Origin of the sequence: Qipengyuania thermophila, assembly GCF_004153605.1 — a bacterium.
Taxonomy (GTDB): domain Bacteria; phylum Pseudomonadota; class Alphaproteobacteria; order Sphingomonadales; family Sphingomonadaceae; genus Qipengyuania_B; species Qipengyuania_B thermophila.
Window position 1 is genome coordinate 449,544 of record NZ_SDSI01000001.1, and the last position, 55,978, is coordinate 505,521.

At 70.5% G+C, this 55,978-nt stretch carries 51 protein-coding genes (2 of these 51 only partly in view); 33 read left to right on the forward strand and 18 right to left on the reverse strand.

The window, feature by feature from the left end; translation table 11 throughout:
* Nucleotides 1–220, reverse strand: the 5' portion of a protein-coding gene (locus ETO60_RS02150; protein ID WP_130002282.1) for a uracil-DNA glycosylase. Its footprint begins 458 nt before the window's first position; 220 of the gene's 678 nt are visible here — the first part of the coding sequence; its start codon is at nt 218–220; the stop codon falls past the left edge of the window.
* 80 nt (nt 221–300) lie between these two features.
* On the opposite strand from ETO60_RS02150, the gene ETO60_RS02155 reads away from it, so the two are divergent.
* From ETO60_RS02155 to ETO60_RS02165, 3 genes are read left to right on the forward strand one after another with little or no spacing between them, the layout of a single operon-like run.
* A complete protein-coding gene (locus tag ETO60_RS02155; protein ID WP_130002283.1) occupies nt 301–918 on the forward strand; it encodes a ribonuclease D in 618 nt (205 codons plus the stop codon).
* 24 nt (nt 919–942) lie between these two features.
* A complete protein-coding gene (lptC, locus tag ETO60_RS02160; protein ID WP_130002284.1) occupies nt 943–1,611 on the forward strand; it encodes an LPS export ABC transporter periplasmic protein LptC in 669 nt (222 codons plus the stop codon).
* Complete coding sequence (locus ETO60_RS02165; protein WP_234026269.1) at nt 1,611–2,162, forward strand: LptA/OstA family protein; 552 nt, start codon at nt 1,611–1,613, stop codon at nt 2,160–2,162. Before lptC ends, ETO60_RS02165 begins: the two co-directional genes overlap by 1 nt.
* Here ETO60_RS02165 and holA read toward each other — a convergent pair.
* Genes holA through ETO60_RS02185 form a run of 4 tightly spaced genes read right to left on the reverse strand, consistent with a single transcriptional unit; the run spans nt 2,143 to nt 6,754 of the window.
* Nucleotides 2,143–3,213 (reverse strand): DNA polymerase III subunit delta, encoded by a 1,071-nt coding sequence (gene holA / locus ETO60_RS02170; RefSeq protein WP_130002286.1) that lies wholly within the window; start codon nt 3,211–3,213, stop codon nt 2,143–2,145. The two genes, ETO60_RS02165 and holA, sit on opposite strands and share 20 nt — an antisense overlap.
* A gap of 13 nt (nt 3,214–3,226) precedes the next feature.
* Nucleotides 3,227–3,715 (reverse strand): LPS assembly lipoprotein LptE, encoded by a 489-nt coding sequence (gene lptE, locus ETO60_RS02175; protein ID WP_130002287.1) that lies wholly within the window; start codon nt 3,713–3,715, stop codon nt 3,227–3,229.
* Complete coding sequence (leuS, locus tag ETO60_RS02180; protein WP_130002288.1) at nt 3,712–6,219, reverse strand: leucine--tRNA ligase; 2,508 nt, start codon at nt 6,217–6,219, stop codon at nt 3,712–3,714. Before leuS ends, lptE begins: the two co-directional genes overlap by 4 nt.
* A 31-nt stretch (nt 6,220–6,250) precedes the next feature.
* Nucleotides 6,251–6,754: a DUF3576 domain-containing protein gene (locus ETO60_RS02185; RefSeq protein WP_130002289.1), complete on the reverse strand. Its 504-nt coding sequence runs from the start codon at nt 6,752–6,754 to the stop codon at nt 6,251–6,253.
* Nucleotides 6,755–7,063: 309 nt separating this feature from the next.
* Here ETO60_RS02185 and ETO60_RS02190 point away from each other — a divergent pair, with 309 nt between their 5' ends.
* From ETO60_RS02190 to ETO60_RS02220, 7 genes are all read left to right on the forward strand, one after another.
* A complete protein-coding gene (locus tag ETO60_RS02190; RefSeq protein WP_130002291.1) occupies nt 7,064–7,852 on the forward strand; it encodes a hypothetical protein in 789 nt (262 codons plus the stop codon).
* Nucleotides 7,853–7,976: 124 nt separating this feature from the next.
* Nucleotides 7,977–8,699 (forward strand): acetoacetyl-CoA reductase, encoded by a 723-nt coding sequence (gene phbB / locus ETO60_RS02195; RefSeq protein WP_130002293.1) that lies wholly within the window; start codon nt 7,977–7,979, stop codon nt 8,697–8,699.
* 75 nt (nt 8,700–8,774) lie between these two features.
* The gene (locus tag ETO60_RS02200; protein ID WP_315850261.1) at nt 8,775–9,119 is read left to right on the forward strand and encodes an ArsR/SmtB family transcription factor; all 345 of its coding nucleotides are present in this window, start codon (nt 8,775–8,777) and stop codon (nt 9,117–9,119) included.
* Nucleotides 9,116–9,532 (forward strand): arsenate reductase (glutaredoxin), encoded by a 417-nt coding sequence (arsC, locus tag ETO60_RS02205; protein ID WP_130002295.1) that lies wholly within the window; start codon nt 9,116–9,118, stop codon nt 9,530–9,532. Before ETO60_RS02200 ends, arsC begins: the two co-directional genes overlap by 4 nt.
* Before the next feature lie 273 nt (nt 9,533–9,805).
* The gene (fumC, locus tag ETO60_RS02210) at nt 9,806–11,203 is read left to right on the forward strand and encodes a class II fumarate hydratase (RefSeq protein ID WP_130002297.1); all 1,398 of its coding nucleotides are present in this window, start codon (nt 9,806–9,808) and stop codon (nt 11,201–11,203) included.
* Between the two features lie 91 nt (nt 11,204–11,294).
* On the forward strand, nt 11,295–11,735 hold the full coding sequence (locus tag ETO60_RS02215; protein WP_130002299.1) for a PRC-barrel domain containing protein: 441 nt from the start codon (nt 11,295–11,297) through the stop codon (nt 11,733–11,735).
* 38 nt (nt 11,736–11,773) lie between these two features.
* Nucleotides 11,774–12,082 carry a ribbon-helix-helix domain-containing protein gene (locus ETO60_RS02220; RefSeq protein WP_130002301.1) on the forward strand — a complete coding sequence of 103 codons (309 nt, stop codon included), beginning with the start codon at nt 11,774–11,776 and terminating at the stop codon, nt 12,080–12,082.
* Nucleotides 12,083–12,094: 12 nt separating this feature from the next.
* On the opposite strand, the gene ETO60_RS02225 is transcribed toward ETO60_RS02220, so the two are convergent.
* The gene (locus ETO60_RS02225) at nt 12,095–12,322 is read right to left on the reverse strand and encodes a hypothetical protein (protein WP_130002303.1); all 228 of its coding nucleotides are present in this window, start codon (nt 12,320–12,322) and stop codon (nt 12,095–12,097) included.
* Between the two features lie 72 nt (nt 12,323–12,394).
* Nucleotides 12,395–13,678, reverse strand: coding sequence for a UDP-N-acetylglucosamine 1-carboxyvinyltransferase (gene murA, locus ETO60_RS02230; RefSeq protein WP_130002305.1), 1,284 nt, complete (start codon nt 13,676–13,678; stop codon nt 12,395–12,397).
* 86 nt (nt 13,679–13,764) lie between these two features.
* On the opposite strand from murA, the gene ETO60_RS02235 reads away from it, so the two are divergent.
* From ETO60_RS02235 to ETO60_RS02265, 7 genes are all read left to right on the forward strand, one after another.
* Nucleotides 13,765–14,652 carry a UTP--glucose-1-phosphate uridylyltransferase gene (locus ETO60_RS02235; protein WP_130002307.1) on the forward strand — a complete coding sequence of 296 codons (888 nt, stop codon included), beginning with the start codon at nt 13,765–13,767 and terminating at the stop codon, nt 14,650–14,652.
* A gap of 188 nt (nt 14,653–14,840) precedes the next feature.
* Nucleotides 14,841–17,690: a monovalent cation/H+ antiporter subunit A gene (locus ETO60_RS02240; protein ID WP_130002308.1), complete on the forward strand. Its 2,850-nt coding sequence runs from the start codon at nt 14,841–14,843 to the stop codon at nt 17,688–17,690.
* A complete protein-coding gene (locus ETO60_RS02245; RefSeq protein WP_130002309.1) occupies nt 17,687–18,076 on the forward strand; it encodes a Na+/H+ antiporter subunit C in 390 nt (129 codons plus the stop codon). The genes ETO60_RS02240 and ETO60_RS02245 overlap by 4 nt, the downstream gene beginning before the upstream one ends.
* On the forward strand, nt 18,067–19,593 hold the full coding sequence (locus ETO60_RS02250) for a monovalent cation/H+ antiporter subunit D (RefSeq protein WP_130002311.1): 1,527 nt from the start codon (nt 18,067–18,069) through the stop codon (nt 19,591–19,593). The genes ETO60_RS02245 and ETO60_RS02250 overlap by 10 nt, the downstream gene beginning before the upstream one ends.
* Entirely contained in the window at nt 19,593–20,081 is a 489-nt protein-coding gene (locus tag ETO60_RS02255) for a Na+/H+ antiporter subunit E (protein ID WP_199798814.1), read from the forward strand. The genes ETO60_RS02250 and ETO60_RS02255 overlap by 1 nt, the downstream gene beginning before the upstream one ends.
* The gene (locus tag ETO60_RS02260) at nt 20,078–20,347 is read left to right on the forward strand and encodes a K+/H+ antiporter subunit F (RefSeq protein ID WP_130002314.1); all 270 of its coding nucleotides are present in this window, start codon (nt 20,078–20,080) and stop codon (nt 20,345–20,347) included. The genes ETO60_RS02255 and ETO60_RS02260 overlap by 4 nt, the downstream gene beginning before the upstream one ends.
* Nucleotides 20,344–20,760 (forward strand): Na+/H+ antiporter subunit G, encoded by a 417-nt coding sequence (locus tag ETO60_RS02265; RefSeq protein WP_199798815.1) that lies wholly within the window; start codon nt 20,344–20,346, stop codon nt 20,758–20,760. The genes ETO60_RS02260 and ETO60_RS02265 overlap by 4 nt, the downstream gene beginning before the upstream one ends.
* Before the next feature lie 8 nt (nt 20,761–20,768).
* Here ETO60_RS02265 and ETO60_RS02270 read toward each other — a convergent pair whose 3' ends face one another.
* Nucleotides 20,769–22,061, reverse strand: coding sequence for a sugar MFS transporter (locus ETO60_RS02270; RefSeq protein WP_130003014.1), 1,293 nt, complete (start codon nt 22,059–22,061; stop codon nt 20,769–20,771).
* A gap of 165 nt (nt 22,062–22,226) precedes the next feature.
* Here ETO60_RS02270 and ETO60_RS02275 point away from each other — a divergent pair, with 165 nt between their 5' ends.
* From ETO60_RS02275 to ETO60_RS02295, 5 genes are all read left to right on the forward strand, one after another.
* A complete protein-coding gene (locus ETO60_RS02275; protein WP_130002315.1) occupies nt 22,227–23,498 on the forward strand; it encodes a glycosyltransferase in 1,272 nt (423 codons plus the stop codon).
* Complete coding sequence (locus ETO60_RS02280) at nt 23,491–24,564, forward strand: acyl-CoA dehydrogenase family protein (RefSeq protein WP_130002317.1); 1,074 nt, start codon at nt 23,491–23,493, stop codon at nt 24,562–24,564. The genes ETO60_RS02275 and ETO60_RS02280 overlap by 8 nt, the downstream gene beginning before the upstream one ends.
* Nucleotides 24,561–25,298, forward strand: coding sequence for a PIG-L deacetylase family protein (locus tag ETO60_RS02285; protein WP_165362086.1), 738 nt, complete (start codon nt 24,561–24,563; stop codon nt 25,296–25,298). The genes ETO60_RS02280 and ETO60_RS02285 overlap by 4 nt, the downstream gene beginning before the upstream one ends.
* A complete protein-coding gene (locus ETO60_RS02290) occupies nt 25,295–25,870 on the forward strand; it encodes a class I SAM-dependent DNA methyltransferase (RefSeq protein WP_165362087.1) in 576 nt (191 codons plus the stop codon). Before ETO60_RS02285 ends, ETO60_RS02290 begins: the two co-directional genes overlap by 4 nt.
* 70 nt (nt 25,871–25,940) lie before the next feature.
* Nucleotides 25,941–26,819, forward strand: a complete 879-nt coding sequence (locus tag ETO60_RS02295; protein WP_165362088.1) for an ABC transporter substrate-binding protein — start codon at nt 25,941–25,943, stop codon at nt 26,817–26,819.
* Nucleotides 26,820–26,837: 18 nt separating this feature from the next.
* Here the strand turns inward: ETO60_RS02295 and ETO60_RS02300 are convergent, their stop codons facing one another.
* From ETO60_RS02300 to glnE, 6 genes are all read right to left on the reverse strand, one after another.
* Nucleotides 26,838–30,065: a helicase-related protein gene (locus ETO60_RS02300; RefSeq protein ID WP_234026271.1), complete on the reverse strand. Its 3,228-nt coding sequence runs from the start codon at nt 30,063–30,065 to the stop codon at nt 26,838–26,840.
* A gap of 191 nt (nt 30,066–30,256) precedes the next feature.
* Nucleotides 30,257–30,625, reverse strand: a complete 369-nt coding sequence (locus ETO60_RS02305; RefSeq protein WP_130002324.1) for a PilZ domain-containing protein — start codon at nt 30,623–30,625, stop codon at nt 30,257–30,259.
* A gap of 84 nt (nt 30,626–30,709) precedes the next feature.
* Nucleotides 30,710–32,263, reverse strand: a complete 1,554-nt coding sequence (locus ETO60_RS02310) for an acyl-CoA synthetase (RefSeq protein ID WP_130002325.1) — start codon at nt 32,261–32,263, stop codon at nt 30,710–30,712.
* A gap of 135 nt (nt 32,264–32,398) precedes the next feature.
* Complete coding sequence (locus ETO60_RS02315) at nt 32,399–33,115, reverse strand: M23 family metallopeptidase (protein ID WP_130002327.1); 717 nt, start codon at nt 33,113–33,115, stop codon at nt 32,399–32,401.
* 280 nt (nt 33,116–33,395) lie between these two features.
* The gene (locus ETO60_RS02320; protein ID WP_130002329.1) at nt 33,396–33,914 is read right to left on the reverse strand and encodes a peroxiredoxin; all 519 of its coding nucleotides are present in this window, start codon (nt 33,912–33,914) and stop codon (nt 33,396–33,398) included.
* Nucleotides 33,911–36,577: a bifunctional [glutamate--ammonia ligase]-adenylyl-L-tyrosine phosphorylase/[glutamate--ammonia-ligase] adenylyltransferase gene (glnE, locus tag ETO60_RS02325; protein ID WP_130002331.1), complete on the reverse strand. Its 2,667-nt coding sequence runs from the start codon at nt 36,575–36,577 to the stop codon at nt 33,911–33,913. The genes ETO60_RS02320 and glnE overlap by 4 nt, the downstream gene beginning before the upstream one ends.
* A 120-nt stretch (nt 36,578–36,697) precedes the next feature.
* Here glnE and ETO60_RS02330 point away from each other — a divergent pair, with 120 nt between their 5' ends.
* From ETO60_RS02330 to ETO60_RS11175, 3 genes are read left to right on the forward strand one after another with little or no spacing between them, the layout of a single operon-like run.
* Nucleotides 36,698–38,392: a M28 family metallopeptidase gene (locus ETO60_RS02330; protein WP_234026272.1), complete on the forward strand. Its 1,695-nt coding sequence runs from the start codon at nt 36,698–36,700 to the stop codon at nt 38,390–38,392.
* Nucleotides 38,393–38,414: 22 nt separating this feature from the next.
* On the forward strand, nt 38,415–39,383 hold the full coding sequence (locus ETO60_RS02335) for an agmatine deiminase family protein (protein WP_130003016.1): 969 nt from the start codon (nt 38,415–38,417) through the stop codon (nt 39,381–39,383).
* Nucleotides 39,384–39,435: 52 nt separating this feature from the next.
* Nucleotides 39,436–39,573, forward strand: coding sequence for a hypothetical protein (locus ETO60_RS11175; protein WP_165362089.1), 138 nt, complete (start codon nt 39,436–39,438; stop codon nt 39,571–39,573).
* Nucleotides 39,574–39,577: 4 nt separating this feature from the next.
* Here the strand turns inward: ETO60_RS11175 and ETO60_RS02340 are convergent, their stop codons facing one another.
* Genes ETO60_RS02340 through thrS form a run of 3 tightly spaced genes read right to left on the reverse strand, consistent with a single transcriptional unit; the run spans nt 39,578 to nt 42,815 of the window.
* On the reverse strand, nt 39,578–40,324 hold the full coding sequence (locus ETO60_RS02340) for a TSUP family transporter (protein WP_130002335.1): 747 nt from the start codon (nt 40,322–40,324) through the stop codon (nt 39,578–39,580).
* A gap of 44 nt (nt 40,325–40,368) precedes the next feature.
* Nucleotides 40,369–40,809 carry a CopM family metallochaperone gene (gene copM, locus ETO60_RS02345; RefSeq protein ID WP_234026274.1) on the reverse strand — a complete coding sequence of 147 codons (441 nt, stop codon included), beginning with the start codon at nt 40,807–40,809 and terminating at the stop codon, nt 40,369–40,371.
* Entirely contained in the window at nt 40,806–42,815 is a 2,010-nt protein-coding gene (gene thrS / locus ETO60_RS02350) for a threonine--tRNA ligase (protein WP_130002337.1), read from the reverse strand. The genes copM and thrS overlap by 4 nt, the downstream gene beginning before the upstream one ends.
* A gap of 146 nt (nt 42,816–42,961) precedes the next feature.
* On the opposite strand from thrS, the gene ETO60_RS02355 reads away from it, so the two are divergent.
* From ETO60_RS02355 to ETO60_RS02375, 5 genes are all read left to right on the forward strand, one after another.
* Complete coding sequence (locus tag ETO60_RS02355) at nt 42,962–43,723, forward strand: alpha/beta fold hydrolase (RefSeq protein ID WP_199798816.1); 762 nt, start codon at nt 42,962–42,964, stop codon at nt 43,721–43,723.
* A gap of 1 nt (nt 43,724) precedes the next feature.
* The gene (locus ETO60_RS02360; RefSeq protein ID WP_130002339.1) at nt 43,725–44,603 is read left to right on the forward strand and encodes a tetratricopeptide repeat protein; all 879 of its coding nucleotides are present in this window, start codon (nt 43,725–43,727) and stop codon (nt 44,601–44,603) included.
* Nucleotides 44,600–45,613, forward strand: a complete 1,014-nt coding sequence (locus ETO60_RS02365) for an LLM class flavin-dependent oxidoreductase (RefSeq protein WP_130002341.1) — start codon at nt 44,600–44,602, stop codon at nt 45,611–45,613. Before ETO60_RS02360 ends, ETO60_RS02365 begins: the two co-directional genes overlap by 4 nt.
* A gap of 145 nt (nt 45,614–45,758) precedes the next feature.
* Complete coding sequence (locus ETO60_RS02370) at nt 45,759–50,474, forward strand: NAD-glutamate dehydrogenase domain-containing protein (RefSeq protein WP_234026275.1); 4,716 nt, start codon at nt 45,759–45,761, stop codon at nt 50,472–50,474.
* A 58-nt stretch (nt 50,475–50,532) separates the two neighbouring features.
* On the forward strand, nt 50,533–51,759 hold the full coding sequence (locus ETO60_RS02375; RefSeq protein WP_130003022.1) for an NAD(P)/FAD-dependent oxidoreductase: 1,227 nt from the start codon (nt 50,533–50,535) through the stop codon (nt 51,757–51,759).
* On the opposite strand, the gene queG is transcribed toward ETO60_RS02375, so the two are convergent.
* Entirely contained in the window at nt 51,743–52,819 is a 1,077-nt protein-coding gene (gene queG, locus ETO60_RS02380; protein ID WP_130002344.1) for a tRNA epoxyqueuosine(34) reductase QueG, read from the reverse strand. The genes ETO60_RS02375 and queG overlap by 17 nt on opposite strands.
* A 107-nt stretch (nt 52,820–52,926) precedes the next feature.
* Here queG and ETO60_RS02385 point away from each other — a divergent pair, with 107 nt between their 5' ends.
* The 3 genes in view from ETO60_RS02385 to ETO60_RS02395 are tightly spaced (at most 60 nt apart) and all read left to right on the forward strand, a layout consistent with a single transcriptional unit that may run on beyond the window.
* Nucleotides 52,927–53,895 carry an ABC transporter ATP-binding protein gene (locus ETO60_RS02385; RefSeq protein ID WP_234026276.1) on the forward strand — a complete coding sequence of 323 codons (969 nt, stop codon included), beginning with the start codon at nt 52,927–52,929 and terminating at the stop codon, nt 53,893–53,895.
* Complete coding sequence (locus ETO60_RS02390; RefSeq protein ID WP_130002346.1) at nt 53,892–55,145, forward strand: ABC transporter permease; 1,254 nt, start codon at nt 53,892–53,894, stop codon at nt 55,143–55,145. The genes ETO60_RS02385 and ETO60_RS02390 overlap by 4 nt, the downstream gene beginning before the upstream one ends.
* A 60-nt stretch (nt 55,146–55,205) precedes the next feature.
* Nucleotides 55,206–55,978: the 5' portion of a cytochrome P450 gene (locus ETO60_RS02395; protein WP_130002348.1), read on the forward strand. The gene runs 562 nt beyond the window's last position; only the first 773 of its 1,335 coding nucleotides appear in the window; the start codon lies at nt 55,206–55,208; the stop codon falls past the right edge of the window.

Below are 55,978 nucleotides of genomic sequence, written 5' to 3' on the forward strand. Positions count from 1 at the left end.
GTCCCGGACCGTGATAGGGATCCTGCCCGAGAATGACGACCCGGACGCTCGCGAAGGGGGTCAGGGCGAGCGCGCGCAGGCGGCAGGTCGGTGACGGATAGACCGCGACGCCGGCCGCTTCCTCGTCGGCCAGCCGGCGGGCGAGCGCCTGCAGCCGTGGTCCTCGAAGCACCGCGCCGGCGGCGGCGCGCCAGCCCTGCTCAAGCTCATCGGGGTTCATGCGGGGCCAGGGTAGCGCGGCACACCCCGGCGTTCCAGCGCCCCTTTCCCTTGCCGGCGATCGCGCCTAAGGCTGGCGCGATGGCTGTGCACTTCCACGAGAACGACTTGCCCGAGGGCGCCCTTGCCGACGGGGCAGTGGCCGTGGACACCGAGACGATGGGGCTGGTGACCCGCCGCGACCGGCTGTGCGTGGTGCAGATCAGCGACGGGCGCGGCGACGAGCATCTCGTGCGGTTCGCGCCCGGCAGCGACTACGCGGCGCCCCGGCTCAAGGCCGTGCTCGGTGATCCGGCGCGGCTCAAGCTGTTCCATTTCGCCCGCTTCGACCTCGCGGCGCTTCAGCATTACCTCGGCGTGATGGCGGCGCCGGTGTTCTGCACCAAGATCGCCAGCAAGCTGACCCGCACCTACACCGATCGCCACGGGCTCAAGAACCTGGTGAGCGAACTGCTCGGAGCGGACATCTCCAAGGCGCAGCAGTCGTCGGACTGGGGTGGCCCGGATCTTTCGGAGGCGCAGCGCGACTATGCCGCGAGCGACGTGCGCTACCTCCATGCGCTGCACGAAGTGCTGACCGCGCGGCTGGTGCGCGAGAACCGGCTCCACCTCGCGCAGGCGTGCTTCGATTTCCTGCCGACGCGCGCCCTGCTCGATCTGGCCGGATGGGACGATGCCGACATCTTCAGCCACGAGTAAGCGCCGGGACGCTAGCGCCGGCGCATGGTGAGGCACACATCGCCCGTCGAGACCGCCGATGCGCGCGCCTTGCGCGGCCGGCGGCAGCGTTTCGCCGCGCCGGGCGGCTTCCACGACCGCCTCATCCGCATCCTCGCCGTGGCGCTGCCGATGGCGATCGGGGTGGTTGCCGCGCTGGTGATCATCGTGCCGCTCAGTCCGCGGGGCGAAGTCAGCTTCCTGCTCGACCGCAACCGCGCCGAAGTCACGGAGAACCGGCTCAGCGTCGACAACGCGCTGTACCGCGGGCTGGACCGCGAGAACCGTCCCTTTTCGCTCAAGGCGGGCGAGGCGGTCCAGCACACCCAGGCCGAGGGGCTGGTGCGGCTGCGCGACCTCGTGGCGCAGTTGCTCCTGCCCGAAGGCCCGGCGCGTGTGACGGCGCAGGGCGGGATCTATGACCTGCGGGAGCAGCGCGTGACCGCCGACGGGCCGGTGCTGTTCACCGCCGCCGACGGCTATCGCATGCTCGCCCGGGGCGTGGCGGTGGACATGACCAACCGCCGGCTGGTCGGCCAAGACGGCGTGTCGGGCGAGGTGCCGGCGGGCACGTTCCGCGCCGACCGGCTCGAGGCGGATCTCGCCACCCGCACCATCACCCTTGACGGCAATGCCCGGATCACCATGGTCCCCGGACGTTTGAGGATGCCATGATGACCTCGCTTTCCTCGCTTGCCCCCCTCGCCCTCCGCGGCTTCCTGATCAGCCTGCTCGCCACGCTGGCGCTGGCGTCCGGGTTCGCCCTCCAGGCCCAGGCCTTCGGCAACCACAACACCAACGCTCCGGTCAATTTCGCCGCCGACCGCATCCAGCTTCAGGATCGGGAAAACCGGGTGGTGCTGAGCGGCGACGTGGTGATCAACCAGGCCGCCCTCACGCTGAGAGCCGCGCGGACGCTGATCAACTACACCGATGCGGGCAGCCTCCAGATCCAGCGGATGACCGCGACCGGCGGGGTGCGGGTGACGCGCGGCAACGAGACCGCCACGGGCGATGTCGCGGTTTACGACTTCGACCGCCGCATCATCACCATGTCCGGCGATGTGCGACTCAGCCAGGGCCCGGACAATCTGCGGGGCGGACGGCTGGTGATCGACCTGACGAGCGGCATCGCCACCATGGACGGCGGCTCCCGCGCCCCGGTCGACGTCCCGGGGGCCGGACCGGGCCGGGTGACGGGCACCTTCACCGTTCCCGCGCGCTGACCCGCGTCGCGTCCCGCCGCGCCGCCGCGCGGGCGATCATGGCCAGCTCCTGCCGCAGCAGGACCGATGCCGCGCGGCTGTCGGTCAGCATCGCCCGGTGCAGCAGGGCGACCCGCTCCACCAGCCGGGCGATTTCCGCCGGTGGCCAGCGGCGCGCCTGCGCCTCGACGGCGCCCCGGTCGCGCCAGAACAGCCGGCGGGCCTTCTGTTCGGCCTCGAGCGCCTGGGCGAGCGGACGGCCGGCGGCCGTCTCGCGGGCGATGCGCTCGAGCTGCGCCACCCGCCGCTCGAGCGCGAGCAGCACGGTGACCGCACCGAGCTGCTGACTGGCGAGGCGTCCCAGCTCGTCCGCCAGCCGCCCGACCTTTCCGCCGAGAACGGCATCCACCACCGGCTGCACGCTGTCGTCCGCCGTCACGGCGGCGATGCTGTCCAGCGCCTCCGCCGTCGCGGTGCGCGGGCTTGTCGGCGCGGCATCGAGCAGCAGCGCCAGCTTCTCCACCTCGGCCGCGGCGATGCCGATGTCGAGACCGGCGGCCGCCGCGATGCGTTCGGCCAGCTGCGCGGAGAGCCGCACGCCGGCGGCATCGCCAAGCCTCCGCACCGTCTCGGTGACCGAGCGCAGATCCGGCGGCCAGAACACGACGACCGCCGCGTCGCCGCGCCCTTCGAGCAGCCGCGCCGTCCGCGACTTGTCCGTGGCGCCGGTCGCATGGACGATCACCGGACAGGCGGCACCCGCCCCGGCGGCGCCCGTTTCCAGCAGCGTCTGCACGGCATCGTGCGCCTCGTCGCCGCTGACCCGGACGAGGATGTGCCGGGCGCCGCCGAACAGCGACTGCGACCGCGCCTCATCGCCGAGCCGGCCCGGATCGCCGCGCAGGTCCGCGCCTGCCAGGTCGACCCGCTCGCCGGGGTCGGGCAGGTGGGCAATCAGCGCATGCGCGGCGGCGAGCGCACCGGCCTCGTCCGGTCCGCACAGGAACACCACCGACGCGCTGCGCGCCAGCGCCGCGGCCCGCCCGGCAAACTCGCGGTTTGTCAGCTTCATCGGCGCGCCGGCCTCAGCGGCCGCGCATGGCCAGCGCGAGGTCGGTCGCGATCCGCTCCGCCACTTCCAGCGCCAGGTTCTCCAGGGCCCGCTGCTCGGCCGCGATCGTGGCGTAGTCGCTCGACACGACGTCGATCCCGGCATCGCTGCCGGCGGTGGCATCAAGGACGATCGCGCCGGTTTCGAGGTCGACGAGCTGATAGCGGGCGCGCAGGATGCGGCGCTCGCGGCTGATCGTGTCGTCCGACAGGATCCCCAGAGTCTCGAGCTGGTCGTCGAGCCGGACGTCCAGCCGGTAACGGATCGCGCCGCTGCCGGCCGGCGCGAGCCGGTCCACGAGGGCGTTGCGCATCAGCCACCCGGCCCGCCCGGCGATGGGCGCCACCTCGATCCCGGCCATCGCGCCGGCGACGGGCCCGCTGCCCCCGGCACCGTACAGGGGCTGAAGGCTGCACGCCGGCAGCGCCAGCAGCAGGGCGCACAGGGCGAAGAGGCGCCTCATGTCACGATGTTGACCAGCCGGTCGGGCACGACGATCACCTTGCGCACCGGCGCGCCGGCCATGGCCCGCTGCACGTTGGCGCTCGCGAGCGCCAGCGCCTCGAGCTGCGCTCCGTCGGTCCCACGCGCGACGGTGAGGGTGTCGCGCAGCTTGCCCTTGACCTGCACCGCCACGGTGACCTCGTCCTCGACCAGAAGGTCGGGATCGACCTGAGGCCACGACGCCTCCGCGATCAGGCCGGCCTCGCCGATCCCGGCCCACGCCTCTTCGGCCAGATGCGGCATCATCGGGCTGACGAGCAGCAGCAGGGTGCGGATCGCCTCCGACCGGCTGGCCGATGGCGGCGCCCGCTCGATCTCGCCGGCAAGGCTGTAGAGCTTGGCCACCGCCTTGTTGAACTGGAGCCCCTCGATGTCCTGCGCCACGCCGGCCACGGTCTGATGCACCCGCCGGTCGAGCGCCCGGTTGACGCCGGCGGCCTGCGGATCACGCTGCCCGAACAGCCGCCACAGCCGGTGGACGAACCGGGCGCAGCCCTCGATGCCGGCCTCGGACCATGGCAGGTCGCGCTCGGGCGGAGAGTCCGACAACATGAACCAGCGCACCGCATCCGCGCCGAAGCGGTCGATGATCGCATCCGGGTCGACGACGTTCTTCTTGGATTTCGACATCTTGACGACGCGGCCGGCCGTGACCGGCGCGCCGTCGGCGATGCGGACCCAGTCGGCGCCGTCCCGGCGGACCTCGCCGGGTGACAGCCAGCTGCCGTCCCCCAGGCTGTAGGTCTCGTGCGTCACCATTCCTTGCGTGAACAGCGATGCAAACGGCTCCTCCAGCGCGATCCGGCCGACATGGGCCAGGGCGCGGGTCCAGAAGCGGGCATAGAGGAGATGCAGGATCGCATGTTCCACCCCGCCGATATACTGGTCCACGGGGAGCCAGCGAGCGATCTCCGCCGGATCGAACGGCCGGTCCGCTGGCTGGCTCGCGAACCGCAGAAAATACCACGAGGAATCGACAAAGGTGTCCAGCGTGTCCGTTTCCCGCCGCGCCGCGCGGCCGCAGCGGGGACACGGGACGTGCTTCCAGGTCGGATGACGTTCGAGCGGGTTGCCGGGGGTCGCGAAATCCACGTCCTCCGGCAGGACGACCGGCAGTTGCTCGCGGGGGACGGGCACGACCCCGCAAGCCTCGCAATGGATGAAGGGGATCGGCGTGCCCCAGTACCGCTGGCGGCTGACACCCCAGTCGCGCAGGCGCCAGACGGTCTTGCCCTCGCCCCAGCCCTCCGCCTCGGCCCGCGCGACGACGGCCGCGATCGCCTCGGCAACGCGCATGCCGTCGAGGAAATCCGAATTGACGAGCACTCCGTCCGCCGTGTCCGCCTCCGCCAGCGGCGCGTCCGCCTCGTGCACGGACGGGGCGACGACGCGCAGGATGGGTAGACCGCAGGTGCTGGCAAACTCGAAGTCGCGCTGGTCGTGCCCGGGCACGCCCATGATCGCCCCGGTGCCGTAGTCCATCAGCACGAAATTGGCGATGTAGACGGGCAGCTGCGCGCCGGTGAAAGGATGGGCCGCCATGACCCCGATCCGCAGGCCGCGCTTTTCCGCCGTCTCCAGTTCGGCCGCGGTGGTGCCGCCTTTCCTGCACTGTTCGACGAAGGCGGCGGCCTCCACGTCCGTCTCCGCCGCGGCGCGGGCGAGCGGATGATCGGGCGCGACGGCAACGAAGCTCGCGCCGAAGATCGTGTCGGGACGGGTGGAATACACCTCGACGCTGCCCCCGTCGGAGAGGCGGAAGCGGAATTGTAGCCCCGTACTCCTGCCGATCCAGTTCTCCTGCATCAGCCGCACCTTGTCCGGCCAGGTGTCGAGCGTCCCCAGCCCGTCGAGCAGCGCGTCGGCAAAGGCCGTGATCTTCAGGAACCATTGATCGAGCTTGCGCCGTTCCACCAGCGCGCCCGAGCGCCACCCGCGCCCGTCGATCACCTGTTCGTTGGCCAGCACGGTCCGGTCGACCGGATCCCAGTTCACCTCCGACTCGCGCCGGTACACAAGACCGGCCTCGTAGAGGTCGAGGAACAGCGCCTGTTCATGCCCGTAGTAGCCGGGGTCGCAGGTGGCGAACTCGCGGCTCCAGTCGAGCGCGAAGCCGATCCGCTTCAGCTGCGCCCGCATTGTCGCGATGTTGTCGCGCGTCCAGGCGCCGGGATGCACGCCCTTCTCCATCGCCGCGTTCTCGGCCGGCATGCCGAACGCGTCCCAGCCCATCGGGTGCAGCACCGCGTGCCCGGTCATGCGCTTGTAGCGCGCGAGCACGTCGCCCATGGTGTAGTTGCGCACGTGACCCATGTGGATGCGCCCGGACGGATACGGGAACATCTCCAGCACATAGGCCTTGGGGCGGTCGCCGTGGCGGTCGGCGGCGAAGCAGCCCGCCTCGTCCCACGCGCGTTGCCAGCGGGCCTCGGCGGCCGCCGGGTCGAAGTGCCTGTCGCTCATTGCCCCCCCGTGCACGGTTCGCTGACGGCGGTCAGGAGGCGAGCGCCTCGCGCCGCAGGTCGCGGGCCCGGGTGAGAATGATGTCCTCCAGCCGCTGCACCGTTGCCGCCTGGACGGGCGCCTCGAGCCAGGTGCCGTTCTGCAGCACCTGCCGGCTGGCCGCGACGCGCAGCGCGTCGGCGCGCAGGTCGCGGTCGAGAATGGTGATGGTGATCTTCACCCGCTCGCCCGGCTGCTGCGGCTGCGCGTACCAGTCGGTGATGATCACCCCGCCATTGGCGTCGGCCTGCAGCAGCGGCGCGAAGCTGACCGCCTCGAGAGCGGCGCGCCACAGGAAGGCGTTGACGCCGATGGAGGTGACCTGCGCGGCGGCGGCGTCCGCACGCGGACGGTCCGATCCGCCGCATCCGGCCAGCGCCGCGAGGCTTGCGAGAAGGGCCAAGGAGGCAGTCGTGCGGCGGGCGACGCGGTGGTGTGGATGAGGCACGGCGGGTTCCTGAAGCTGCTGGAGGAACGGCACCGTCGCCGCCTCCATGGTGATCCTAATAGCTTCCCGGCGCGGCGGGGCAAGGCACCCCGTGTCTGGCGGACCCGAGGAGGCCGGCAGCCGCGCGCGGACCCGCGGGACATGGCCGGTGCGGGCGTGAACTCCCACTGAACTGGCCGGTGCGGGCGGACTGTGGACCTCGCGCCACAGCCAGGCGGAATCCGGAGCCTGCGAAGAGTCCTGCCTCTATCAACCCGCATCGCCCCTGCTCTATAGAAGGGCATTGTCCGGTGGAAGGAACTGCCGGACGAGTCAGGCTTTTGACTCAACAGCAGACGGGGCAAGAACGCAGGCGACATGGCACGCAGGTCCATCTCCGCCGGATTGACGAGACCGGGCTTCCTGCTCGCGGCGGCCTTGTGCGCCGCGGCGCTGCCGGCTGCGGTTCAGGCGGTGGTGCCTTCCGCCTCGGGGAGCGAGGCCGCACCCGCTCTTGGCGGACTGGGACTGTTCACGCCGGCGGGTATGGACCCTGAACTCGTTCGCCGCGCCCACGCGATTGCGCAGGAACGCGGGCTTCAGTTCACGCCGGCCGGATCCATCACCCGCACGGCGCGACCGATCACCGTCGCGGTGCGTGTCGATCAGGACGTGGCGCGCGTCGTCACGGTGCAGCGCGCGGTCAAGACGGCCGGCGCGACCGTGATGGGCACGCACGCGCCGCCCGTCACCCTCACGCCGACCCGCTTCGATCTTGGCGCGGCGCGCGGCTATCAGGCGTTCGCCCAGCCCGCCGCGCCCGTCCGGCTGACGGCTCCGGCTGCGCGGCGCGTCGATGTCGACGACGTGCCCATGGCCGATCTGGCGCAGTTCGGCCGCCGCCTCGTCGAGCCTGCGGGCCGCCCGTCGCGTTTCTCCTCCCGCGTCGCCCTCGCAACCGAGGAAGGGGCGCCTGGACGCACCCCGCGCACGCTCGAGGCGCTGGGCGAGCAGAGCGTCGATGTCAGCGGCTCGTTCCGCGTCCTGCGCAATCTGGATGTCACCGCCGGGGTCCGCCTGTCGCAGGATCGCGACCGCATCGCCCCGCTGACCGACGCGCAGCAGGACGACAAGGCGGTGTACGTGGGAACCCAGTTCCGGTTCTGAACGCTGCGCCGGTGTGCGTGCGACGGACACGGACGTGCGGCGAGGCCGCATCGCCCGCGCTCGTCGCGGCGCCACGGTTGACGTGACGGCACGTCAGAAGACGGCCGCAGTGGGAGAGAAGGCTATGGCACGCGTCGCGATCGTGACGGGTGGAACGCGCGGCATAGGCCGCGCGATCTGCGAACACCTCAAAGCCGACGGCTTCACCGTCGTCGCCAACTACGCCGGCAACGAGGACGCCGCCCGGCAGGCGGGCGAGGAACTGGGCATCGCCACCTACAAGTGGGACGTCGGCGACCACCAGGCCTGCCTCGACGGATGCGAACGGGTGGCCAAGGAGGTCGGTCCGGTCGACGTGGTGGTCAACAATGCCGGCATCACCCGCGACGGCACCCTGCACCGCATGAGCTTCGAGGACTGGAACGAGGTCATGCGGATCAATCTGGGCGGTTGCTTCAACATGGCGAAGGCCTGCTTTCCCGGCATGCGCGAACGCGGCTGGGGCCGGATCGTCAACATCGGCTCGATCAACGGACAGGCGGGGCAGTACGGGCAGGTCAACTACGCTGCCGCCAAATCGGGGATCCACGGCTTCACCAAGGCGCTGGCGCAGGAGGGCGCCAAGTTCGGCGTGACCGTCAACGCCATCGCGCCGGGCTACATCGACACCGACATGGTCGCCGCCGTGCCGCCGGCCGTGCTGGAGAAGATCGTCGCCAGGATCCCGGTCGGCCGCCTCGGCCAGGCACACGAGATCGCCCGCGGCGTGTCGTTCCTGTGCAGCGAGGACGCCGGTTTCGTCACCGGCTCGACGCTGAGCATCAATGGCGGACAGCACATGTACTGACCGCTGCTGCGGCCTCCAGCGGGGGGCGGGTGCACCCGTCGGGACCGCGCGATCCGCCAGCCGGGTCGACGCGCTGTGAAGATTCGGTATTTCCACGCGCATGGAAATGTCGGGAGCCGCGGAAGCCTTGGGCGCGCTGGCGCAGGAGCATCGGCTCGGCCTGTTCCGGCTGCTGGTGCAGGGGGAGAGGACGGCCTGTCCGCAGGCACCATCGCCTCGACGCTCGGGCTGCCGAACTCGTCGCTGTCCTTTCATCTGGCCCATCTCGTCCGCGCCGGACTGGCCCCCATGCGGCGGGAGGGCCGTTCGCTGAACTACTCGGCCGGTGACTTGGCCATGAACGCGCTGGTCGGCTTCCTGCTCGAAAATTGCTGTGGCGGAGCGGCCTGCGGCCCCGCCCTTGCGGAGATTCCTCGATGAGCGTCACCATCTACCACAATCCCGCCTGCGGAACGTCGCGCAACACGCTGGCGCTGATCCGCGCCACCGGCACGGAGCCGCGCGTCATCCATTATCTCGACACGCCCCCCTCGCGGGCCGAACTGGTCGCGCTGATCCAGGTGATGGGCATCACGCCGCGCGCCCTGTTGCGGCAGAAGGGCACGCCCTATGCCGAGCTGGGGCTGGACGATCCGTCGCTCGACGACGGGGCGCTGATCGACGCGATGGTGGCGAACCCCGTCCTGATCAACCGTCCGATCGTCGCCGGACCGCGCGGAACGGCGCTGTGCCGCCCGTCCGAACGGGTGCTGGACCTGCTGGACCGGCCGCTTCCCGGCGATTTCGCGAAGGAAGACGGCGAGATCGTGCCGGCCGGATCCGGCGGACGATGAACGCCACCGCTGCGCCTGCCGCCGCGCAGGCGACCGCGCTCGGCCTGTTCGAGCGCTGGCTGTCGGGGTGGGTCGGTTTTCGATCCCAGATCGAGGCGGTGCGACGGGCGTCGAGTCGGGCGCCTTCGACGTTTGCGCATTCCCTAACGCGGCACGCGGCGCTAAGCGGCGCGTCATGCACGACACACCTGCCTGGACGCCCTTTCGTCTCCGTCTCCTGAACCGTGTCACATGCGGTCCATGTCTCGGTCTCGCCGCTGCCGGAGGTGCGGCATGAGCGGCACGCGGCAGGAAACCGACTCCATCGGCACCATCGAGGTCGCCGACGAGCGCCTGTGGGGCGCGCAGACGCAGCGGTCCTTGCAGAACTTCCGCATCGGCGGCGAGCGGATCCCGCTTGAAATCGTGCACGCCCTCGGCCGCATCAAGCGGGCCGCGGCGCGCACGAATCACAAGCTCGGCCTGCTCGACGCGCGACTGGCGGACGCGATCGCCGATGCCGCGCAGCAGGTCGCGGACGGGCGGCTCGACGACGAGTTTCCGCTGGTCGTGTGGCAGACCGGGTCCGGCACGCAGTCGAACATGAACGCCAACGAGGTCATCGCCGCCGTCGCCTCGGAGGCGCTGGGCGGGCGTCGGGGCGAGAAGAAGCCGGTTCACCCCAACGACCACGTCAACATGAGCCAGTCGTCGAACGACACCTTTCCGACCGCGATCCACATCGCGGTGGCGAGCGTGCTGAACGCGCGGCTCCTTCCCGCGCTCGAGGCGCTGCACGCGGACCTCGCCGGCAAGGCGCGCGCGTGGGATCACATCATCAAGATCGGCCGCACCCACACGCAGGATGCGACGCCGCTCACGCTGGGGCAGAACTTCGGAGGCTACGCGCGCCAGATCGAAGCCGGGATCGAGCGCGTGCGCCTCACCCTGCCGGGACTGTACGAGCTGGCGCAGGGCGGCACGGCGGTCGGCACCGGGCTGAACGCGCCCAAGGGCTTCGCCCAGGCCTTTGCCGAGGAAATCGCCCGCGACACCGGGCTGCCCTTCACCACCGCGCCCGACAAGTTCGAGGCGCTGGCCAGCCAGGATGCGCTGGTGTTCGCGCACGGGGCGCTCAACACGCTGGCGGCCTCGCTCTACAAGATCGCCAACGACATCCGCCTGCTCGGCTCCGGCCCGCGCGCCGGACTGGGCGAGCTGGCGCTGCCGGCGAACGAGCCGGGGTCGTCGATCATGCCGGGCAAGGTCAACCCCACCCAGTGCGAGGCGATGACGCAGGTCTGCGCGCAGGTCATCGGCAACCATGCCGCCGTCACCTTCGCCGGAACCCAGGGGCAGTTCGAGCTGAACGTCTATCGCCCGGTGGTGGGCTACAACGTGCTCCAGTCGGTGCGCCTGCTCGCCGATGCGGCCGACAGCTTCCGCGAAAACCTGCTGGCGGGGCTGGAACCGCGCGAGGACAACATCCGCCGGGGGGTCGAGAATTCGCTGATGCTGGTCACGGCGCTTGCTCCGTCCATCGGCTACGACAAGGCCGCCAAGATCGCCAAGACCGCGCACGAGACGGGACAGACCCTGCGCGCGGCGGCGCTCGCCAGCGGCGACGTGACCGCCGAGGACTACGACCGGGTGGTGCGTCCCGAGACGATGCTTGGCCCCGACCGCGACTGAGACGGCGCTGGGGGACGGGCCGGAAGCCCGGCGCGGAACCGGATCGCCCCTGCACGGGTTGAGAGACCAAACCGATCAGGAGACATGCTCCATGCGCCTGCGCCTGCTTCCCGTCCTGTTCACCGCTCCGCTGGCTCTGGCGGCGTGCAACCAGAACTCCGGCACCACCGCGACGACCGAGGGTCAAACGGCGGTCGCGACGGCGCCGGCGGCCGCTCCGGGTCAGCCGGCGGGCACGGTGGCGGCGGGCGACATCGTGGCGCTCGGCCTGACCGAGCGGCAACTGCTCGACGCCGACCTGATCGACCCGTCGGGCCGTGACATCGGCGATGTGGAAGGGGTGCTCCGCAACGCGTCCGGGCAGGTCGACAGGCTGCTTGTCGAGGTCGAGAACACGAGCCCCGACCGCTACGTGCATGTGCCCATTGACGGGCTGGCGGTGGTGCAGCGCGGGGACGACATCGATCTGTCGACCTCCATGACCCAGCAGCAGCTCGCCGCGCTGCCGGCCGTCGACCGCAACGCGCGCTGAAGCCGGACGCATCCGCCGGGGTCGGCTGCACGGAGTTGATGCCGCTCGTTCGCGCTTCGGGCAGACCGGATGCGGACGTGCCGTATCATCCGCCGGTCAAGCAGTCGGTGACGCTTGCCGGCCACCAGACCTCGGTCAGCCTCGAACCGCTATACTGGGAACTGCTGCGCACGGCCGCGCAAGAGGAGGGCAAGTCCCTCAACGCGCTGGTCGCGGCGATCGACGCGGAACGGCTGCGCGTGGCAAGGCCGCCGGGTCTTGCCGGCGCGATCCGCGTCTGGCTCACCATGCGGCTGATCGGGATGGCGGGGGACGGCGCAGCCCTGCGCCCGTCCCCGCCGGAGTGACACCCGCAGGTGTCAGTAGGTCGCGGGCGGATCGCTCGCCGGGAAGGTCTGGTCGAGCGCCTCGTCCGTCTTGCTCCACGACTGGGCGTTGTCCCGCATGGACGACACGCCCGCGTCGCGGATGGTCGCATCGCCCTGGTTGCCGGCGAAGGCCGGACGGGACGGGTTGGCGAAGTTCTTTTCGTAGTACTTGTAGCCGGCGTAGCCGAGGCCGCCGAGAACAGCGAGTTTGAGCAACATGTCGAGTCTCCTTACGGCGCATTAACCCGCAAGGCGCGGATTGGGTCCGCTCCGTCTGCCGCAAACGGGAGGCTAGACGTCATTTTCCCGGCGGATGTCCGCACCGGCGAGGGCCAGCTTCTCCTCCAGCCGCTCGTAGCCGCGGTCGAGATGGTAGATCCGCCGCACCTGCGTCTCGCCCTCGGCCGCCAGCGCGGCAATGACGAGACTCATCGACGCGCGCAGATCGGTGGCCATCACCTCGGCCCCCACCAGCCGCGCGGGGCCGTGCACCGTGGCCGTTCGCCCGGCCGTTTCGATCACCGCGCCCATGCGGCGCAATTCGGGCACGTGCATGTAGCGGTTCTCGAAGATCGTCTCGTGCAGGACGCTGTCGCCCTGCGCCTGGGTCAGCAGGCTCATCAGCTGCGCCTGCATGTCGGTGGCAAGGCCCGGATAGGGCGCCGTTTCGAGGTCGACGGCGCGCAGGCCCTCGTTGGCGGCGACCGTGACGCCGCGCGGGTCGTGCGACACCTCGACACCCGCTCTGCGCAGCGCGTCGATCGTCGCGCCCATGGTGTCCGCGTCAGCGCCCTCGAGCCGCACCGAACCGCCGGTGATGGCCGCAGCGCACGCATAGGAGCCGGCTTCGATCCTGTCGGGCATCACCCGGTAGGTGGCTCCATGAAGGCGAGGCACGCCGGTGATCACCAGCTCGCCGCTGCCGATCCCCTCGATCTGCGCCCCCATGGCGGTGAGCAGCCGGCACAGATCGACGATCTCCGGCTCCCTCGCGGCGTTCGAAAGCCTGGAGACGCCCTTGGCCAGCACCGCCGCCATGACTGCGTTCTCGGTGGCTCCGACCGACACCACGGGGAATCGGAAGTCCCCTCCGGCCAGCCCGCCGCCCGGCGCCACCGCACGCACATAGCCCTGCGCCAGCTCGACCCTCGCACCCAGCGCCTCGAGCGCCTTGAGGTGCAGATCGATCGGCCGGTCGCCGATGGCACAGCCGCCGGGCAGCGACACGGTGGCATCGCCCGCGCGGGCCAGCAACGGTCCCAGGACCAGGATCGAGGCCCTCATCCGGCGCACGAGGTCGTAGGGCGCCACGGTGGAGGTCAGCCGCGTCGCCTCCAGTGTCACGACGCGCCCGAAATCGTCTGGCCGCGATCCCTGAATGGTGTGCGCGACGCCGAACTGCCCCATGAGGTGCTGGAACCCGTCGATGTCGGCCAGCCGCGGCAGGTTGCGCAGGGTGACCGGCTCGTCCGTCAGCAGCGCGCAGGGCAGCAGGGTCAGGGCGGAATTCTTGGCCCCCGAGATCGGGATGGTGCCCGACAGCCGGTTGCCGCCGCGGATGATCAGCTTGTCCATCGCCACCCTTTAGCTTGGTCCCGGCGCGGAACAAGATGGCTGCCGGCGGTTGACGCCCGCCCGACCCGCCGCCAAGGCCCGGCACCATGAGCAGCCACAAACCCATCCGCAAGGCCGTGTTCCCGGTTGCCGGGCTCGGCACCCGTTTTCTGCCGGCCACCAAGGCGATCCCCAAGGAGCTTTTGCCGGTGGTCGACCGCCCGCTGATCCAGTACGCGGTGGACGAGGCGCGCGAGGTGGGGATCGAGCAGATGATCTTCGTCACCGGCCGGGGCAAGACCGCCATCGTCGAGCATTTCGACATCGCCTACGAGCTTGAGGACACCATGCGCGAGCGGGGCAAGGATCTGTCGGTCCTCGATCCGACCCGCGCGACCCCCGGCGACATCATTACCGTTCGCCAGCAGGTGCCGCTGGGGCTTGGCCACGCCATCTGGTGCGCGCGGGCCATCGTCGGCGACGAGCCGTTCGCCATCCTGCTGCCCGACGAGCTGATGGTCGCGGCCAAAGGCGGCGGGACCGGGTGCATGACCCAGATGGTCGACGCCTACCGCGAGGTGGGGGGCAACCTCGTCTCGGTGCTGGAGGTTCCGCACGAGGAGGTCAGCTCCTACGGGGTTATCGCGCCGGGCGCGAGCCGGGGCGCGTTGACGGAGGTGACGGGCCTTGTGGAAAAGCCGGCGGTTGCCGACGCCCCGTCGAACAAGATCGTGTCGGGCCGCTACATCCTGCAGCCGGACGTCATGCGTGTCCTGGAGACGCAGGGCAAGGGCGCGGGAGGCGAAATCCAGCTCACCGACGCCATGGCGCAGATGATCGGCCGGCAACCCTTCCACGCCGTGACCTTTGCCGGCAGGCGCTTCGATTGCGGCAGCAAGACCGGTTTTGTCGAGGCCACTCTTGCCCTCGCGCTCGAGCGCGCCGACATGGGTGCGGAGGTGCGCGCCATGGCGGAACGGCTGCTCAGGGACTGACGGCGGCACCAGGCGCGCGGAACGCCTTGGCAGGTTTGTCTCGCGCGGGGCGCCGGCGCCTCGAGGCCAGCCCGGCCTGGGCAAGGGTTGCCAAGGCCGGCCTCGGTTTCTAAGCGCAGGGCCATGCGGTGGGAGCACGGAGGACGCCGGCGACGCGCGGCACGCCGGAACGCAAGGTCTGCCCGGGCATGATCCTGCTGCTCACCTGCATGCTGCCGTTTCTCGGCGCGCTGGCCGTTGCGCTCGCCGCGCGGACGGGGCGTAACACGCAGGCGATCCTTGCCGGTGCCGCAACGTCGGCCGCCCTTGTGCTTATTCTGCTCCAGGCGCCGCAGGTGCTCGCGGGCACCACGAGCGCCTTTGCCATGCCCTGGGTTCCGGCTCTCGGTCTTGAGGCGTCGCTGTTCATGGATCCGCTCGGACTGATGTTCGCCGGCCTGATCCTCGGCATCGGCATCCTGATCATCACTTACGCCCGCTTCTACCTCGCGGCCGAGGATTCGATGCCGCGATTTCTCACATTCCTGATGCTGTTTCAGGGCGCGATGCTGGGCATCGTCCTGTCGGACAACGTCCTGCTGCTGCTGATCTTCTGGGAGCTGACGAGCCTGTCGTCCTTCCTGCTGATCGGCTTCTGGAGCCACAAGGCAGAAGGGCGGCAGGGCGCGCGCATGGCGCTGGCGGTGACGGGCGGCGGGGGGCTGGCGCTGATCGCGGGGCTGCTGATCCTCGGCCGTGTGGCGGGCTCCTACAACCTGACCGACATCCTGCTGGCCGGTCTCGTCATCCAGGGCTCGCCCCTGTACACGCCGGCGCTGGTCCTGATCCTGGTCGGCTGCTTCGCCAAGTCGGCACAGTTCCCGTTCCACTTCTGGCTGCCGCGGGCCATGGCTGCGCCGACTCCGGTCAGCGCCTATCTTCACAGCGCCACCATGGTGAAGGCGGGCGTGTTCCTGCTGGCGCGGCTGTGGCCGGTGCTCTCGGGGACGGAGCTGTGGTTCTATCTCGTGGCGACCACCGGCATGGTGACGATGTTCGTCGGCGCCGCGATCGCCCTGTTCAAGGACGATCTGAAGGCTCTGCTCGCCTATTCCACCGTCAGCCACCTCGGCCTGCTGACGATGCTGCTCGGCTTCGGGACGCCCATGGCTGCGGTGGTCGCCGTGTTCCACATCCTGAATCACGCGACCTTCAAGGCGGCGCTGTTCATGAACGCCGGGATTGTCGATCACGAGGTCGGAACCCGCGACGTGCGCCGGCTGGGCGGCCTGGTGCATCTGATGCCGATCGCCACCACCATCGCGGTGGTCGCCGGCCTGTCGATGGCCGGGCTTCCGCCATTCAACGGCTTCATTTCCAAGGAGATGATGCTGGAGGAGGCGGGCCGGACCGTCTGGGCCGAACTGACATGGCTGATCCCGCTGGTGGCGACGCTCGCGGCGCTGCTCTCGGCCGCCTACTCCTTCCGCTATGTCAGCCACGTGTTCTTCGGCCCGCGCCGTCATGACTATCCCCGCGCGCCGCATGATCCCGGCGCCGGGCTGTGGGGTCCGCCGGCGGTTCTGGCCGCGCTCGTCGTGCTCATCGGATTCTTCCCCGCCACGATCGCTGGCCCGCTGGTGCAGCCGGTCGCGGCGGCGGTGATCGGGGCCGAGCCGCCCTATTTCGCGCTCAAGATGTGGCACGGGTTCACCCCCGCCCTGTTCATGAGCGTGCTGGCCGTCGCCGGCGGAGCCGCCGTGCTGTGGCGCCATGGCGAGGCGGTGCGGATGTGGCAGCGCGTGCCGGTGCCGGATGCGAAGCGCGCCTTCGACGCCGTCGTCGCGGCCTTGGTCGGGGCGAGTCGCGTCGTCACCGACACGCTGCACACCGGCACGCTTCAGCGGTCGCTGTTCGTGCTGTTTGCCGCCACCTTCCTCCTTGCGGTCGAGGGGTTGAGCGTCGGCGGACTGGGCGGCGCGACCCGCGCCGGCATCCCAGCCTCGGGGGTCGCCGTGGCCGCGTGGCTCGCTCTGGTCGCCGGCGCGGTGGCGGTGGTCGTCTCGGCGCGGCAGCGGTTCCTGGCGCTCATCTACATCAGCGTCATCGGCCTCATCGTCTCGCTCGGCTTCGTCTATCTGTCCGCGCCCGATCTCGCGCTGACGCAGATTTCCGTCGAGGTGGTGACGATCCTGCTGCTGCTGCTCGCGCTCAATCTCCTGCCCAAGACACCGCAGCCGACGAGTTCGCGCCTGCGGCGGGCGCGCGACGCCGTGCTGGCAGGCATCGTCGGCGCCGGCGTCGGCTGGCTGGCGCTGGCAGTCATGACCCGGGCGCCGCGCGACCCAATCTCGGCCTTCCACTGGGCGCAGGCGAAGCCGGGCGGAGGCGGAACCAACGTGGTCAACGTGACACTGGTGGATTTCCGCGGCTTCGACACCTTCGGCGAGATCATCGTGCTCGGCATCGCCGCGCTGGCCATCTACGCCTTGCTCAAAACGGCGGTCAGAGGGGTGGCGGGTCGGCGGCTTCTCGCCTGGGTGCCGGAGACGCCGGAATCGCCGGAGAGGCACCCGATGATGCTGGTGGTGGCGAGCCGCCTCGTGCTGCCGATCGCGCTGGTCGTCGGGCTGTTCCTGTTCCTGCGCGGGCACAATCTGCCCGGCGGCGGCTTCATCGCCGGTCTGGTGTTCTCCATCGCGCTTCTCGTGCAGTTCATGGCGTCGGGCTATGCCTGGGCCGATGCGCGCAAGCGGCTCGAGCGGCACACGCTGATTGCCGGCGGCGTGCTGGTGGCGGCGGCGACGGGTCTGGGATCTCTCGCCTTCGGCGCGCCCTTCCTGACCAGCACCTTTGAATACATCACCTGGCCGCTCGTCGGGCAGTTCGAGCTGGCCTCGGCGCTGCTGTTCGATGTGGGCGTGTCGCTGGCGGTGGTGGGCGCGGTGCTGCTGGCGCTTGGTCAGCTGGCCAATCTGATGCAGCGGGCCGCGCGGCTCGAGGTGGACGCCGAACCCATGGACATCGACCCGACACGCGGCGCGGGAGCGGTGCGATGACGGTCGAACTGCTCGTTGCCAGCGCCATCGGAGTGATGACCGCTGCCGGCGTGTATCTGTGCCTGAGAGGCTCGACCTTCTCGGTGGTCCTCGGGCTGGCGATGCTGTCCTATGCCATCAACGCCTTCCTCTTCTCGATGGGCCGGCTGGTTGTGGACCGGCCTCCGATCTACGATCCTTCGGCGCCCGGCTTCACCGATCCGCTGCCACAGGCGCTCGTGCTGACGGCGATCGTGATCGCGTTCGGTATGACCGCTCTGGTGGTGGTGCTTGCCCTGCGGTCCTATCTCGAATCGGGCACGGACGACGTGAACGGTGCGGGTGCCGAACCGCCCCCGGCGGACGGGGACGCACCGGACGATCCGGCGGAGCCGCCATGCACCTGATCGTTGCGCCCGTCCTCGTCCCGGCCGTGCTGGCAGCGCTGATGCTGCTCAGGCCCGCGCGGCTGACCCGGCTGGGTCAGCGCCTGTCCATCCTCGCCATGCTGGCGCAGCTCGCCATCGCGGTCGCGCTGATCGTGCTGAGCGCGGACGGCGAGGTGCGGGTCTACGAGCTGGGCAGCTGGCCCGCGCCCTACGGCATCGTGCTGGTCCTCGACCGGCTGGCCGCGCTGATGCTGCTGCTCGCCAGCGTGCTGGGGCTGGCGGTCCTCGCACACGCCGTGCTGACCCGTCACGATCAGCAGGGCTGGCATTTCCACCCGCTGTTCCAGTTCCAGATGCTGGGGCTGAACGGCGCCTTCCTCACCGGCGACCTGTTCAACCTGTTCGTGTTCTTCGAGGTGCTGCTGATCGCCTCCTACGGCCTGCTCCTGCACGGGCAGGGGGCGGCGCGCCTGCAGGCCGGGGTGCAATACGTGGTGGTGAACCTCGTCGGCTCCACCATCTTCCTCGTCGCCATCGGCGTGCTCTACGGCACGACCGGCACGCTCAACTTCGCCGACATGGCGCTGCGGGTCAGCACCGCTCCGCCGGAGGAGCAGGCCCTGATCCGCGCGGGGGCACAGATCCTCATCGCGGTGTTCGCGCTCAAGGCCGCGCTGCTGCCGCTCCACCTGTGGCTTCCCCGCGCCTACGCCAGCACCTCGGCGCCAGTGGCGGCCCTGTTCGCCATTCTCACCAAGGTGGGCGTCTATTCCATCATCCGCGTCACCACGTTGGTGTTCGGCGAAGAGGCCGGCGCGGCGGCCTGGGCGCCTGCGGGATGGCTGCTGCCGGCCGCCCTGCTCAGCGTACTTGTGGGGTTTGTCGGCCTGCTTGCCGCGCGGGAGCTGCGCCTCGGGGCCGCCTTCGGCGTGATTGGCTCCACCGGCACGCTGATGGTGGCGGCCTCCGTGTTCACCCCCGAGACAACCGCGGCGGCGCTGTTCTACCTGCCACACTCCACCCTCGCGGCCGCCTTGCTGTTTCTGGTGGCCGATCTGGTCCTCCGCCGCCGGGGAGAGCGGCAGGACCGGCTGGAGCCGGGGCCGTCCATGCCCGGCGCCGGCTTGCTGGCAGTCCTGTTCCTGCTGTCGGCCATCGCGCTGGCGGGACTGCCGCCGCTCTCGGGCTTCGTCGGCAAGCTGCTGATCCTGGCGTCGGTGGCCGACAACCCCGCTGCGTGGTGGATCTGGGGCACAATCCTCGTCACCACCTTCCTTGCCATCCTCGCACTGGCCAGAGCCGGCAGTGTCCTGTTCTGGACGCGGGACGATGCTCCTCCGCACCGGGAGCGTGTCCGAGCGGCCGTGCACGCGCCCCGCCTGGCGGCGCCCGCACTGATGCTGGTCGCGGCGCTCGGTGCGCTGACGGTGTTTGCCGGCCCCGCCACCGCCTACACCCGCGCTGCCGCGGACCAGCTGCACAGCCGCACGGCGTACATCACCGCCGTGCTGCCGGACTCAGGAGTCCGCCGGTGATGAAGCGTCTGCTCCCGCACCCTCTCCTGACGGTCACGCTGGTGGCGGTGTGGCTGCTGCTGCTGAACGGGTTCAGCATCGGGGCGCTCGTCGTCGGCTTCGTCATCGGCATCGTTGTCCCCCTGTTCACCGCGCCGTACTGGCCCGGCCGGCCGCGGGTGCGCCTTGGCTGGCCGCTGATCGATTATCTGGCGATTGTCCTGTGGGACATCGTCGTCGCCAACTTCCAGGTGGCCGCGATCATCCTGTTCCGCCGCAACCGCGACCTGCGCTCGCGCTGGCTCGTGGTTCCGCTCGACGTGCGGCAGCCCGAGGCCATCACCCTGCTCGCCGGCACCGTCAGCCTGACGCCGGGCACGGTGTCGTCGGACATCGCCGCCGACGGACGCGCACTTCTGGTCCACACGCTCGACGCTGCCGATCCCGCGGCCGAGGTGGCGCGCATCAAGCAGCGTTACGAACGCCGGATCGCGAGGATCTTCACATGATCGCAACGGCACTGGTCATCGGCTTCGCGCTCATCACGGCGGCCATCCTGCTCAATCTGTGGCGGCTGTTTGCCGGGCCAACCCCGTCCGACCGGATCCTGGCGCTCGACACGCTCGTCATCAACGCCATCGCGCTGACCGTGATGTTCGGGATCTACGAGCGCACCGCCTTCTATTTCGAGGCAGGGGTGCTCCTCGCCCTCGTCGGCTTTGTCAGCTCCGTGGCCTATGCCAAGTTCCTGCTGCGCGGGGACATCGTGGAATGACCGGGGCGATGGCGCTTGCCGAACTCCTCATCAGCGCGCTTATCGTGCTTGGCGGAGCGTTCGCCTTCATCGGCTCGTGGGGACTGACGCGCCTGCCCTCGCTCATGACCCGGCTGCACGGTCCGACCAAGGCGACGACGCTCGGGGTGGGCAGCATTCTCATCGCCTCGATGCTGTTCTTTCCGATCTACGAACGCAGCTTCACCGCGCACGAGCTGCTCATCACGATGTTCCTGTTCATCACCGCGCCGATCACCGCCAACATGATCGCCAAGGCGCACCTCCACCGCCAGGGACACGGCGTCGATCCCAATCCTGCGGACAGCACCGACGCGACGATCCCGGAGCCGGAACGCTGGTCGACCTTTACGCGTCCGCCGCGCGAACAGGAGCCGCTTCCGCCGGCCGAATGAACCCGCGTTCAGGCGGGGCGCCGGGCAAAATAGCCGTAGAGCGCGATGAGGACGTAGCAGACCGCCGGAACCACCAAGGCAAAGGCGAGGCCCGCCCGGTCGGCGACCGCCCCCGTCAGCGGCGGGATCACCGCGCCGCCGACAATGGCCACGTTGATCAGCCCGGAGCCGTCGGCAAGGCGCGGACCGAGTTTCTCGCAGGCCAGCGAGAAGATGGTCGGAAACATGATGGAATTCATCAGCCCGATCGCCAGCAGGCTGTACCCGGCCACCGCTCCCGCGGAGTTGGCGGAGATCAGCAGCAGCACGATCGCGCCGCCCGCCGTCGCGCTCAGCGCCTTGCCGGGGCTGACGACCCGGAGCACCGCCGAGCCGATGAACCGCCCCACCATGGCACCTCCCCAGTACAGGCCGATCATCCAGCCGATCACGCTCTCCGGCTGGCCGAAGACACGCGCCTCGCTCAGATAGTTGATGATGATCGAGCCGATGGCGACCTCGGCGCCCACATACAGGAAGATGCACGCCGCGCCGAAGCCGAAGCGCCGCCGGCGCAGCAGGTCGAAGCCGCCGAAGCGCGCCGCGGGCGCGTGCGCCTCCTCGCGGAGCCGGTTGCGGAACAGCCACACGGCAAGAGCGACCACGGCAATGGCGGCGGCGAGGCCCAGATAGCCTTGCCAGATCGCCTCGCTTTCGGCCCGCCGGTAGGCGGCCAGTTCAGCTCCGGCGAGATCCGCCGCACTGACCGAAGCCAGACTGCCGAGGATCAACGTCGCGCCGATGACGGGGAAGACGGTCGTGCCGAGCGAATTGAACGCCTGTGCAAAGGTCAGCCGGCTGTGGGCCGTGCGCGCCGGTCCGAGGAGACTGATCAGCGGGTTAGCGACCACCTGCACGACCACGACGCCGGCGGCGAGCACGAACAGGGCAAGCAGGAACAGCGCGTAGACTGCGAACTGGCTGGCGGGAATGAACAGCAGGCAGCCGGCCATCATGATCAGCAGGCCGGTCACGGCACCGCGCATGTAGCCGATCCGCTTCACCAGCCGCGCACCGGGAATGCCGATGAGCGCGTAAGCCGCGAAAAAGCAGGTCTGGATCAGCATGGCCTGCGTCCAGGACAGCGTGAACAGCTCCTTGAGCTTGGGGATGAGCACGTCGTTCAAGGACGTGATGCCGCCGAAGATGAAGAACAGGGCAAAGACGAAGTAGCGCAGGCTCGCCGCTTGCGCGGTGCTGCCGAGATCCGAGTCAAGCGCCTCGCCAGCCGGATCGGCCGCCACTTCACCGGTCATGGCCATCAGTCCTCGCTCCCCCCGCCGCTCGCCATCGGCGAACCGCAGCCGCCAAGGAGCGGTGTTGTTGAAGCTTGCCCCGCCGGTGTCAAGCCGCTCGCGCCCGAGCGAAAGCAACGGTTTGGTCCCGGAGACGGAACCGAGTGGGCGTCGCTGACATTTGACCGAGGCATGAACCGCGCTCACACACCGTCCGCACACAAGAGCCGGCGCGGCGGTCCGGAAGGCGCAAGCGAGAACGCCGAGGCCGGCGACCTCGTCGAGACTGTCCTCGGGTCCCACCCCTTCGCTGGTGCTCCGGTGCTGCGTGCCAGCGCCTGCGAAGGGCTGCAGCACTGGCGCGAAACGGGCGGTTTCCAGGTGGTTGCCATTCCGGCGCATCAGGAAGAGGATTACATCCCCGCCGCGCTCGACGCCCTCGCGCACGCCGCGAAGGACGCGTCACGGCCGCCGCTGGTGGTGGTGGTGGTGAACAACAGCGAGGACGGAACCTGGCCGCAAAGCCGCAAGCACCTGCAGCGTTCCGGCCTTCCGCATCTCGTTCTCGACATCGTCCTTGCCGACGGGCAGGCGCATGTGGGGTTCGCCCGGCGACTGGCCATGGATCTTGCGGCGCGGATCGCTCCGGCGGGGATGATCCTCAGCACGGACGCAGACAGCCAGGTCGATCCGGGATGGCTGATCGCGGCCAACACCGCTCTGAACGATGCGGCGCTGGCTTGCGGCACCATCCGCGTCGACCCGCGCGAGCTTGCCGCTCTTCCCCCCACCGTTCTCGCCAGCGGGGAGGCCGAGGCAGAACTCGAAGGCGCGCTCGACCGGCTGTGGCGGCGGATCACCGGCATCACCGCGCGGGGTTTCGCCAACAAGGGGTCCGGTGCAAACCTCGTCATCCGGGCACGGGATTACCACGCCGTCGGCGGCCTTCCCGTCACGCCCGTCGGCGAAGACCGTGCCCTCCATGCCGCGGTGGAGCGTGCGGGACTGGCCATCCGGCACGCCGCAGAGCTGATCGTCACCACCAGTTGCCGGACGGCCTGCCGCGCTCCGGGCGGAATGGCGGACTGCCTGGCGACACGGTCGGTCGAGGCGGACCCGCCGCTCGACGCCGAGCTCATGCCCGCCGCCACCCTGCTGCGCCGGGCGCTGGTGACACGCGCGCTGCTTCACGGCGATGCCCGCTTGCAGGCGCGGTTGACCCCGCTGCTCGGCCTGTCGGAGGCGAGCTGGCGCGCTCTGGCTGCGGGGCCGTCGCCGCTGGCAGCGGCGCGGTCTTCGGGCGCGACGTGCCTTGCTGCCCGACGCCTGCACATGACGGAGGGCTGGCGCGAGGCGCGCCTTGCCCGCTCGTGGTGGGACGCGCTCGGCATGGGGATCGACCCGGTCGCACTGCTCGGCCAGGCGGGCGACGGCGCCACGCCCGCGGCGGCGGCGTGTGGCTGAAGCGGACTCCGTCCGGCCCGAATGGCACGAGGCGCTGCGGCGCCGCGCGGGCGAGCGCGACGCGTCGCTGGCGTCGGTGCGACGGGATCTGACGATCCTTGCCGAAGGCGGGCTGGCCACAGCGCCACTGCCGGAGGCGGCCGGAGGTCAAGGCTGGTCCGATGGGCCGCAGGCGGTCGCGCAGCTGATGGCGGTGTTGCGGCAGCTTGGCGGCATCGACCTGTCGCTGGCGCGTCTTTTCGAAGGGCACGTCAACGCGATCAAGCTGATCGGACGCTACGGCGCGGCCGCGGAGGCGTCCCTCGTCTGGGACGCTGTGCGCGCGGGCCAGTGGACGGGCGTGTGGGGCGCCGACGACAACCCCGCCGTGACCTTCGACGGGAGGCTGCTGCACGGCCGCAAGCGCTTTGCCTCCGGACTCGGGCTCGTGTCGCTGGTCGTCGTCATCGTCAGCGAGGGGGATGCGCCGCTGATGGTTCTGGCGCGGGCCGACGACGAACACCGCGCCAGCCTCGCGAGCTGGAATGTCGCCGGCATGGAAGCCAGCCGATCCGGCACATACGATTTCTCCGGCGTTCCCGGCCGCCCGTTCGGGCAGCCCGGCGACTACCTCGTGGAGCCGGCGTTCGAAGGCGGGGTGTGGCGGTATTGCGCCGCGCATCTGGGCGCAGCGGAGGCGCTGCGCGATGCGGCGGCCTTGCATGTGCAGCAAAAGGGCGCGGCACCGACGGCGGACGCCGACCGCCTCGTCGAGACGGCGCTCGCGTGCGAGACGGCGCGGCTGTGGATCGAGGCGGCGGCGCGCCGGGTTGAAGCCGCGCCGCGCGGCGACACGGGCGCGGCGGCTCTGGCGCTGCTGTGCCGCGAGGTGACCGAGCGCGCCTGCGTGGAGGTCATGCGCCAGGTCGACCGCACTGTCGGAACGGCAGGTCACGCGCGCGGCTGCGTCTTCGACCGCATGCGCCGCGACCTTGGTCTGTTCCTCCGGCAGGCCGATCTCGACGGCAAATGGCGGCGCGCGGCCGACCGGCTGGCCGAGCGGGGCTGGTCGGCGGAGGCGCTGTGATCCCCGACCGCCCCGAAGGCGCCCTTCTCGACGCGGTGGCCGCGGCGCCGGCGGCGGACGTCGACGCACTCGCTCCGGGACCGGTGCTGCTGCTCTCGCCCCATCCCGATGACGAGGTTCTCGGCGCGGGACTGGCGATGGACGCGGCGCTGGGCGCGGGCCGCCCCGTTCTCGTCCTGCTGGTGACGGACGGTGCCGCATCCCACCCCGGCTCGCGCACCCACCCTCCGCAAGCTGTTCGCGCACTGCGTCGCGCAGAGTTCCGCCAGGCGCTGGCAGAACTGGGCGGAGGCGGCGCACAGCACGACACGCTCGAGTTCGCCGACAGCACCCTGACGGTCGACTCCGCCGTGCTGATAGCGAACCGGATCACCGAACGGATCGGGTCTTTTCGTCCGGCGGTCATCTGGACGACATGGTCAGGCGATCCGCACTGCGACCACGAGGCGACCGCTTCGGCGGCGGCGCTTGTGGGTTCGCGGCTCGGTGTTCCCGTCTGGGAGTACGCGGTCTGGGGACGGTTCGGGGCAAGGCCGGTTCCCCCGCGCCACCGGCTTTGCCGCTTCCTTCACCCGGACGGCCTGCCCCGCAAACAGCGTGCAGCACACGCCTACCGGTCGCAGTTCACGGCGCTCATCCGCGATGACCCTGACGGCTTCCGCATGCCATCTGCGCTTCTGGCGCATTTCCTCAGCGCACCGGAAGTCTTCATCGGCCCGGCTGCACGGGCGTGAGCAACAGCGCGCCCTCCCGCCGCGCGGTGTTCGATGCGCTGTATGCCGGCGGCGCCGATCCGTGGCAGGTGACATCCAGCGCCTACGAGCAGGAGAAATACGCCGAGACGCTGAACGCGCTGCCGGATCGCCGCTTCGCCCACGGGCTGGAGATCGGCTGCGGGATTGGCGTGCTGAGCGCCCGGCTGCTGGAGCGCTGTGGATCCCTGACGGCCATCGACGTCTCGCCGGAAGCCACCGCGCGGGCGCGGGTCCGCCTCGGCGGAGCGGCGCGAGTCCTCACCGGCGAGGTGCCCGGCGACTGGCCGGCGGGCAGCTACGACCTCGTCGTCCTGTCGGAGATCCTCTATTTCCTCGACGCCGGCGAGGTGGAGACCGCAGCGCGGCTGACCGCGCGCGATCTCCAGCCGGGCGGCTGCTGCCTGCTGGTGAACTGGACCGGACCCAACGAATGCGCGCTCGACGGCGACGAGGCCGCGGAGCTTTTCCTCGCCGCCTTCACCCGCACGCGCCCCGGCGCGCGTCATGGCACGCGCCACGAGCGGTACCGGATCGACCGGCTGCTCGCATGACAGCGCCGTGTCGTCCGCCGCAGCGGCTGTTTTCCTTGACGCGCGGACCGGGCATCCGGAAGCAGAAGGCATGACGACGCTGCGCATTGCTCTCGAATGGTTTCTCAACCCCGATCACCTTCCGCTGCTCGCCGCGCGCGACCTGCTGCGCGATCAGGGGATCGACCTCGACCTCGTCGTTCCCGACGATCACTACGACGGCTTCGACGCACTGGCGCGCGGCGAGGTCGATGCGGTCGTCAACGAACCGCTCCATCTTGTCGAGCGGCGCGAGATCGCGCTCGTCTCCCATGGCTGCTTCTTCGTCACACAGGGCGGCGTCTTGATGCACCGGGCGGCGCTGGAGCGGCTTGCGCAAGGCCAGCCGGTGCGGATTGCATCACCCGTGTCGACGCCCACGACGGACCAGCTGTGCCGCGACATCCTTGCCGGCTGGCTGCGCAGCACCCGGCAGACGAAATCATTGCCGGAGGTCGCGATCCAGCCTGCCGGCTTCAACCACGTCGACAATCTCGCCGCTGGGTTTGACGGCGCGTGGCTGGCGTTCGGCAACGTCGAGGGCGTGGCGGCGCGGGTTCGCGGGCTCGACACGCAGCTTGTCACCACCGCCGAGGCCGGCATCCCGCAGTTTTCCGCACTCGAGCTGATCGGTCGTCGCGACGCTGACACGCAGCAGGCGGCGGCGATCGCTGCTCTTGTCGCCGCTCTCGACACCGCCATCCCCGCGCTGTGCGCGGCGCCGGAGCGGGCGAGGGCGCTGTGGTATGCGTGCAGCGGCGATGCGCCGAGCGCCGAAGGCGACGCCATCGTCGCGGCCACGCTTCCCTGCTTCATCGCTCCTGTCGTGCCCCGCCGTGACCGCTGGCAGCCGATGTGGGCCTATCTGCACGCGCATGGAGGCGATGTGGTGGAGGAAGAACGGTTCGCCGCCATGTTCCCGACCGGTTGAGGCGGCGCTCGGACCGGCTCACGAATGCAGCTGTTCCAGCACCTCGGCCACCCGCTGCGCCCGGGCGCCGGGATCCTCGTGCTCCTCGCGCAGCAGCCACCGTTCGCCTGACACCTCCAGCCCGGCCGCGGGCCAGCCGCGTGTCGAGGTGCCCGCGCGCGGCGTGAAGGCTATGGCACCCGGCCCCGCGTCGACGCGCGCCACGCCGACGCGGCGCGCCAGAATGCGGCTGCGCACCTCGCTCAGCAGCATCAGCGCATCCTGCGGTGGATCGCCGAAACGGTCGGCAAGTTCCGCCTCGAAGGCGTCAACGTCGCTCTGGCTGTCGAGGCGGGCGAGCCGGCCATAAGTCTGCAGCCGCAGGTCCTCCTCGGGCAGCCAGCTTTCGGGCAGCCGTCCGGCGCCACCGAGGTTCAGTTCCGGCTGCCAGTCCTCGACCTCCTCGCCGCGCGCGCTGCGCAGGGCAAGTCCGAGCAGGTGCTGGTACAGGTCGACCCCGATGAGCCGCATGTGACCGCTCTGCGTGTCTCCGACGAGGTCGCCGGCTCCCCGCAGGTCGAGATCGCGCGCGCTGATGGCGAACCCGGCGCCGAGCCGGTCGAAGGCCTGCAGGGTGCGCAGCCGCTTGGTCGTGGCTGCGGCGATCCGCGCATCGGCCTCGGTCAGCAGCAGGATCTGACCGCGGCGGTTGCCCCGGCCCACCCGCCCGCGCAGCTGGTGAAGCTGCGACAGGCCGAACCTGTCGGCCCGGCAGACGATCATCGTGTTGGCGCGCGGGACGTCCAGCCCGGCTTCGATGATGTTGGTGGCAAGCAGCACATCGCCCCGACCGGCGGCGAAATCCGTCATGATCGTGTCGAGATCGCCCGCGTTCATCTTGCCGTGCGCGCGCAGCACCTCGCCCTCGGGAAAGGTGCGGGCGAGACGGGCGGCGACGTCGTCCATGTCCTCGATCCGGGGGACGACGACGAAGCTCTGGCCGCGCCGGGCACGCTCCCGCACCAGCGCCGCCCGGACGAGCGCGTCATCCCACTGCGACAAGGTGGTGCGGATCGGCTGGCGCCGCGCCGGCGGTGTGGCAATCACCGACAGCTGCTGCAGCCCGACGAGCGCCGCCTGGAGAGTGCGCGGAATCGGCGTGGCGGACAGGGTGAGGACATGCCCGTCATGCAGGGAGCGCAGCTTGTTCTTGTCGGCGGCGCCGAAGCGCTGTTCCTCGTCGATGACGACCAGCTTGAGATTGGCGTAGCGCAGCGCGCGCCCGGCCACCGCCCCGGTGCCGACGACGACCGCGATGCTGCCGTCGTTCAGACCGGCCGCAACCTCGCGGCGCTCGGCCGGCGTGGAGAGGCGCGACAGGCCGGCAACCTTGATCCCCGAGCGGGCAAAGCGCTGCTGGAACAGGGCCAGGTGCTGCCGCACGAGCACGGTCGTCGGTGCCGCGACGGCAACCTGCCCACCGGCCAGCGCGACGAGCGCGGCCGCCCGCAGCGCCACCTCCGTCTTGCCGTAGCCGACGTCGCCGATCACCAGCCGGTCCATGCGGCGGCCGGCGGCAAGATCGTCGCGCACGGCGGCGATTGCGCGGGCCTGGTCCGGGGTTTCCGTGAAAGGGAAGCCGCTGGAGAACCGTTCATAGGCGGCGGGGTCGGGTTCGATCGGCTCCATCGCGCTTGCGCTGCGCTCGGCCGCCAGCGCCACCAGCGCCCGTGCTGTCTCCGCCAGCGCTACAGAAAGCTCGGCCCGCCGTTTCTCCCACGATGACCCGTCCAGCTTGTCGAGCCGCACCGCATCCGCCTCGCCGCCGTAGCGCCAGATGCGTGCCGCCTCGCTCGCCGGGACCAGCCGGCGCGCATCGTCCGCGAATTCTAGCACGAAGGCGTCGCCCGCCGGCGTGCCGTCCGGGGCCGGCAGGGTCTCAAGCCCGCACAGGCGGCACAGGCCGTGATCCTCGTGCACCACCACATCGCCGACGTGCAGCTGTGCCTGCCCGTCGAGCACGAGGTGCTCGGACAGCGGCGCGCCGCCGCTTCCCGCGGCGCGGCTGCCCAGCAGATCGGCCGCGGCCAGCACCATCAATCCGGGCGAACGGAACCCGGCATCGGCCGGCGCCTCAAGCACGGCGACACCGCCGAGAGGGATGGCGGCAGCCTCCTGCCAGCTTCCAACCTCAACAGGATCACGCTTCAGGCGCCGGGAGAGCCGCGGCCGCAGGAAGCGCAGGTCGCGGCGGCTGCCAGTCACCAGAAGCCTGCCGCCTTCGGTCAGCAGCGGGCCGACCTCCCGGACGAGCGCCGCGAGGGGATTGGCACGCTCGACGAAGCGGGTCACGGCCTCGGCGTCATCTTGGTTCCAGTCGAGCCGCCCTCGCGCCTCGACCTCCGCCTGCCAGGCGCTTTCGTCCACAAGCCGCGCGATCCGCCGGCCGAATCGCGCCGCGTCGTCGGCCAGCGCGCGGAACGCGTCCCGGCGCGCCCGGACCCGCGGCTCCTCGACGACCCGCGCATCGCCGCAATGCGCGAGCAACGACACCGCAGCCTCGCCGGCCGGCTCGCGCGCCTGACCGATGGTCACCGACGCAAGCTCGTCCTCGGAACGCTGATCCGCGGGGTCGTAGGAGCGGATCGCCACGATCGGCTGCGCGCCCGCCGGCGTCTCTCCCTGTTCGAGCTCGATGCGGAACGGCAGGGGTGCATCGGCCGGATAAACGTCGATGACCGCGCCGCGCACGGCGAATTCGCCCGGCTCGTCGACCCGCTCGTCGGCGACATAGCCGAGATCGGCGCATTGCGCGGCAAAGGCAACGGGCTCGATCGTGTCGCCGACCCGCACGACCGGCGGCGTCGCGGCGAACGCCTGCGGCGGCGCATAAAGCTGCGCGGTCGCTTCGGCGCTGGTGATGCAGGCAAGCCGATCCTTTGTCGCCTCGGCAAGTTGCCGCAGCGCCGCGACCCGCGCACCGGCATTCGCCGCCGATGCGGGCGCGTCGTCGCCGGGCAGCGCGTCGCTGGCGGGGATGAACAGCACCGGATGATCCGGCATCAGCGCGCGCACCAGCTCGGCCAGTGTCGCCGCGCGTCCGTCATCCTCGGCGACGTAGAGCAGGCACCCCTCGGCCGTGGCCTCGACGATCCGGACCGCCGTCCGCAGGAGCGGAGCAGACGCCCCGCCCTTTCGGGGAGCAGCTTCGGAAAGCGACTGAGGCGGCACCTCGTCTGCCGCCGCGTTCCCCCCGCTGTTCAGCACCGCTCCGCCTTTGAAAGGCGTGGGGCTGGAATGTGGTGTCGCGGCATGAACAACGGCTTTCGTGTCGAACGGCCTGGCACCTGGCATGCAGCCCGGCTGCCGGCGCAGGACCCGGGCAGCCTGGTGTCACACCTGTCGCGTCGGCAGGAGGTGCAGGCGAAACGGCAACGCCCGCAGCCAGTTCCGCGAACCTACAGCGAACCTCCCGCCGCCCACGCGCGCGCATGTTCGAGGGCATCGTCGGCATGGCGCCGCGACTCATCCGGCGCCTCCCGCCGGGTGCTCAGCAGCACCTCCAGAGGCAGTTTCTCGTCGAAGCGCAGGCCGATCATCGGACCTTTCTCCCACACGACGTCGCCGAACATCTCCCACCGCAGCCAGCGCAGAAAGCCGGACGTGATGGACAGGGGCGCTCGGGTCGCGATCCGCGCACCCGTCTGAGACAGGTCGAGCAGCAGGACAGGTTCCGTCGCCGACACGGTGATGAGGCTCGCCGCCAGCTTGAGACGCAGCCGCTGGTGGTCACGCCTGCCGATATGTGACGGGCTGTTGTCAGCCATTTCCGCAGGATAGCCGATTTTCACACACTGCATAGCGCCAGTGTTGCGCCAAAGGTTTACCCGGCGGGTAAACAGGTTCCTAGGTCATCCTCCGGCGCCGCCCGCCCTCGCGGCAAACTCCGCCTTCAGCCGGTGCTTGTATAGCTTGCCGTTCGCCTCGCGCGGCAGTTGCGCGCGAACTTCGTAGCGCCGCGGCATCTTGTACCGCGCAAGGCGCGGCGCCAGCCATTTCTCGAGTTCGCGGCCAAGCTCTTCGGCTCGGGCGCCGGGATCGGCGGGCTGGACGACGGCCACGACCTGTTCGCCCATTTCCGGGTCGGGCACGCCGATCACCGCCGCGTCGACGACGGCCGGATGGCCGACGAGGTGGTTCTCGATCTCCTGGGGGTAGATGTTGACGCCGCCCGAGATGATCATGTGGCTCTGCCGGTCGGTGAGGGTCAGGAACCCGTCCGCGTCGACCCGGCCGATGTCGCCCAGCGTCGTCCAGCCTTGCGGATGGGTCACCGCGGCCGTCTTGGCGGCATCGTTGTGATAGGCGAAGGGTTGCGGCGCATCCCAGTAGACAAGCCCCGTCTCGCCGGCGGGCAGCTCTGCTCCCTGCTCGTCGCAGATGTGCAGCGTGCCGTAGATCGCCCGTCCCACCGAGCCGGGATGCTCCAGCCAGTCGGCGCTGTTGATGAGGGTCATGCCGTTGCCTTCGCTGCCCGCGTAATATTCGAGCAGGATCGGCCCCCACCACGCGATCATCTCCCGCTTGACCTCGACCGGGCACGGCGCGGCGGCATGGACGGCCCGAGCATGGGAGGACAGGTCGTAGCGGTGTCGCACCTCCTCCGGCAGTTTCAGCAACCGGACGAAATGGGTCGGCACCCACTGGCTGCTGTTGACCCGGTGGCGCTCGATCGCGGCGAGTGCGCCTTCCGCATCGAACCGCTCCATCACCACCACCGTACCGCCCAGCCGGTGCACCGTCATCGCCCAGCGCAGCGGCGCGGCATGGTAGAGCGGACCCGGCGACAGGTAGACGCAGCTGCCATCGGCGGGAAAGCCGAATCCGCCCGCCACCAGCATCACCAACGGTCCCGCCACGAGCGGGTCCGGGTCGGGCGGGGCGACGGGCCTGATGCCCTTGGGCCGCCCGGTCGTGCCCGAGGAGTAGAGCATCTCGTATCCTGCCACCGGATCGGGCAGCGGCTCCGCCGACTGCTCGGCCAGCATGGGGCCGGCCGCCCGCGGGTCTTCCTCGGCGGCGTCCATCACGATGGCCTGCACCGTCTCGCCGGCGCCCATGCCGCACACGTCGCGTGCCAGATCACCGAAACGGGCCGAGGTGACCAGCACGCGCGACCCGCTGTCCTCGAGAATGTACGCGACCTCCGAAGCGGTCAGGTGGGTCGAGATGGGCACCAGAACCGTCCCGATCCGCTGTGACGCCCATGCGAGAGGCAGGTATTCCAGCCGGTTCTCCATCAGCAGGCCGAACGCGTCTCCGGGCGCAAGACCCAGCCGACGCAGCAGCCGCGCCATGCGGTTCGCCAGGGCGTCCATCTCGGCGTAGCTCAGCCGCTCGCCGGAGCCGGCCATGATCACGGCCGGATGATCGGGTCGGCTTTTCGCATGGGTGATGGGATGCATCGCGGTGTGTTCTCCTCGGCTCCGCGGGTCCGGGGCGCTTGGGGCCCCACCAGCGCTGGTGAGCGGAGACTAGTCCGGGAGAACAGGCCCGCTCAACCCGTTTGGCGCGGCGGGCAGAAGAAGGGACGGCCGTGTTCAGCGCGCGAGGGGCGTCTGCCCGTTGCCCAGCGCGAACTGCCGCTGAGTGTCAGTCTGCGCCATGTAGGGGAGCGGATCGACCGGCTGTCCGGCGATGCGGACTTCGTAATGGAGGTGCGGGCCGGTCGAGCGGCCGGTCGAGCCGACGAAGCCGATCAGCTGGCCCTTGGTCACGCGTTCGCCCGGCGCGACAACCTTGCCCGACAGGTGGGCATAGCGGGTTTGCATGTCGCCGCCATGCTCGATCTGGATGTAGTTGCCGTAGGCACCGTAGAACTGCGCCATGCTGACCGTGCCGTCGGCAGTGGCGTAAACGGGCGTGCCGGTGGGCGCGGCGAGGTCGATGCCGTGGTGCTGGCGACGCCCGCCAAGAACCGGATGCGAGCGCATACCGAACTGGCTGGTGAAGCGCGCCCCTTCGAGCGGCATTCCCGACGGGACGGCGATGGCGGGCAGACGGCCGAGCGGCGCCGGACCGGATCCCTGGCGGTCCAGCGCACGCCACTGTGCGTAAAGCTGGCGATACTGGGCATCGCCGTCACCCACCACCGTCGGCGAGGCGTTTTCGTCGAGCATCCCGGTGTTGGCGACCAGCAGCGTCCCGCTCGCCCGCGGCTTCTCGGCAGCGGCGGGCGCCGACGCAACCAGTCCAATTCCCGCGAGCACCGCCAGACATGCGTGCGCAAGCCCCGTCCAACCACCGGCTGCCGTCATCTGTCCCGTCCTTTTCTTCGGCACCGTTGCCCGGCGCCGCGACCCCAATCGACCCAACCCGCAGGAACTTCGAAAAAAACCGCCAGTCAGCGGGAACATTTTCAAGCCCTGCGTGTAGGCATGGGTTAAGCCGAGATGGCCGGTGCATGGCAAGGCCGAGGCGGCACCGTTACGACAAGCTGCAAGATGAACGCGTTGAAATGAAGGCAGGCGGGTGCCGACCCGTGCTGCAGCAGCCGGCATCCTAACAGGACGTAAACGCGCGCTCGACGCACACCCGCTAAGGAGCCTGGGCGCCCGGAGCCCAGCCCGCCGAGACACGCTGCCGGGCCGCTTCGAGAACCGCCTCGGCATGCCCGCTCACCCGCACATTGCGCCAGATCCGGGCGATCCGCAGGTCCGGTCCGATGAGCAGGGTGGTGCGGACCATGCCGGTGAAGGTGCGCCCGTAAAGCTGTTTGCGGGTCCAGATGCCGAGACGCCCGGACAACGGCTCCTCCCCCGTGTCGGAAGCCAGCGTCACCCGCAGGCCGTGACGGGCGCTGAACCGCGTGTGCGAATCGGGTGTGTCCCTGCTGATGCCGATGACCGGCAGTCCAAGCGCCACGAACTGGTCGAGAAGGGCGGAGAAGTCCTGTGCTTCGCGCGTGCAGCCGGGCGTGTTGTCGCGCGGGTAGAAGAACAGCACCGCGCCCGTCCCGGCGAGATCGGCGCGGGTCAGGACACCGCCATCCGCAACCGGCATCGCGAAGTCGGGCAAACCCGTACCGGGCACGAGAACGTCATCGGCTGTGGTCATGAAAGCGGCAACTCCGTCTCGAAATGCTGACGCCAGGCCCGTGCCACGACAAGCCGGGCCGTGTCGACCGCGCGAAGCAGCGCCGCGGCATCGGTCATCCCGCAGGTCCGCGCCAGCGCTGCCGCGGCGGCAGCGGCCGGCACCTGTCCGTCGGGCGCCAGCAGGCGGGCGGCGATCAGCACCCGGTTCAGCGTGTCATGCGCCTCGAGAAGATCCTCGTCGCACAGATGCGCCTCGATCATCCGGCGCAGCACCGCCGCGAGGTCCGGATCAAGGAACCGGCGTTCGCGCAGCTGCAGGTAGTGGAGCAGGAATTCGAGGTCCGTGAGGCCGCCCCGCATGCGCTTCGTGTCGAGCGGGCCTGATGGCGGGCCGTGCGCCGCCATGTCGGCCCGCATCTTCAGCACGTCGCGGCGCAACGTGTCTGCGCGGCGGGGTTGTTCCAGCACTGCGGCGATGACAGTGTCGACCGCATACCGGGCGGCGGGCGATCCCGTGATCACGCGCGCCCGCATCAGCGCCATGTGTTCCCAGGTCCAGGCTTCCTCGTGCTGATAGCGGGCGAACGCGTCCATGCTGACGGCCAGCGGTCCCTTGCTCCCCTGCGGGCGCAGGCGGGTGTCGACCTCGTAGAGGCTCCCTTGCGCCGTCGGCACTGCCAGCGAGGCGCTGACCCGCTGCGCAAGGCGGTTGAAGTACAGCGTCGTTCCCAGCGGGCGCGGCCCGTCCGACTGGCGGTCGAGATCGCCGGTGAACAGGTAGATCAGATCGAGGTCGGACGCGTGGGTCAGCAGGCCGCCGCCCAGTCGCCCGAGTCCAAGGACGATCAGCTCGCCGCCCTCGAGCCGTCCATGCGCACCGGCGAAGGCATCCTGCGTCACCGCCTGGCCCCGCCGCAGCCCCGCGTCGGCCAGGCGCGCTAGGGCGGCACCGATCAGGAGAGGGTCGTGGGCGCTCTCGATCAATTGCACGCCGAGGGCGAAGCGGACTTCTCCGGTCACGATGCGGATGCCGTTCAGCTGTGCCTCCAGACCGGGTCCGGCTCCTGCGCGACCCATCTGCGCAGCGAGTTCTTCAGCCGTGCCGGGCAGGTCCAGAGCGCTGCGGTCGATCAGCGCGTCGAGCAGCGTCGGCCGGCGGGCAAGCTGTTCGGCGAGCGGCGGCGCCAGCGAAAGGATGCTTGAAAGCGTGACGATCAGCGCCGGCCTCGCCTCGAGCAGGCGGAACATGTTGACCGCCGAGGGCAATCGTTCGAGCAGCCCTTCCATCCGTCCCGCTGCCTGATCAGGACTGCCTGTCTCCAGCAGCGCGTCAATAAGGCGCGGCGCCACGTCGGCAAGCGCCCGTCGCGCCGCCTCGCTGCGCAGCACGCGGAACCGGGCCGGCGTCCAGGCGGCGATCCGCTGTTCGAGGTGCGCGCGCTCCGCGTCGACGGCGGGCCCGACCGCAGGCCGGGGTGCCTGCTGCTGCTGGAGCAGGGCGTCGAAGGCGCTGGCCACGGGAGCGCAGACGGCGCGCAGATGGTCCAGCCATGCGCTGCCCGTCGGCCATCCGCCAAGGCGCGCCACATCCTCCAGCGCATCGCCCGCGGGCAAGGTGTGCGTCTGCTGGTCGCCGACCATCTGCAGCCGGTGCTCGGCCGTGCGGAGCACGCGGTAGCTGTCCGCGAGCGCCGCAGCCTGCCCGGCCGGCAGCAGCCCTGCTTCGGCGAGTGCGTTCAGCGCGTCCAGAGTGGCGGCGGAGCGCAGCGCCGGGTTGCGGCCCCCGTGGATCAGCTGCAGCGCCTGCGCCAGAAATTCGATCTCGCGGATGCCGCCGCGTCCGAGCTTCAGGTTGAAACCCGGCTCGGGCGCCGGAGGACCGCGCTGCTCCGTGCGGATCCGCGCCACCAGCTGACGAATATCATCAATCGTGCCGAAATCGAGCGACCGGCGCCAGACGAAGGGACGGATCGCATCGAGGAATGCGCCGCCCGTCTCCAGATCGCCGGCGGCGGCGCGCGCCTTGATGAAGGCGGCACGCTCCCATGGCAGGGCGCTGCCTTCATAATGGCTCAGCGCGGCCGCGATCGGCACGGCCGGCGGACTGACCTCGCTTGCGGGACGCAGCCGCAGGTCGACCCGGAACACGAAGCCGTCGGCGGTGACGGCGGCAAGGAGCTGGACGAGTCCGCGCGCATAGCGCTGCGCCGCCTCGCCCGGTTCATCGCGCGGGCGGCGGGGCAGGGTGTCCGGCTCGTACAGCAGGATCGGGTCGATGTCGGACGAATAGTTCAGCTCGCGCCCGCCATGCTTGCCGAGTGCCAGCACGACAAACCCGCGCAGCGGCTCCGCCGCGTGGCCGGTGCGCTGGGCGATCACTGTCCGCGAGGCCCGGTCCAGCGCCCGGTCGGCAAGGGCGCTGAGGGTGTGCGTCACCCGTTCGAGGCCAACCGCGCCGGCAAGATCGCCGATGGCCAGCACCAGCGACACCGCCGCCCTCTGCCGGCGCAGCACCGCGCCCAGCTCGCCGCCTGCGTCCCCTTGGGCGTAGGCCGCGGCGAGCGCATCCTCGAACCGCCCGGCTCCGAGCAGCGCCGCGAGATCCGGGAACCGCTGCTGCTGGCGCGCGAGGAAGGGCGCATGCGCGCGCGCGCGGTCCAGCGCCTCCGTCCATTCCGCCATGCAGCCTTATCGGCCGGCAGCATTGGTGCGCGCAAGGGGACGCAATGGCTCCGGCGCCCTTGTCAGCGGCACGGGTGGGTGCGAGAAGAGGCCGAATTTCCGTTGCGCTGGAGAACGTTCTTGCTGTTCAGAGCCGGTTCCATCCTTGCCGCGCTGCTCGCGGCGTCCTGCACCACGCTGCCGGACACCGCCCGCACGGCGTCGGCGCTCGACATTCCCGCCGCCGGCGAGCCTGGGCGGATCAGCCAGGCGACGATGATCGACGTGACGCGCGAGCTGTCATCGGACTCCTTCGAGGGACGTGCGCCGGGCACACCGGGCGAGGACAAGACGGTGGCCCTGCTCACCGAGCGGTTCGCCCGCGCCGGGCTTCGCCCCGGCAACAACGGCTCGTGGGTGCAGGATGTCCCCCTCGTCGAGATCACCGGCCGCGACCACCAGCCGCTGGTGGTGCAGGGTGCGGGCGTCGATCTGCGCTTCGCCTTCGGCTCGCAATGGGTGGGCGTCACGCCACGCGAGGAGGCGCGCACCCGTCTCGCCGACAGCGAGCTGGTGTTCGTCGGCCATGGAATCGTCGCGCCGGAACGCGGCTGGAACGACTATGCCGGCGTCGACATGCGCGGCAAGACGGCCGTCATCCTCGTCAACGATCCGGACTACGCGCAGGAGACGGTCGGCGGGCTCTTCAACGGGCGCGCGATGACCTATTACGGGCGCTGGACCTACAAGTACGAGGAAGCCGCACGCCAGGGCGCGGCGGGCGCCATCATCGTGCATGACACCTTTCCGGCGGCCTATGGCTGGAACGTGGTCGAATCGTCCTGGACCGGACCGCAGGCCTATGCCCGCCGCGGCCCGGATGCGCCGCCGCTGACGGTCATGAACGGCTGGGTGCAGAAGGACGTGGCCGAGACCATCCTGCGCGCCGCGGGGCAGGACCTGACCCGGCTGAGCGCGGCGGCCAAGCAGCAGGGTTTTCGCCCCGTCCCGCTCGGCCTGAAGGTGTCGACGGCGTTCGCCAACGACGTGCGCAGCTTTGCCTCGCGCAATGTCATCGGCATCCTGCCCGGCACGAGCCGCGCCGACGAATACGTGATGCACACGGCCCACTGGGACCATCTGGGGCGCTGCACGCCGGACGAGACGGGCGACGACATCTGCAACGGCGCAATCGACAACGCCACGGGCACTGCCGCGCTGGTGGCGCTGGCCGAAGCGCATGCCGCCGCCGGGCCGACGGCGCGCACGCAGGTGTTCCTGGCCGTGACCGCAGAGGAGTCGGGCCTTCTGGGCGCCCATTACTACGCCGAAAATCCGGTGTTCCCGCTCAACCGCACGGTTGGCGGGATCAACATGGACGCGCTCCAGATGGCGGGCCCGGCGCGAGACGTGACGGTGATCGGCGGCGGAAAGAGCGATCTCGACGCCTTCCTCGCCGCCGCCCTGCGTTCGCTCGGCCGCGTGGCGACGCCGGAACCCAGCCCGCAGAATGGCTACTATTACCGCTCCGACCATTTCGCCTTTGCCCGGCGCGGCGTGCCGTTCCTCTACGTCAACGGCGGTCAGGATCTGATCGAAGGCGGGCGCGCCGCCGGTGCGGCCATCGCCGCCGACTACACGCAGAACCGCTACCACGGACCCAAGGACGAGTTCGATCCCTCCTGGGACTGGTCGGGTGTCATGGCCGACCTTCAGCTCTACTACCGCCTCGGGCGCAAGCTGGGCAATTCGACGAGCTGGCCGAACTGGGTCGAGGGCGACGAGTTCCGCGCCATCCGTGACCGCTCCTGCGCCCAGGCGGGCGCGGGCTGCTGATCCGCCGGCCGTGTCCGTCCTGATGCCGCCCGAATGGGCGCCGCAACGCTGGCTGTGGATCGGCTTTCCCCACGCCGCCGCCGAATGGCCCGGCATCCTGCCGCACGCGCAGGAACAGATCGCCGCCTTCGCCAACGCCGTCGCCGACAGCGGACAGGAGGTGCGGCTGCTGGTGCGCGATGCCGCCAACGCGGCGCGCGCGCGGCTGCTGGTCAGCGAGCGCGTGGCGCTGGAAGAGCGGGAGTACGGCGACATCTGGCTGCGCGACACCGGCCCTTTGGTCGTGCGCGCTGCGGACGGCACGCTGGCTGCGCGGCGTTTCGCGTTCAACGGGTGGGGTGGCAAGTATCTGATGCCGGGCGACGAAACGGTTGGCGCCGTGCTGGCCCGCGATGCGGAGCTGCCGCTCGATGAAAGCGACTGGGTGCTCGAAGGCGGCGCCGTGGACGGCGACGGCACGGGAGTGGCGGTGACCACGGAGGAGTGCCTGCTCAACACCAACCGGAACCCGCAGCTTTCGCGGGCCGAGATCGAGGAACGGCTCGCCCGCGATCTGGGCTTCACCCGTGTGTGCTGGCTCGGGCGGGGCCTGGTCAACGACCACACCGACGGCCATGTCGACAACCTTGCCCGCTTCGTCGCGCCGGGTGCGATCGTCCTTGCCGAGCCGGACGGCGACGACGACCCCAACGCGGCCGTCTATGCCGATGCGCGGGCACGGGGACAGGCGTTCGGCCTCACCGTGCATCCGATCCCGTCGCCGGGCCGGGTCACCCGGGGCGAGTTCGTGGAACCGGCGAGCTACGCCAATTTCGCCATCACCTCCCGCCTCGTCGTGGTGCCGACTTTCGGAGTGCCGCAGGACGAACAGGCGGTGGCGGCCATCGGCGCGCTGTTCCCCGACCGCGAGACGATTGGCCTGCGCGCCGACGCGGTGCTTGCCGGAGGCGGCGGGTTCCACTGCGCCAGCCAGCAGATGCCGGCCGGGTGATCCGGTTGCCGCCGTTTACCCTTCGTTAGGAGATTGCCTCCATTGTGGAGCAATGCACCGCGTCCTGCCTCATCGCCACCAGCGGCTGCGCGCCCCTGTCGAGCCAGCGGAGATCGCGCGGGGGGCGCTGGTGCTGTTCTGTGCCGGCGCGCTGATTGCCGCCGGACCGCTCCTGCCGGTGATCGGCTAGGCTCCTACACCAGCAGCTTGAGCAGGGCGGCTCCCGCCGCTGCGCCCAGCACCGTCACGACAAAGCTCCGCCACACCCGGTCGCTGATCCGGCCGAAGGCCAGCGCGCCGAGCCAGTTGCCCATGACCACCAGCGGAAACAGCAGCGCGGCAAGCCACAACAGCCGCCATTGCAGCACACCCAGCGCAGCGCCCGACGCCAGCCCGGCCGCGGCCGCGACCGAGAAGATGAGCAGCATGGACGCCTTGGCGATGTGGCGGGGCACGGCTCTGCGCACATAGAACGGCACCACCGGCACACCGGGCATGCCGGCAAACCCCGTCAGCAGTCCCGCGGCGATGCCCGTGCCCGCGGTTTCCGCAGCGCCCGGCCGGACCGCAGCGCGCGCGGGCATCAGCACCGCGCCAAAGGCCGCCAGCGCGACCGCCGCGATCAGCAGGCGCGCCAGATCGGGCGGCGTGGTCGCGAGCAGGAGCAGCCCCGGCGCCGTGGCCAGCACGATCCAGCCGCAGATGACCAGCGCGCTGCGCTCCGCCTGCCCCAGCAGCCGCCGCAATTCGACCAGGCCGATGAACACCGCCAGAAAGTTGGTGACGAGCACCGCTTCGACCGGCGGTAGGGCGAGCGCCAGCACCGGCACCAGCAGGATCGCCATTCCGAACCCCGCAAGGCCGCGCACGAACGCCGCACCAAGCGTGGCGAGCGCCGCAACGCCGATCTGCAGCGGGGTGTAACCCGCGAGCAGGTCCATGCCCGTTCGGAGCCCTCAGCCTGCGGCCGTTTGTGCCGGCTCGCTCAATGTCCGCCGGCGTGGTGAGCCGGTGCCGCCGGAGCGGGTGTCGACCCGGCCACGCCCCGGGCCGCGAGAAAGGCCTGCAGCTGCGCGATTTCGGCTTCCTGAGCGCGGATGATCTCCTGCGCCAGCTGACGCATCTCGGGGTCGCTGCCGTATTGCAGCTGCACTCGCGCCATGTCGATGGCGCCCTGATGATGCGGGATCATGCCCTTGGCAAAGGCGACGTCGGGATCGGCGTCGACGGCTGCAGCCATGCCGGCGTGCATCCGCGCATTGGCCTGGCTGTAGGCCTCCTGCGCTGGGGTCAGCGGCGTGGCCGCGGCCTCGGCGGCAGGCGGCGTTGCGGCCGGCGACCGGGCGGCATTGTCCGGCTGCGGCTGACCGCACCCCGCCATGCCGGCGAGAAGCAGCACCACCAGGGGCATACGGGCACCGCTCATCGGTCAACACTCCTGCTCCCCAGATCCGGCGGCAATGCCCCTGCCATCAGCATGGCCACAGCGTCGGCCAGCGGCAGGACGCGCTGCTGCGGCTCGCCCAGCGTGCGCAGGGCCACCGTACCTTCCTCCGCCTCGCGCTTGCCGACGACCAGAAGGTGCGGCACCTTGGCCAGCGAGTGTTCGCGCACCTTGTAGTTGATCTTCTCGTTGCGCAGGTCCGTCTCCGTCCGCAGGCCCGCCGCGCGCAGCTGCGCAGCCACCTGCGTGGCGTAGTCGTCCGCGTCCGACACGATGGTGGCGACGACCGCCTGCACCGGGGCCAGCCACAGCGGCAGCCTGCCCGCATAGTGTTCGATCAGGATGCCGATGAACCGTTCGTAGGATCCGAAGATCGCCCGGTGCAGCATCACGGGACGGTGCCTGGACCCGTCCTCGCCCACATAGGTCGCGTCGAGGCGTGCGGGCAGCACCCGGTCCGACTGGATGGTGCCCACCTGCCACGTGCGCCCGATCGCGTCGGTGAGGTGCCATTCCAGCTTGGGCGCGTAGAACGCGCCCTCGCCCGGCAGCTCTTCCCACTCGACACCCAGCGCGCGCAGCGCATCGCGCAACTCGCCCTCGGCCTTGTCCCAGTCCGCGTCCGATCCGAACCGCTGCTCTGGTCGCAGCGCCAGCTTGATGGCGTAGGTGAAGCCGAAGTCGCGGTAGACCGCATCGGCCAGCTCGACGAACCGGCGCACCTCCTCGACCACCTGCCCTTCGGTGCAGAAGATGTGCGCGTCATCCTGCGTGAACTGGCGCACCCGCATCAGCCCGTGCAGCGCCCCGTGCGGCTCGTTGCGGTGGCAGCAGCCCATCTCTCCCAACCGGATCGGCAGGTCGCGGTAGGAGGTGATGCCCTGCTTGAAGACGAGGACGTGCGCCGGACAGTTCATCGGCTTGATGGCCATCCAGTCGGCGTCGGGCGCAACACGGGGCGAGGCCACGCCGGCCTCCGCGTCGACATCGGGCACGATGTCGGGCACGGCGAACATGTTCTGCGCATACTTGCCCCAGTGCCCCGAGGCTTCCCACTGGCGTACGTCCATCAGCTGCGGCGTCTTGATTTCGCGATAGCCGCCCGCGTCCATCCGGCGGCGCATATACGCTTCCAGCTCGCGCCAGATGGTGTAGCCGTTGGGGTGCCAGAAGACGGAGCCGTGCGCCTCTTCCTGGAGGTGGAACAAATCCATTTCGCGGCCGAGCTTGCGATGGTCGCGCTTGGCCGCTTCCTCCAGCCGCAGAAGGTGCGCATCGAGCTGCTTCTTGTTCAGCCAGCCGGTGCCGTAGATGCGCGACAGCATGGCGTTCTTCTGGTCGCCGCGCCAGTATGCGCCCGACACCCGCGTCAGCTTGAACGCCTGCGGATCCAGCTTGCCGGTGGAGGCGAGATGAGGCCCGCGGCACAGGTCGAGCCATGCACCCGAACGGTACACGGTGAGTTCCTCGCCCTCGGGCAGCTCGGCCGCCCATTCTGCCTTGAACCGTTCGCCCTGTTCGTCGAACCAGCGGATCAGCGCCTCGCGCTCCCACACCTCGCGGACGAGCGGTTCGTCCCGCCCGATGATGCGGCGCATCTCCTCCTCGATCGCCGGCAGGTCTTCCTCGGTGAAAGGGCCGCGGTCGGGGGCGGGAGCGAAATCGTAGTAGAACCCGTCCTCCGTTGCCGGACCAAAGGTGATCTGCGTGCCCGGAAACAGGTTCTGCACCGCCTCGGCCAGCACGTGGGCATAGTCGTGACGCACCAGCTCGAGCGCGTCCGCCTCGTCGCGGCTCGTCACCAGTTCGAGGCGTGCGTCCCCTTCCAGCGGGCGGTTGAGGTCGCGCAGCTCGCCGTTGACGCGCGCGGCGAGCGCGGCCTTGGCCAGCCCTGCCCCGATCGCCGCCGCCACATCGGCCGGAGTGCTGCCGCGCGGCACTTCGCGCACGGAACCGTCGGGCAGGCTGATCTTGAGAAGCTGCGTCATGGTGATCGTGTCCACAGGGTTTGCGCGCCCCCATGGCACAAGCGCGGGCGCAGCAAAAGGCGTGTGGCACCCCTTAGGGCGACACGGCGCGTCCGGCAAAGGGGGCGCGGCCTTGCAAACGCGCGGCCGCCGGCCACATGGCGGCGATGAACGACACTTCCGATCTGCCGCCGGCAGAGTTCCACCGCATGACCGGGGATGGCCGGCGCGTCGCGTATCGGCGGCAGGAGGGGCGCGGGCCGACGCTGGTGTTCCTTCCCGGCTACATGTCCGACATGAGGGGGAGCAAGGCCACCGCCCTGTGGCGCTGGGCAGCGGAGCAGGGCCGCGCCTGTCTCCTCCTCGACTACTCGGGCTGCGGCGAGAGCGGCGGCACCTTCGCGAGCGGCACCCTGACCCGCTGGAGCGAGGAGGTGCAGGAGCTCGTCTCGGTTCTTGCGCCCGGTCCGCTCGTGCTGATCGGCTCGTCCATGGGCGGGTGGCTCATGCTGCTGGTGGCGGAGGCTCTGGGCGCCCGCGTCACCGGCCTCGTCGGCATCGCCGCGGCCCCGGATTTCACCGGGTGGGGCTATGACGCGGCGGAGCAAGGGCGTCTCGCGGCGGGGCACACCGTGCATCAACACAATCCCTACGGCCCCGAACCGACGCCGACCCACCCGGCGTTCTGGCAGGACGCGCAGGCGCTGCGCCTCCTGCACCGTCCGGTCGCGATCACGGCGCCGGTCCGGCTCATCCACGGACAGCGGGACGCAGACGTGCCATGGGAGATCAGCCTCAGGCTGGCTGAGAAGCTGCGTTCGGACGACATACAGGTGACACTGGTCAAGGATGGCGACCACCGCCTGTCACGCGCTCAGGACATCGCCCTGCTGCTGCAGGTGATCGCCGCCCTGCCCGCCGGAGATTGACATGAACGCGCTGCTCCTTGCCTTTTTCGCCATGCAGGCCGGCACCATCGGCCCCGCCTTGCCCGGCGATCCGATGGCCGTTCCGACCCTTCCGCCCCCTCCGGCGCGGAGCGCGGGTGCCCCGTTGGATGCGGCACCGGCGCCGGAACCGGCGCATTCCGGACGGCTGGAACGCTGCCTTGCCGCGCTGCCCGCGGCGGCGGCGGAGGCGCTGAGCGCAGGCGACGCATGGCTGCGCGAGGCGCAGGGCCCTCTCCGCGCCGAGGCGCAGCATTGCCGCGGGATGGCGCTGATTGGTCTCGGCCGGCATCAGGAGGCGCGCGAGGCGTTCTCGGCCGGGCAGGCGGCGGTGGCGAACGACGATCTGCCCTACCGGGCGCGCCTGCTCGCCCTTGCCGGAAATGCGGCCCTGCTCGGCGCGGACGCGGCCGCGGCGCTGCCCCTGCTCGAGCAGGCGCGAAGCGTCGCGCTGGCATCGGGAGAGCAGGAACTCGCGTTCAGCGTGCAGCTCGACGCCGCGACCGCCCGGGCGCAGCTCGGCCAGCTGAGCGAAGCGCGGGCAAGCCTTGCCGCCGCCCGCGCGCTCCAGCCACGCAGCGCCGAGGTTCTGCTCCTGTCGGCCGTCCTTGCTCGGGCTGCGGGAGATCTGGCCGAGGCACAGACCCTGATCACCGAGGCGGCCGCGCTCGCCCCGCGCGAGCCGCGCGTGGCTCTCGAAGCAGGGGTGATCGCCGCCATGGCAGGACAGCCGGAGGCGGCCGCCCGCTCGTGGCGTTCGGTCGTTGCGCTCGCGCCCGGCACCGACGCAGCGCGGACGGCCGAGAACTATCTGGCCCAGTTCGAGGACACGGGGGCGCAGGACGGCACGGCCACCCGATGACGGACCTGTCGGTTCTCGATCTCGTGCCGGTGCGCGAGGGCGCGGATCTTGCGGAGGCGTTCAGCGCGGCCATCGCTCTGGCTCAGGCGGCAGAAGCGCTCGGCTACCGCCGCTACTGGGTGGCGGAGCATCACCTGATGGAGGGCATCGGCGGCGCGGCCACCGCAGTGGTGCTGGCGCGGATCGGCGCGGCGACGCGGACGATCCGGATCGGTGCCGGCGGCATCATGCTGCCCAACCATTCACCCCTGCAGATCGCCGAGCAGTTCGGCACGCTGGACGCGCTGTTCCCCGGCCGGGTCGATCTGGGGCTGGGCCGGGCGCCGGGCGCGGGACCGCAGCTCGGCCACGCCCTACGCCGCGACCTCCACGCTGCCGCGGCACGGTTCCCGCAGGACGTGGCGGAGCTGCGCGCCTTGCTGACGGGCGAACCGGACCTGCCGCTCCGGGCGACGCCCGGCCATGGCGCGGCGGTCGCGCTGTGGCTGCTGGGCTCGAGCCTGTTCGGCGCGGATCTCGCGGCGCGGCTGGGGCTGCCCTATGCCTTCGCCTCCCATTTCGCGCCTGACCATCTCGATGCGGCGCTCGCTCTTTACCGGAGCCGGTTCACCGCGTCCGCGACGCTGGCGCAGCCGCATGTCATGGTGGCGATGAACGTGTTCTGCGCGCCCACGGCCGAGGAGGCGGAAAGGATCGCCTCCAGCCAGGCGCAGGCCTTCGTGCGCCTGCGCAGCGGCGACCCGGGCCGGCTGCCGCCGCCTGTCGCGGAGTACCGCGCCACCTTGCCGCCGCCGCTGCGAGCCATGCTCGATCACCTCGGCCAGGCGCAGGCCGTCGGCACGCCGGAAATGGTGGCGGAGCAGATCACGCGCTTCTGCGCCCGCACCGGCGCCGACGAGGTGATCGTCGCCGGGTCCACCTACGACCCGGAGGCGCGGGTGCGGTCCCTCGCGCTCACGATGGAGGCGCTCGCCGCCGGCGGCATGGCGCGCCGGTCCGCAAGCGCCTGAACGCACGGCCCGAACGTCTGCGCGGCTGGCGCTTGCGTGACCCTGTGTCGCGGCCTAAGCGCTCGTCATTCGCCCGATCCGGGTCGGGCATCGTTTCGCGCAGGGGACCGGCGCCAATCGGCGGGCCGGGATGGTAAACCGAACAATGGCCGACACACAGGAACTGCAGGCTCCGCATACCGATCGCGCGGCGCCCGATCTCCGCTCCCTCCTGATCCGGCGCATCGAGCAGCTGATGCTGCCGGGCGACACTCCGTTTCCGCAGCCAAAGCTCGGCGACGCGGTCGCCTTCCTGCTGGAGGCGGCGGCGCAGCGCCGGCCCCGGCGCGCGGTCGTGACGGTCGACTCGGCACTCGACGACCGCCGCTTCACCCGCTTCGCGGTGATCAACGACGACATGCCGTTCCTCGTCGACTCGATCGCCGCGGTGATCGCGGCTGAAGGGCTGAGCATCGACCGGCTGGTGCACCCGGTGGTGGCGGTGCGGCGGGACGAAGGCGGACAACTGCGCGCCATATTCCCGCCGGGCGAAGCCGCGGAAGGCAGCGCGCGCGAGTCGATGGTCTACATCGAAACGGTGCGGATGGACGCGCGCAGCCGCCGCCGCATCGCCTCCAGCATCCGCACCGCGCTCGAGGACGTGCGCGCCGCGGTCGGGGACTGGACGCGGATGCAGCGCGTCATGGAGGAGGATGCGGCGCGGCTCGACGACGCGGAGTCGGCCGCCCTTCTGCGCTGGCTGAATGCGGGCATGCTGACCCAGCTCGGCCATGTCACCCGCCGGCGGGACGGCACCGCGACGGCGCGCCTCGGCATCTGCCGCAAGAGCACGCCCGAGCCGCTCACCGACGCGTCCTACGAACGCGCCTTCGCCTGGTTCGATGCGGCCGAGAATGCCGGGAGCGAATTGCTCATCATCAAGGCCAACCACCTCTCCTTCGTTCACCGGCGGGTGCCGCTGGACCTGTTCCTGGTGCCGGAACGCAGCGGCGGCGTGACCACGGCGCTTTCGGTGCACGCGGGCGTGTGGACCAGTGCGGCGCTCGCCGCTCCGGCACCGCAGGTTCCCCGGCTGCGCCGCCAGTTGCAGGCGCTCCTCGACCGGCTGGGCATCGACGCCACCGGGCATGCCGGCAAGGCGCTGGTCCACGCGTTCACCGCCCTGCCGCACGATCTGCTGATCGGCTTCGACGACGAGAGCACGGCGCGCGTCGTCACGGCCATGATGACGCTGATGGACCGGCCGCGTCCACGGGTGGTGCTGGTGGAGTCGTCGCTTGCCCGCCACCTGTTCGCGTTCGTCTGGCTGCCGCGCGACCTTCTCTCGACGCAGGTGCGCCTGCGGATCCAGCGTCTTCTGGAAGAGGGCAACGAGGCCGCCCTCCTCAACTGGAGCCTGGAGGTCGAAGGCGGCAATCTGGCCCTGCTGCGCTTCGCGCTCGACGTGCGCACCTCGCGCACCCGCGTCACCGAGGCGCTGCTCGAAGAGCGGCTGCAGGACATGCTGCGCGGCTGGCAGGAGGCGGTGGAGCGCGAACTGAGCCGGCTCGAGGACGCCAGCCGGGCGGCGGTGGTGGCCGCGCGGCTCGCCGAGGTCTTTCCCATCGGCTACCGCATCCACTACGGCGCCGCCGAGGCGGCTCAGGACATTGCGCGCCTGCGCCGCCTCGTGCCTCCCGGCGCGGCGGGAGACGGGGACCAGCGCGGCGTGCGCCTCTACCGCAAGGAGGAGGATGAAACGGGCGTTCTGCGGCTCAAGCTCTACCAGGCGGAAGGCACGCTGGCCCTGTCCGATGCGGTGCCGGTGCTCGAGAATTTCGGCTTCCATGTCCAGAGCGAGATGCCGACCCTGCTGGACGGGGGCCGCGCCGGCGCCATCCACGACTTCCTGCTGGGCACCTCGGCGCCGGAGCTGGCCGCCCGCGCCATGGAGCGGGCAGAGGTGATCGAGGACGCGATTGCCGCCGTGCTGAACGGCCATGCGGAGAATGACGGCTTCTACCGGCTGGTGGTGGAGACGACGCTCGATGCCCGGGCCGCCGGCTGGCTGCGGGCGCTGTATCATTACCTGCGCCAGACCGGGCTGACCTTCACCCTCGACACGGTGACCGGCGCGCTCCTGCGGGCGCCGCAGGTGACGGCGAACATCGTGCGGCTGTTCGTCGCCCTGCACGACCCCGCCTTCGCCGGCTCGCGCGAAGCGGAAGCCGAAGAGGCGCGGGCGCACATCCGCCAGGCCCTCGTCTCCGTGAGCGCGATCAACGACGACCGGATCCTGCGCCTGTTCGCCGCGCTGGTGGAATCGCTGCTGCGGACCAACGCCTTTGCTCCGTCCGGCCAGGAGGCGCTGGCGTTCAAGATCGACCCGGCAAGTCTGCCAGCCCTTGCCCGGCCGCTGCCATGGCGGGAGATCTGGGTGTACAGCCGCCGGGTCGAGGGCATTCACCTGCGCGCCGGGCCGGTCGCCCGCGGCGGCCTGCGCTGGTCGGATCGCCGCGACGACTTCCGCACGGAGGTGCTGGGGCTGCTCAAGGCGCAGCGGGTCAAGAACGCGGTGATCGTTCCCACGGGCGCCAAGGGCGGCTTCTATCCCAAGCAGCTGCCCTCGCCCGCCATCGACCGCGCCGGCTGGGCAGCGGAGGGGCAGGCGGCCTACGAAGTCTTCATCCGCGCGCTGCTGTCGATCACCGACAACCTCTCGGCCCGCAAGGTCATCCACCCGCCCGAAGTGGTGGTGCGCGACGGCGCCGACCCCTACTTCGTGGTGGCCGCCGACAAGGGCACCGCGCGGTTTTCCGATGTCGCCAACGCCATCGCTCTCGAGAAAGGGTTCTGGCTGGGCGATGCCTTCGCCAGCGGCGGCTCCAACGGCTACGACCACAAGGCGATGGGGATCACCGCCCGCGGCGGCTGGATCTCCGTGCAGCGCCACTTTCGCGAACTGGGCGTCGACGTGCAGAGCGAACCCGTGCGCGTGGCGGGCTGCGGCGACATGTCGGGCGACGTGTTCGGCAACGGCATGCTGCTGTCCCGGGCCGTCAAGCTGGTGGCCGCGTTCGACCACCGCCACATCTTCATCGATCCCGACCCGGATCCCGAGACGGCATGGGAGGAGCGCAAGCGGCTGTTCGACCTGCCCTCGTCGAGCTGGGCGGATTATGACACCAGCCGGCTGTCGCGAGGAGGCGGCGTGTACCGGCGCGACGCCAAGAGCATCACCCTGTCGGCGGAGGCGATGGACATGCTGGGCCTGCCGCAGGCCGAGATCGAACCCGACGCGCTCATCACCGCCATCCTGAAGGCGAAGACCGACCTGTTCTGGTTCGGCGGCATCGGCACCTACGTCAAGGCGGCGGCGGAAAACAACGCCGTGGTCGGCGACCCCGGCAACGACGCGGTGCGGGTGAACGGCAGCGAGCTGGGCGCCAGGGTCGTCGGCGAAGGCGCCAATCTGGCGCTGACCCAGGCGGGCCGGATCGAGTTCGCGCGCGCGGGCGGGCGCATCAACACCGACTTCATCGACAATTCGGCGGGCGTGGACTGCTCGGACAACGAGGTCAACATCAAGATCGCCCTGGCCGCAGCCATGCGCGCCGGCACGCTCACGCTGGAGGATCGCAACGCGCTGCTTGCGGAGATGACCGACGAGGTCGCCGAACTGGTCCTCGACGACAACCGCAATCAGGCGCTGGCCCTGTCCATCGCGGAAATGGGCGGCCGTCAGGCGGCGGAACCCTACGCCCACCTCATTGCCTCGCTTGAACGGCTAGGCGCACTCGACCGGATGTCGGAAGGCCTGCCGGACGCCGACGAGCTCAGCCGGCGCGCGGTGGAGGGGCGCGGACTTGAGCGGCCCGAGCTGGCGGTGCTGCTGTCCACGACCAAGCTGCTGCTGCAGGACCAGATCGAAGCCGACGATCCCGTCATCGCCGGACCCTACGAGGACATCCTGCTGAATGCCTTCCCCCGCCCCATGAGGGAGCGGTTCGGGACCGAGCTGCGCCAGCATCGCCTTCGCCGCGAGATCGTCGCCACCAAGCTCGCCAACAGGGTGATCAACCGGCTGGGCATTCTGCATCCGTTCGAGCTGGCCGAGGAGGAAGGCGTGTCGCTGGGCCAGGTCGCGGCCGCCTTCGTGATCGTCGACAGGCTGATGGGTCTCGAGGAATTGTGGGCGCGGCTGGAAACGGCGGAGATGACCGAAAGCGCCCGCCTCCTGCTGCTCAGCCGCCTCGGACTGGCCATTCGCAGCGAGATGGCTGACCTGCTCCGGACCGGTCGGTCCCTTGCGGACCCTGTCCAGGTGCTTGGCGAATTGCGTCAGGGCGTCGACGCCCTCGGCGTGGACACCTTCGACCTTCTCGCACCCGAAACCCGCCAGCATTCCAATCGCATCCTTGCCGAGCTGGAGGACGCGGGCGCTCCCGACGCGCTGGCACGGGAGGTGGCGCACCTGTTCGACATGGACGGGGCCATCGGGGTCGCCGACCTTGCCCGCGAGATCGGCGTGGACACGCACGAAACCGCGCGCATGTTCATCACGCTGGGAGACCGGCTGGGACTCGACTGGGCGCAGAGCACCGCCTCGATCATGACCCCGAGCGACGTCTGGGAACGGTTGCTGGTCGCCGGACTGGCGCGCGATTTCCAGCAGCTGCGGCTGGATTTCCTGCGCCGCCTCGCGCGGAGCAAGCGGCGCAACGCGACGATCGAGGAATCCATGAAGGCCTGGCTCGAGAGCCGCGCGGTTCCCATATCCCTGTTCCGGGAAATGATCACGCGGGCGCAGCGTGACGGGGTCGTGACCGCGCCGATGCTGGCGCAGGTCGCGAGCATGGCGCGGAACCTGCTTTGCCGGTGAGCCTGCGGCCCTCGCCCCCGGCAGGCCGTCCCGGCGTCGGCATGGGAGCACATGGGTGATGCACGAGGCGGACGTGGTGATTGTCGGCTCCGGCCATGCCGGGGCGCAGACCGCCATCGTCCTGCGCCAGTGCGGCTTTGCGGGCAGCGTCCTGATGCTCACCCGCGACCGCCACCTGCCCTACGAGCGGCCGCCCCTGTCCAAGGACTATCTTCAGGGAGCGCGCCTGTTCGAGCGGATCATGCTGCGCCCGGCATCGTTCTGGGAGGAGCGCGCCATCACCATCCGCACCGGCGCCAACGTAGCCGATGTCGATCCCGCACGGCGCGCGGTCACACTCTCCAGCGGCGAACGGATCGGCTATGGCCAGCTCGTGTGGGCCGCCGGCGGCGACCCGCGCATGCTGTCGTGCCCCGGCTCCCATCTCGAGGGCATCCATGCCGTGCGTTCGCGCGATGACCTCGACCGGTTGCGGGCGGATCTCGACGCGGGCGCCAGCCGGGTCGTCGTGGTGGGCGGCGGCTATATCGGCCTCGAAACCGCCGCCGTGCTGCGCGCACTTGGTCGCGACGTCACTCTGGTCGAGGCCGAGGACCGCCTGCTGTCCCGCGTGGCGGGCGCGGAACTGTCGCAGTTCTTCCTGCGCGAGCACCGCGCCCACGGCGTGAACGTGGTGCTGTCGGCGCAGGTCGACGCGTTGACCGGACGCGCCGGCCGGGTCGAGGCGGCCCGGCTCGACATCGGAGAGGAGCTGGCCTGCGACGTGGTGGTCGTCGGAATCGGCATCGTGCCGGCGGTCGGGCCACTGATCGCCGCGGGCGCGGTCGGTGCCAACGGGGTCGACGTGGACGAGTACTGCCGCACCAGCCTGCCCCACGTGTTCGCCATCGGCGACTGCGCGGCGCACGCCAATCCCTATGCCGATTACGAGATCATCCGGCTCGAATCGGTGCAGAACGCCATGGACATGGCCGGCGTGGCGGCACGCACCATCTGCGGCGATCCGCAGCCTTACCGGTCATTGCCATGGTTCTGGTCCAACCAGTACGACCTGCGGCTCCAGACGGTCGGACTGTCCGCCGGGCATGACACGGCGGTGGTGCGCGGGCGCATGCAGGAACGGACCTTTTCCATCCTGTATCTGAAGGAAGGCCGGGTGCGGGCGCTCGACTGCGTCAACGCCACCCGCGACTACGCGCAGGGGCGGCGACTGGTCGAACAGCGCGCCGAGATCGACCCTGACCTGCTCGCCGACACGTCCGTACCCCTCAAGGACATGCTCTGAGCTGCGCCGCGGCCCATCCGGCCGCCTCCGCGACGAGGGCGCTGGCATCCGCGGTCAAGGCGTCCACCAGCGCCAGAAGCGACCGGTCGCCGCTGTTGCCGGCGGCAATGAGGCAGTTCCGCACGAACCGGTAGCGGCCGATCCGTTTCACCGCCGAGCCGGAGAAGCGCGCCCGGAACCCGGCGTCGTCGAGGCGCAGGAAGTCCGCCAGAGGCGGGGCGACAAGCTCCGGCCGGGCTTCGAAGCGGTGATGGGCCGCGGCGGCTGCGGCAAACTTGTTCCACGGACACACCGCCAGGCAGTCGTCACAGCCGTAGATCCGGTTGCCGATGGCGGCGCGAAACTCATGCGGGATGGGTCCGGCGTGCTCGATGGTGAGGTAGGAGATGCACCGGCGCGCATCGAGCCGGTACGGCGCCGGGAAGGCACTGGTCGGACACGCATCCTGACAGGCGCGGCACGAACCGCACAGATCCCGGTGCGGCGCGTCGGGCGCGAACGGGATGACGGTGTAGATCGCGCCGAGAAACAGCCACGAGCCGTGCGCGCGGCTGACCACGTTGGTGTGCTTGCCCTGCCAGCCGATCCCCGCCGCCTGTGCGAGCGGCTTCTCCATCACCGGCGCGGTGTCGACAAACACCTTAAGCCGCGCATCGGCGATCCCGAGGGACTGCGCCTCCGCCACGAGCCAGCGGGCCAGCGCCTTCAGCGCCTTCTTGACGACATCATGGTAGTCGCGTCCCTGCGCGTAGACGGACACCCGCCCCACCTCGCCGCGCCCTTCCAGCGCCAGCGGATCGTGGCGCGGCGCGTAGCTCATTCCCAGGGCGATGACGCTGCGCGCTTCGTCCCACAGCGTCTGCGGCGCCGCCCGCTCCTCCGCCCGGCTCTCCATCCACGCCATGCTGCCGTGCCGTCCCTCGTCCAGCCATGCCAGCAGCCGGGCGCGGCGCAGCGGATCGGTGGCGGCCGGGGCGAAGCCCACGGCGACGAAGCCAAGCGCGCGGGCCTGTTCCCGGAGGCGGGCGGCCAGAACGCGTGTCGCATCGTTGTTAACCATGGTCGGGGTTGCCTGCGTAAGGACCGGGTCTGTACACCGCCGGCATGGAGGCTGCGCCGGACATGCTTGCTCTCTCGGCTCCTACCGCCTCTGCGCCGACGCAGGCAATGGAGGACGCGCGGCCGCCGGCGGTGATGGCGCGCGGACTGGTCAAGCGGTTCGGCGGCACGGAGGCGGTGGGCGGCGTCGATCTCACCGTTCCGGCCGGTGCGATCTACGGGATCCTCGGCCCGAACGGCGCGGGCAAGACGACCACCATGCGCATGCTGCTCGGCATCATCGACCCCGACAGCGGCACCCGGATCGTCCTGGGGCACGAGCGGCCACACCAGGTTGCGCGCGCCATCGGCTATCTGCCCGAGGAACGCGGCCTTTATCCGGCCATGAAGGCGGTGGACGCCATCGCCTTCATGGGCGCGTTGCGGGGCCTTCCGCAGCGGGTCGGCCGGGAGCGTGGCCGCGCGATGCTCGAGGCCCACGGGCTCGGCAACGCCGCTGACCGGCAGATCCGGCACCTGTCCAAGGGCATGGCGCAGACCGTGCAGCTGCTTGGCACCCTCGTGCACCGGCCGCGCCTCGTCGTGCTGGACGAGCCTTTCTCCGGCCTCGACGCCATCAACCAGGGCAAGCTCGAAACCATGATCCGCGATCTCGCCGCCGCGGGCACGACCGTGATCTTCTCGACCCATGTGATCGCCCATGCCGAGCGGCTGTGCGAGCGCATCGCCATCATTGCCGGCGGGCGTGTTCCGTTCGAGGGGCGCGTGGATGAGGCGCGCGACCGCATCCCCGCCCAGGTCCGGCTCGAAACGCGCGCCGGGGACGGCCCGTGGCGCCGCAGGTTGCCCCCCGGTGCTGCCGCCGGGCGCAAGGAGGGCGGCGGCCACTGGTGGACCTTTCCGCTGCCCGCTACGGGCATCGAAGCCATGCTGCGCGACCTCGTCGAAGGACAGGCCGGCATCCTCTCGCTCTCGATCGAGCGGGCCGGTCTTCACGATGCCTTCATGCACATCGCCGGAGAGGCGGCCGCGCGGGCGCTGGCGAACGGCAGCGCCGCCGACGGATCGCCGGCATGAGCCGCAAAGCCGACAGCCCGCGCGAGCGACTGTCGCTGCCGGCGGCGGCGATGGTGGTGGCGCAGCGGGATTTCCTCGCCATCCTGCTCAGCCGCACCTTTCTGCTGTTTCTTCTGGGGCCGCTCTTTCCTGTTGCGGTGGCCGCGCTGGCGGGCGGCATCGGCGACCAGATGCGCGGATCGGTCGGCACACCGGCGCTGGCCGTGACCATGCCCGCGGGCGATGCGGCGCGCGTCGTGGCCGCACGGCGGCATCTCGGCGAGACGGTCGGCGTCGATCTGCCGGAGGTGCGGGTGATCCCCGCGCCGCCGGGCGGAGCCGCGGCGCTCCTCGGGCGGCCGGAGCTGAACGCCGGCGCCGTGCTGACCGGGACGCTGGCCGAGCCGGTGCTCCTCGGCCCGGAGGACCGCCTCCAGCGGTGGCAGGGGCTGGTGCGGCTTCTGCTGGCCGAGGCGCGCAGCACCGGCACGCTGGAGGTGCCGGCCTTGGCGCTCGCGCCGGCGCGGCCCTCGACGAGCGATGCGCGGCGCGACCGAATGAGCGTGGCTCAGGGCGGACAGCTGCTGCTGTTCCTGCTGTCGATGCTGCTCGCGGGCATGGTGCTCTCGAACCTGGTGGAGGAAAAGGGCAACAAGATCATCGAGATCCTTGCCGCGTCGATCCCCATGGATGCGGTGTTCCTGGGCAAGCTGTTCGCCATGCTGGCGATCTCCTTCGTCGGCATCGCCGTGTGGGCCGCGGCGGGCGGAGCGCTGCTGTGGCTGGCGCGTGATGCGCTCCCGCCCGTTCCGGCACCGGCGGTCGGCTGGCCGCTGTTCGCGCTGCTGTTCGTGCTCTACTTTGCCCTCAACTACCTGCTGCTTGGCGCGATCTTCCTCGCCATCGGCTCGCTTGCCGCCAGCGTGCGCGAGGTGCAGACGCTGTCGATGCCGGTGACCATGAGCCAGATGCTGATCTTCTTCCTCGGCAACCTCGCCGTGGCCAACCCTGACGGCGGCGTGGCCTGGGCGGCAACGGCATTTCCCCTGTCGTCGCCCTATGCCATGGTGTCACGCGCGGCGCAGGAGCCTGGTCTCGGCGTCCATGCTCTTGCCCTTGCCTGGCAAGTGCTGTTCGTGGCCCTGTTCATCCGCGGCGGCGCAACCCTTTTCCGCCGCCGCGTCATGCATTCGGGCGCGCCGCGCCGGCCGTGGCGCGAACGCCTCCGGCTCCGGCGTGGCCGCGACGCGGCTGAATTGACATCGGTGTAAAGACCTTCATCATGGCCGTGCCGGCCCGGAAGAAGCCGGGTGCAAGCACGGAGAGCATGGATGGGCATGGAAGCGCCTGGCGGAGTGGCCTTTCGGACAGCGCCGACGGCGGCGGAAGCGTTGCGCACGCACCTGGCCGAGCATCCCGAGCAACGGCTGCATCATCCTCATCCCTTCGACGTCAGCCGTTCCGACATCTATGCCGAGGATCGTTGGCAGCCGATCTTCGCCGCCATGCGCGCCGCAGGGCCGCTTCACCACATTCCCGAAAGCCCGTTCGGGCCGTACTGGGCGGTGGTTCAGCACAAGGCGGTGCAGCACGTCGAGTCGCTGCCCGACCTCTACTCGTCGAGCTGGGAATATGGCGGCATCACGATCCTTGATGCGCTGAGCGACGAGGAACTCGCGACGCTGGGACGCGAGCGGTTCGAACTGCCGATGTTCATCGCCATGGACCGGCCCAAGCACACCGGGCAGCGGCGCACCGTCGCGCCGGCCTTCGCGCCCCAAGAGATGAAGCGGCTCGAAGCCGACATCCGCCGGCGCACCGGCGAGGTTCTGGACACGTTGCCGCGCGGGGAGGTGTTTGACTGGGTTGACCGGGTGTCGATCGAGCTGACCACCGGCATGCTGGCGATCCTGTTCGACTTTCCGTGGGAGGACCGGCGGCTGCTCACCTTCTGGTCGGACTGGGCCGGCGACACCGAGCTTGCCAGCATCCGCGCTCTCGACGAGCAGCGGCGCGCGATCCTGTACGAGATGGCGGCCTATTTCCAGCAGCTTTGGATGCGCAAGGCGCAGGCTGAACCCGGACCCGACCTCATCTCCATGAT

Excerpts from the sequence above, each read along its gene's own strand:
- ETO60_RS02155 (WP_130002283.1), top strand. The coding sequence starts at position 301 with ATGGCTGTGCACTTCCACGAGAACGACTTGCCCGAGGGCGCCCTTGCC.
- lptC (WP_130002284.1), top strand. The coding sequence starts at position 943 with ATGGTGAGGCACACATCGCCCGTCGAGACCGCCGATGCGCGCGCCTTG.
- ETO60_RS02165 (WP_234026269.1), top strand. The coding sequence starts at position 1,611 with ATGACCTCGCTTTCCTCGCTTGCCCCCCTCGCCCTCCGCGGCTTCCTG.
- holA (WP_130002286.1), bottom strand. The coding sequence starts at position 3,213 with ATGAAGCTGACAAACCGCGAGTTTGCCGGGCGGGCCGCGGCGCTGGCG.
- lptE (WP_130002287.1), bottom strand. The coding sequence starts at position 3,715 with ATGAGGCGCCTCTTCGCCCTGTGCGCCCTGCTGCTGGCGCTGCCGGCG.
- leuS (WP_130002288.1), bottom strand. The coding sequence starts at position 6,219 with ATGAGCGACAGGCACTTCGACCCGGCGGCCGCCGAGGCCCGCTGGCAA.
- ETO60_RS02185 (WP_130002289.1), bottom strand. The coding sequence starts at position 6,754 with ATGGAGGCGGCGACGGTGCCGTTCCTCCAGCAGCTTCAGGAACCCGCC.
- ETO60_RS02190 (WP_130002291.1), top strand. The coding sequence starts at position 7,064 with ATGGCACGCAGGTCCATCTCCGCCGGATTGACGAGACCGGGCTTCCTG.
- phbB (WP_130002293.1), top strand. The coding sequence starts at position 7,977 with ATGGCACGCGTCGCGATCGTGACGGGTGGAACGCGCGGCATAGGCCGC.
- arsC (WP_130002295.1), top strand. The coding sequence starts at position 9,116 with ATGAGCGTCACCATCTACCACAATCCCGCCTGCGGAACGTCGCGCAAC.
- fumC (WP_130002297.1), top strand. The coding sequence starts at position 9,806 with ATGAGCGGCACGCGGCAGGAAACCGACTCCATCGGCACCATCGAGGTC.
- ETO60_RS02215 (WP_130002299.1), top strand. The coding sequence starts at position 11,295 with ATGCGCCTGCGCCTGCTTCCCGTCCTGTTCACCGCTCCGCTGGCTCTG.
- ETO60_RS02220 (WP_130002301.1), top strand. The coding sequence starts at position 11,774 with ATGCCGCTCGTTCGCGCTTCGGGCAGACCGGATGCGGACGTGCCGTAT.
- ETO60_RS02225 (WP_130002303.1), bottom strand. The coding sequence starts at position 12,322 with ATGTTGCTCAAACTCGCTGTTCTCGGCGGCCTCGGCTACGCCGGCTAC.
- murA (WP_130002305.1), bottom strand. The coding sequence starts at position 13,678 with ATGGACAAGCTGATCATCCGCGGCGGCAACCGGCTGTCGGGCACCATC.
- ETO60_RS02235 (WP_130002307.1), top strand. The coding sequence starts at position 13,765 with ATGAGCAGCCACAAACCCATCCGCAAGGCCGTGTTCCCGGTTGCCGGG.
- ETO60_RS02240 (WP_130002308.1), top strand. The coding sequence starts at position 14,841 with ATGATCCTGCTGCTCACCTGCATGCTGCCGTTTCTCGGCGCGCTGGCC.
- ETO60_RS02245 (WP_130002309.1), top strand. The coding sequence starts at position 17,687 with ATGACGGTCGAACTGCTCGTTGCCAGCGCCATCGGAGTGATGACCGCT.
- ETO60_RS02250 (WP_130002311.1), top strand. The coding sequence starts at position 18,067 with ATGCACCTGATCGTTGCGCCCGTCCTCGTCCCGGCCGTGCTGGCAGCG.
- ETO60_RS02255 (WP_199798814.1), top strand. The coding sequence starts at position 19,593 with ATGAAGCGTCTGCTCCCGCACCCTCTCCTGACGGTCACGCTGGTGGCG.
- ETO60_RS02260 (WP_130002314.1), top strand. The coding sequence starts at position 20,078 with ATGATCGCAACGGCACTGGTCATCGGCTTCGCGCTCATCACGGCGGCC.
- ETO60_RS02265 (WP_199798815.1), top strand. The coding sequence starts at position 20,344 with ATGACCGGGGCGATGGCGCTTGCCGAACTCCTCATCAGCGCGCTTATC.
- ETO60_RS02270 (WP_130003014.1), bottom strand. The coding sequence starts at position 22,061 with ATGGCCATGACCGGTGAAGTGGCGGCCGATCCGGCTGGCGAGGCGCTT.
- ETO60_RS02275 (WP_130002315.1), top strand. The coding sequence starts at position 22,227 with ATGAACCGCGCTCACACACCGTCCGCACACAAGAGCCGGCGCGGCGGT.
- ETO60_RS02295 (WP_165362088.1), top strand. The coding sequence starts at position 25,941 with ATGACGACGCTGCGCATTGCTCTCGAATGGTTTCTCAACCCCGATCAC.
- ETO60_RS02305 (WP_130002324.1), bottom strand. The coding sequence starts at position 30,625 with ATGGCTGACAACAGCCCGTCACATATCGGCAGGCGTGACCACCAGCGG.
- ETO60_RS02310 (WP_130002325.1), bottom strand. The coding sequence starts at position 32,263 with ATGCATCCCATCACCCATGCGAAAAGCCGACCCGATCATCCGGCCGTG.
- ETO60_RS02315 (WP_130002327.1), bottom strand. The coding sequence starts at position 33,115 with ATGACGGCAGCCGGTGGTTGGACGGGGCTTGCGCACGCATGTCTGGCG.
- ETO60_RS02320 (WP_130002329.1), bottom strand. The coding sequence starts at position 33,914 with ATGACCACAGCCGATGACGTTCTCGTGCCCGGTACGGGTTTGCCCGAC.
- glnE (WP_130002331.1), bottom strand. The coding sequence starts at position 36,577 with ATGGCGGAATGGACGGAGGCGCTGGACCGCGCGCGCGCGCATGCGCCC.
- ETO60_RS02335 (WP_130003016.1), top strand. The coding sequence starts at position 38,415 with ATGCCGCCCGAATGGGCGCCGCAACGCTGGCTGTGGATCGGCTTTCCC.
- ETO60_RS11175 (WP_165362089.1), top strand. The coding sequence starts at position 39,436 with ATGCACCGCGTCCTGCCTCATCGCCACCAGCGGCTGCGCGCCCCTGTC.
- ETO60_RS02340 (WP_130002335.1), bottom strand. The coding sequence starts at position 40,324 with ATGGACCTGCTCGCGGGTTACACCCCGCTGCAGATCGGCGTTGCGGCG.
- copM (WP_234026274.1), bottom strand. The coding sequence starts at position 40,809 with ATGAGCGGTGCCCGTATGCCCCTGGTGGTGCTGCTTCTCGCCGGCATG.
- thrS (WP_130002337.1), bottom strand. The coding sequence starts at position 42,815 with ATGACGCAGCTTCTCAAGATCAGCCTGCCCGACGGTTCCGTGCGCGAA.
- ETO60_RS02355 (WP_199798816.1), top strand. The coding sequence starts at position 42,962 with ATGAACGACACTTCCGATCTGCCGCCGGCAGAGTTCCACCGCATGACC.
- ETO60_RS02360 (WP_130002339.1), top strand. The coding sequence starts at position 43,725 with ATGAACGCGCTGCTCCTTGCCTTTTTCGCCATGCAGGCCGGCACCATC.
- ETO60_RS02365 (WP_130002341.1), top strand. The coding sequence starts at position 44,600 with ATGACGGACCTGTCGGTTCTCGATCTCGTGCCGGTGCGCGAGGGCGCG.
- ETO60_RS02370 (WP_234026275.1), top strand. The coding sequence starts at position 45,759 with ATGGCCGACACACAGGAACTGCAGGCTCCGCATACCGATCGCGCGGCG.
- ETO60_RS02375 (WP_130003022.1), top strand. The coding sequence starts at position 50,533 with ATGCACGAGGCGGACGTGGTGATTGTCGGCTCCGGCCATGCCGGGGCG.
- queG (WP_130002344.1), bottom strand. The coding sequence starts at position 52,819 with ATGGTTAACAACGATGCGACACGCGTTCTGGCCGCCCGCCTCCGGGAA.
- ETO60_RS02385 (WP_234026276.1), top strand. The coding sequence starts at position 52,927 with ATGGAGGACGCGCGGCCGCCGGCGGTGATGGCGCGCGGACTGGTCAAG.
- ETO60_RS02390 (WP_130002346.1), top strand. The coding sequence starts at position 53,892 with ATGAGCCGCAAAGCCGACAGCCCGCGCGAGCGACTGTCGCTGCCGGCG.